At 37.9% G+C, this 57,671-nt stretch carries 53 protein-coding genes and 1 tRNA gene (1 of these 54 running past the window's edge); 33 read left to right on the top strand and 21 right to left on the bottom strand.

Annotation, left to right across the window (positions count from 1 at the left end; translation table 11 throughout):
• The 7 genes from ACTJJF_RS18880 to ACTJJF_RS18850 all read left to right on the top strand — a co-directional run.
• Positions 1-319, top strand: the 3' portion of a protein-coding gene (locus ACTJJF_RS18880; protein WP_440700650.1) for a TerD family protein. It extends 239 nt beyond the left edge of the window; 319 of the gene's 558 nt are visible here — the last part of the coding sequence; the start codon falls outside the window, past its left edge; it ends in the stop codon at positions 317-319.
• Positions 320-321: 2 nt separating this feature from the next.
• On the top strand, positions 322-1,497 hold the full coding sequence (locus tag ACTJJF_RS18875) for a toxic anion resistance protein (RefSeq protein ID WP_312302008.1): 1,176 nt from the start codon (positions 322-324) through the stop codon (positions 1,495-1,497).
• A 15-nt stretch (positions 1,498-1,512) separates the two neighbouring features.
• Complete coding sequence (locus tag ACTJJF_RS18870) at positions 1,513-2,460, top strand: hypothetical protein (protein WP_312302010.1); 948 nt, start codon at positions 1,513-1,515, stop codon at positions 2,458-2,460.
• 69 nt (positions 2,461-2,529) lie between these two features.
• Positions 2,530-3,138 (top strand): TerD family protein, encoded by a 609-nt coding sequence (locus tag ACTJJF_RS18865; protein ID WP_312302011.1) that lies wholly within the window; start codon positions 2,530-2,532, stop codon positions 3,136-3,138.
• An 86-nt stretch (positions 3,139-3,224) separates the two neighbouring features.
• On the top strand, positions 3,225-4,268 hold the full coding sequence (locus ACTJJF_RS18860; RefSeq protein WP_440700649.1) for a TerC/Alx family metal homeostasis membrane protein: 1,044 nt from the start codon (positions 3,225-3,227) through the stop codon (positions 4,266-4,268).
• 248 nt (positions 4,269-4,516) lie between these two features.
• Positions 4,517-5,044 carry a TetR/AcrR family transcriptional regulator gene (locus ACTJJF_RS18855; protein WP_440700648.1) on the top strand — a complete coding sequence of 176 codons (528 nt, stop codon included), beginning with the start codon at positions 4,517-4,519 and terminating at the stop codon, positions 5,042-5,044.
• A 3-nt stretch (positions 5,045-5,047) separates the two neighbouring features.
• On the top strand, positions 5,048-5,461 hold the full coding sequence (locus tag ACTJJF_RS18850) for a nuclear transport factor 2 family protein (protein ID WP_440700647.1): 414 nt from the start codon (positions 5,048-5,050) through the stop codon (positions 5,459-5,461).
• 228 nt (positions 5,462-5,689) lie between these two features.
• On the opposite strand, the gene ACTJJF_RS18845 is transcribed toward ACTJJF_RS18850, so the two are convergent.
• Entirely contained in the window at positions 5,690-6,703 is a 1,014-nt protein-coding gene (locus ACTJJF_RS18845; protein WP_440700646.1) for a catalase, read from the bottom strand.
• Between the two features lie 263 nt (positions 6,704-6,966).
• Between ACTJJF_RS18845 and ACTJJF_RS18840 the strand changes: the two genes are divergently transcribed.
• The 5 genes from ACTJJF_RS18840 to ACTJJF_RS18820 all read left to right on the top strand — a co-directional run bounded on the left by ACTJJF_RS18840 (position 6,967) and on the right by ACTJJF_RS18820 (position 10,865).
• Positions 6,967-7,401 (top strand): FKBP-type peptidyl-prolyl cis-trans isomerase, encoded by a 435-nt coding sequence (locus ACTJJF_RS18840; RefSeq protein ID WP_051934256.1) that lies wholly within the window; start codon positions 6,967-6,969, stop codon positions 7,399-7,401.
• A 139-nt stretch (positions 7,402-7,540) separates the two neighbouring features.
• The gene (locus ACTJJF_RS18835) at positions 7,541-8,491 is read left to right on the top strand and encodes a hypothetical protein (RefSeq protein WP_312302022.1); all 951 of its coding nucleotides are present in this window, start codon (positions 7,541-7,543) and stop codon (positions 8,489-8,491) included.
• A gap of 66 nt (positions 8,492-8,557) precedes the next feature.
• Positions 8,558-8,968, top strand: a complete 411-nt coding sequence (locus tag ACTJJF_RS18830) for an Rrf2 family transcriptional regulator (protein WP_440700645.1) — start codon at positions 8,558-8,560, stop codon at positions 8,966-8,968.
• Between the two features lie 55 nt (positions 8,969-9,023).
• A complete protein-coding gene (locus tag ACTJJF_RS18825; protein WP_440700644.1) occupies positions 9,024-9,677 on the top strand; it encodes an NAD(P)-dependent oxidoreductase in 654 nt (217 codons plus the stop codon).
• A 15-nt stretch (positions 9,678-9,692) separates the two neighbouring features.
• A complete protein-coding gene (locus tag ACTJJF_RS18820) occupies positions 9,693-10,865 on the top strand; it encodes a MoaF-related domain-containing protein (RefSeq protein ID WP_440700643.1) in 1,173 nt (390 codons plus the stop codon).
• Positions 10,866-11,022: 157 nt separating this feature from the next.
• Here ACTJJF_RS18820 and ACTJJF_RS18815 read toward each other — a convergent pair whose 3' ends face one another.
• Positions 11,023-12,051: a peptidoglycan DD-metalloendopeptidase family protein gene (locus tag ACTJJF_RS18815; RefSeq protein WP_440700642.1), complete on the bottom strand. Its 1,029-nt coding sequence runs from the start codon at positions 12,049-12,051 to the stop codon at positions 11,023-11,025.
• 224 nt (positions 12,052-12,275) lie between these two features.
• On the opposite strand from ACTJJF_RS18815, the gene ACTJJF_RS18810 reads away from it, so the two are divergent.
• A complete protein-coding gene (locus ACTJJF_RS18810; protein WP_440700641.1) occupies positions 12,276-13,316 on the top strand; it encodes an NAD(P)H-dependent glycerol-3-phosphate dehydrogenase in 1,041 nt (346 codons plus the stop codon).
• A gap of 78 nt (positions 13,317-13,394) precedes the next feature.
• Here the strand turns inward: ACTJJF_RS18810 and ACTJJF_RS18805 are convergent, their stop codons facing one another.
• The 3 genes from ACTJJF_RS18805 to ACTJJF_RS18795 are packed head-to-tail and all read right to left on the bottom strand — an operon-like array spanning position 13,395 to position 16,110.
• Entirely contained in the window at positions 13,395-14,162 is a 768-nt protein-coding gene (locus tag ACTJJF_RS18805; RefSeq protein WP_440700640.1) for a hypothetical protein, read from the bottom strand.
• 11 nt (positions 14,163-14,173) lie between these two features.
• Positions 14,174-14,995 (bottom strand): hypothetical protein, encoded by an 822-nt coding sequence (locus tag ACTJJF_RS18800; protein WP_312302034.1) that lies wholly within the window; start codon positions 14,993-14,995, stop codon positions 14,174-14,176.
• A gap of 11 nt (positions 14,996-15,006) precedes the next feature.
• Positions 15,007-16,110: a hypothetical protein gene (locus tag ACTJJF_RS18795; RefSeq protein ID WP_440700639.1), complete on the bottom strand. Its 1,104-nt coding sequence runs from the start codon at positions 16,108-16,110 to the stop codon at positions 15,007-15,009.
• 512 nt (positions 16,111-16,622) lie between these two features.
• Here ACTJJF_RS18795 and mqo point away from each other — a divergent pair.
• The 3 genes from mqo to ACTJJF_RS18780 all read left to right on the top strand — a co-directional run bounded on the left by mqo (position 16,623) and on the right by ACTJJF_RS18780 (position 19,468).
• Entirely contained in the window at positions 16,623-18,128 is a 1,506-nt protein-coding gene (gene mqo, locus ACTJJF_RS18790) for a malate dehydrogenase (quinone) (protein WP_312302037.1), read from the top strand.
• A 70-nt stretch (positions 18,129-18,198) separates the two neighbouring features.
• A complete protein-coding gene (locus ACTJJF_RS18785; protein WP_312302039.1) occupies positions 18,199-18,600 on the top strand; it encodes a hypothetical protein in 402 nt (133 codons plus the stop codon).
• A 1-nt stretch (position 18,601) separates the two neighbouring features.
• Complete coding sequence (locus ACTJJF_RS18780) at positions 18,602-19,468, top strand: AadS family aminoglycoside 6-adenylyltransferase (protein ID WP_440700638.1); 867 nt, start codon at positions 18,602-18,604, stop codon at positions 19,466-19,468.
• Here ACTJJF_RS18780 and ACTJJF_RS18775 read toward each other — a convergent pair.
• Positions 19,465-21,048, bottom strand: a complete 1,584-nt coding sequence (locus tag ACTJJF_RS18775; protein ID WP_440700637.1) for a GMC family oxidoreductase N-terminal domain-containing protein — start codon at positions 21,046-21,048, stop codon at positions 19,465-19,467. The genes ACTJJF_RS18780 and ACTJJF_RS18775 overlap by 4 nt on opposite strands.
• A 132-nt stretch (positions 21,049-21,180) precedes the next feature.
• On the opposite strand from ACTJJF_RS18775, the gene ACTJJF_RS18770 reads away from it, so the two are divergent.
• The 4 genes from ACTJJF_RS18770 (at position 21,181) to ACTJJF_RS18755 (ending at position 25,887) form a co-directional block, all read left to right on the top strand.
• Positions 21,181-21,798, top strand: a complete 618-nt coding sequence (locus ACTJJF_RS18770) for a DUF1684 domain-containing protein (RefSeq protein WP_440700636.1) — start codon at positions 21,181-21,183, stop codon at positions 21,796-21,798.
• Positions 21,799-21,802: 4 nt separating this feature from the next.
• Positions 21,803-22,276 carry a GNAT family N-acetyltransferase gene (locus ACTJJF_RS18765; RefSeq protein WP_440700635.1) on the top strand — a complete coding sequence of 158 codons (474 nt, stop codon included), beginning with the start codon at positions 21,803-21,805 and terminating at the stop codon, positions 22,274-22,276.
• Positions 22,277-22,348: 72 nt separating this feature from the next.
• Complete coding sequence (locus ACTJJF_RS18760; RefSeq protein ID WP_440700634.1) at positions 22,349-23,158, top strand: glucose 1-dehydrogenase; 810 nt, start codon at positions 22,349-22,351, stop codon at positions 23,156-23,158.
• Positions 23,159-23,223: 65 nt separating this feature from the next.
• On the top strand, positions 23,224-25,887 hold the full coding sequence (locus tag ACTJJF_RS18755) for an MGH1-like glycoside hydrolase domain-containing protein (RefSeq protein ID WP_440700633.1): 2,664 nt from the start codon (positions 23,224-23,226) through the stop codon (positions 25,885-25,887).
• Between the two features lie 16 nt (positions 25,888-25,903).
• Here ACTJJF_RS18755 and recO read toward each other — a convergent pair whose 3' ends face one another.
• Genes recO through ACTJJF_RS18735 form a run of 4 tightly spaced genes read right to left on the bottom strand, consistent with a single transcriptional unit; the run spans position 25,904 to position 30,549 of the window.
• The gene (gene recO, locus ACTJJF_RS18750) at positions 25,904-26,590 is read right to left on the bottom strand and encodes a DNA repair protein RecO (RefSeq protein ID WP_440700632.1); all 687 of its coding nucleotides are present in this window, start codon (positions 26,588-26,590) and stop codon (positions 25,904-25,906) included.
• Positions 26,590-28,839 (bottom strand): type IX secretion system anionic LPS delivery protein PorZ, encoded by a 2,250-nt coding sequence (gene porZ / locus ACTJJF_RS18745; protein ID WP_440700631.1) that lies wholly within the window; start codon positions 28,837-28,839, stop codon positions 26,590-26,592. The genes recO and porZ overlap by 1 nt, the downstream gene beginning before the upstream one ends.
• 1 nt (position 28,840) lies before the next feature.
• The gene (locus ACTJJF_RS18740; protein WP_312302054.1) at positions 28,841-29,791 is read right to left on the bottom strand and encodes a bifunctional metallophosphatase/5'-nucleotidase; all 951 of its coding nucleotides are present in this window, start codon (positions 29,789-29,791) and stop codon (positions 28,841-28,843) included.
• Positions 29,791-30,549 carry a 5'-nucleotidase C-terminal domain-containing protein gene (locus tag ACTJJF_RS18735; RefSeq protein WP_440700630.1) on the bottom strand — a complete coding sequence of 253 codons (759 nt, stop codon included), beginning with the start codon at positions 30,547-30,549 and terminating at the stop codon, positions 29,791-29,793. The genes ACTJJF_RS18740 and ACTJJF_RS18735 overlap by 1 nt, the downstream gene beginning before the upstream one ends.
• 180 nt (positions 30,550-30,729) lie before the next feature.
• Here ACTJJF_RS18735 and dapA point away from each other — a divergent pair, with 180 nt between their 5' ends.
• The 4 genes from dapA to ACTJJF_RS18715 all read left to right on the top strand — a co-directional run bounded on the left by dapA (position 30,730) and on the right by ACTJJF_RS18715 (position 33,561).
• A complete protein-coding gene (gene dapA, locus ACTJJF_RS18730) occupies positions 30,730-31,602 on the top strand; it encodes a 4-hydroxy-tetrahydrodipicolinate synthase (RefSeq protein ID WP_440700629.1) in 873 nt (290 codons plus the stop codon).
• A 142-nt stretch (positions 31,603-31,744) separates the two neighbouring features.
• Complete coding sequence (locus tag ACTJJF_RS18725) at positions 31,745-32,245, top strand: N-acetyltransferase family protein (RefSeq protein WP_440700628.1); 501 nt, start codon at positions 31,745-31,747, stop codon at positions 32,243-32,245.
• Positions 32,246-32,540: 295 nt separating this feature from the next.
• Positions 32,541-33,122: a helix-turn-helix domain-containing protein gene (locus ACTJJF_RS18720; RefSeq protein WP_312302059.1), complete on the top strand. Its 582-nt coding sequence runs from the start codon at positions 32,541-32,543 to the stop codon at positions 33,120-33,122.
• Entirely contained in the window at positions 33,115-33,561 is a 447-nt protein-coding gene (locus tag ACTJJF_RS18715; RefSeq protein WP_312302061.1) for a response regulator, read from the top strand. Before ACTJJF_RS18720 ends, ACTJJF_RS18715 begins: the two co-directional genes overlap by 8 nt.
• Positions 33,562-34,168: 607 nt before the next feature.
• Here the strand turns inward: ACTJJF_RS18715 and recG are convergent.
• The 8 genes from recG to ACTJJF_RS18675 form a co-directional block, all read right to left on the bottom strand.
• A complete protein-coding gene (gene recG, locus ACTJJF_RS18710; RefSeq protein WP_440700627.1) occupies positions 34,169-36,259 on the bottom strand; it encodes an ATP-dependent DNA helicase RecG in 2,091 nt (696 codons plus the stop codon).
• A gap of 116 nt (positions 36,260-36,375) precedes the next feature.
• Positions 36,376-36,909 carry a thioredoxin family protein gene (locus ACTJJF_RS18705; RefSeq protein WP_065400607.1) on the bottom strand — a complete coding sequence of 178 codons (534 nt, stop codon included), beginning with the start codon at positions 36,907-36,909 and terminating at the stop codon, positions 36,376-36,378.
• A 46-nt stretch (positions 36,910-36,955) separates the two neighbouring features.
• Positions 36,956-38,467: a peptide MFS transporter gene (locus ACTJJF_RS18700; RefSeq protein ID WP_440700626.1), complete on the bottom strand. Its 1,512-nt coding sequence runs from the start codon at positions 38,465-38,467 to the stop codon at positions 36,956-36,958.
• Positions 38,468-38,490: 23 nt separating this feature from the next.
• Positions 38,491-39,483 (bottom strand): PDDEXK nuclease domain-containing protein, encoded by a 993-nt coding sequence (locus tag ACTJJF_RS18695; RefSeq protein WP_440700625.1) that lies wholly within the window; start codon positions 39,481-39,483, stop codon positions 38,491-38,493.
• 60 nt (positions 39,484-39,543) lie between these two features.
• Positions 39,544-41,298 (bottom strand): peptide MFS transporter, encoded by a 1,755-nt coding sequence (locus ACTJJF_RS18690; protein ID WP_440700624.1) that lies wholly within the window; start codon positions 41,296-41,298, stop codon positions 39,544-39,546.
• A 131-nt stretch (positions 41,299-41,429) separates the two neighbouring features.
• Positions 41,430-43,085 (bottom strand): peptide MFS transporter, encoded by a 1,656-nt coding sequence (locus ACTJJF_RS18685; protein WP_312302068.1) that lies wholly within the window; start codon positions 43,083-43,085, stop codon positions 41,430-41,432.
• A 133-nt stretch (positions 43,086-43,218) separates the two neighbouring features.
• Positions 43,219-44,019: a hypothetical protein gene (locus ACTJJF_RS18680; protein WP_440700623.1), complete on the bottom strand. Its 801-nt coding sequence runs from the start codon at positions 44,017-44,019 to the stop codon at positions 43,219-43,221.
• 9 nt (positions 44,020-44,028) lie between these two features.
• Entirely contained in the window at positions 44,029-46,158 is a 2,130-nt protein-coding gene (locus ACTJJF_RS18675; RefSeq protein WP_440700622.1) for a S9 family peptidase, read from the bottom strand.
• Positions 46,159-46,279: 121 nt separating this feature from the next.
• Here ACTJJF_RS18675 and ACTJJF_RS18670 point away from each other — a divergent pair, with 121 nt between their 5' ends.
• Together ACTJJF_RS18670 and ACTJJF_RS18665 are read left to right on the top strand one after the other, a co-directional pair.
• The gene (locus ACTJJF_RS18670; RefSeq protein WP_065400614.1) at positions 46,280-46,753 is read left to right on the top strand and encodes a hypothetical protein; all 474 of its coding nucleotides are present in this window, start codon (positions 46,280-46,282) and stop codon (positions 46,751-46,753) included.
• An 11-nt stretch (positions 46,754-46,764) separates the two neighbouring features.
• Positions 46,765-46,953, top strand: a complete 189-nt coding sequence (locus tag ACTJJF_RS18665) for a DUF6496 domain-containing protein (RefSeq protein WP_002984739.1) — start codon at positions 46,765-46,767, stop codon at positions 46,951-46,953.
• 78 nt (positions 46,954-47,031) lie between these two features.
• Here the strand turns inward: ACTJJF_RS18665 and glgP are convergent, their stop codons facing one another.
• Positions 47,032-48,696, bottom strand: a complete 1,665-nt coding sequence (gene glgP / locus ACTJJF_RS18660) for an alpha-glucan family phosphorylase (RefSeq protein WP_312302075.1) — start codon at positions 48,694-48,696, stop codon at positions 47,032-47,034.
• Positions 48,697-48,899: 203 nt separating this feature from the next.
• Between glgP and ACTJJF_RS18655 the strand changes: the two genes are divergently transcribed.
• The 5 genes from ACTJJF_RS18655 (at position 48,900) to ACTJJF_RS18635 (ending at position 55,639) form a co-directional block, all read left to right on the top strand.
• Entirely contained in the window at positions 48,900-49,697 is a 798-nt protein-coding gene (locus ACTJJF_RS18655; RefSeq protein ID WP_440700621.1) for a hypothetical protein, read from the top strand.
• Positions 49,698-49,859: 162 nt separating this feature from the next.
• Positions 49,860-51,974 (top strand): T9SS type B sorting domain-containing protein, encoded by a 2,115-nt coding sequence (locus ACTJJF_RS18650; RefSeq protein WP_312302079.1) that lies wholly within the window; start codon positions 49,860-49,862, stop codon positions 51,972-51,974.
• 89 nt (positions 51,975-52,063) lie between these two features.
• Positions 52,064-52,654, top strand: coding sequence for a DUF1572 family protein (locus ACTJJF_RS18645; RefSeq protein WP_312302081.1), 591 nt, complete (start codon positions 52,064-52,066; stop codon positions 52,652-52,654).
• 66 nt (positions 52,655-52,720) lie between these two features.
• Positions 52,721-54,067 carry a tRNA (N(6)-L-threonylcarbamoyladenosine(37)-C(2))-methylthiotransferase MtaB gene (gene mtaB, locus ACTJJF_RS18640; RefSeq protein WP_440700620.1) on the top strand — a complete coding sequence of 449 codons (1,347 nt, stop codon included), beginning with the start codon at positions 52,721-52,723 and terminating at the stop codon, positions 54,065-54,067.
• Between the two features lie 54 nt (positions 54,068-54,121).
• Positions 54,122-55,639 (top strand): FMN-binding glutamate synthase family protein, encoded by a 1,518-nt coding sequence (locus ACTJJF_RS18635; protein ID WP_065400621.1) that lies wholly within the window; start codon positions 54,122-54,124, stop codon positions 55,637-55,639.
• Between the two features lie 67 nt (positions 55,640-55,706).
• On the opposite strand, the gene ACTJJF_RS18630 is transcribed toward ACTJJF_RS18635, so the two are convergent.
• Positions 55,707-56,447 (bottom strand): hypothetical protein, encoded by a 741-nt coding sequence (locus ACTJJF_RS18630; protein ID WP_440700619.1) that lies wholly within the window; start codon positions 56,445-56,447, stop codon positions 55,707-55,709.
• Positions 56,448-56,502: 55 nt separating this feature from the next.
• Here ACTJJF_RS18630 and ACTJJF_RS18625 point away from each other — a divergent pair, with 55 nt between their 5' ends.
• Complete coding sequence (locus ACTJJF_RS18625) at positions 56,503-56,940, top strand: RNA-binding S4 domain-containing protein (protein ID WP_065400623.1); 438 nt, start codon at positions 56,503-56,505, stop codon at positions 56,938-56,940.
• Positions 56,941-56,964: 24 nt separating this feature from the next.
• Here the strand turns inward: ACTJJF_RS18625 and ACTJJF_RS18620 are convergent, their stop codons facing one another.
• Positions 56,965-57,480 carry a shikimate kinase gene (locus ACTJJF_RS18620; RefSeq protein WP_065400624.1) on the bottom strand — a complete coding sequence of 172 codons (516 nt, stop codon included), beginning with the start codon at positions 57,478-57,480 and terminating at the stop codon, positions 56,965-56,967.
• A gap of 116 nt (positions 57,481-57,596) precedes the next feature.
• Between ACTJJF_RS18620 and ACTJJF_RS18615 the strand changes: the two genes are divergently transcribed.
• A tRNA-Lys gene (locus ACTJJF_RS18615) sits at positions 57,597-57,669 on the top strand.
• Positions 57,670-57,671: the final 2 nt, after the last annotated feature.

The raw sequence follows: 57,671 nt of genomic DNA, 5'->3' as shown, positions 1-57,671 counted from the left end.
ATCAGGTGATGATGAGCAGATCAAGATTGATCTTACAAAAATTGATGATGCGATCAAAGAAATTACAGTAGTTGTAACAATTCATGAGGCGGATTCTAGAAAACAGAATTTTGGACAGGTAAGAAATTCTTTCATCAGAATTTTCAATACAGATACGAATGAGGAGATCTTAAAATATGAACTGGATGAAGATTTCTCAATCGAAACGGCAGTAGAATTCGGAAGAATCTACAACAGAAACGGAGAATGGAAATTCGAGGCTGTAGGAGCAGGACAGAGAGACGGCCTTGATAAATTTGTATCACTTTATCAGAAGTAATTATGGACAATCAGGAAAATCAATCAATAGATCCGATGGGATCAATAGAACCTCTTAAGACATTTGAACCTACACCAATGGTTCCGCCGGTACCGGCTCAGCCTGTTCAGAATGCCGCACCGGCAGTTCTTGTAGACAGGGAAGGAAATGTCAACCTGACGCAGCTGCAGTCTGAAGAACGTCAGAAATATGAAGTGCTTGCCAATTCGATTGATGAGGCCAATCCGGGTTCTATCGTAAATTTCGGGGCAGAACTTCAGAAAACATTAACCAACCAGAGTGACAGCTTCCTAGGAAATGTAAGAAGATCGAATTCCGGAGAAGTTGGAGGCCTTATCAATGACCTCTTGGTAGAGCTGAACTATGTAGACGTAGATGAGCTTAACGGGAATAAAGTGAAAAGCTTCCTGAGTAAATTACCATTTATGAAAAAGGTGATCACTCAGGTTGAAAATTTATTTGCAAAATATGACAAGATCATCAATAATATTGAGCAGATCTCATACAAAGTAAATGCAGGAATCATTACTTCCACTAAAGATAACGCTGTTTTGCAGACGATCTTTGAAAGTAATGTAAACTCCATCAAGCAGATCGAAGATCTTGTGATCGCAGGGAATATCAGAATGGAGAGAGCTGCTGTTGAGTTAGCCCAGATGGAAGCAAATCCACAGAATTTTCAGGATTATCAGATTGCAGATAAAAGAGACTTTATTGCAAGATTAGACAGAAGAATGGCTGATCTTAAAGTAGTACGTGTGATCATGATGCAGTCGCTTCCACAGATCAGACTTGTACAGAATAACAACGTTTCAATCGCTGAAAAGGCGCAGACGATTCTTACTACAACGCTTCCTGTATGGAAAAATCAGCTTTCACTTGCTGTCGCCATGTACAGACAGCAGCAGAATATTGAGATCCAGCAGAAAGTGTCTGCTACTACAGAGGAGATCTTAAGAAAGAATGCAGAGCGTCTCGGGCAGAATTCCATCAATGTAGCCAGAGCGAATGAGCAGACGATTGTATCTGTAGAAACATTGAGAGAAACAACCTCAATGCTGATCAATACATTGAATGAAGTGAAGCAGATCCAGAAACAGGGTGCAGACAACAGAAGAAAGCTGGATCAGGATCTTCAGACCCTGGAGCACGAGTTAAAAGCAAATGTCAGAGGCTAATTTATAGGTATCAAGGTGGGGGATGATGCAGCAACCATATTGTCGCAAAGCAGAAGAAGATTAACAAGGCTTAAGCTTCTTGCGAATTTTTTTGAACATATTGACATAATATCCATTTACATCAAAACAGATATTATCCACAATCTGTTCCAGGAAAATACGGCTTTAGATTACAATAAACTGGAGCTTTTTCACCTGCAGTATACCGACAGCCTCATAGAACTTCTGACGAAAATCAAAAGACAGAAGGAGAATGATATGCTGGCTGTCATCAATGAAATTGACATTAACAATAAATATATTTCAGGCTTTGAAGAAAGACGTGTAGACAGTTTTCAGACTGACCGGAAGATGTACAGCGGTGTATTTTCCCAGCATCTGAAAACCCTTTATAAAGATCTTACGGAAGATATCTTTACGGCCAACTGGGATAATGTACTATATTTTCATAAGAAATATGCCCAGGAATTTTACAGGACAGAAGCAGACGAATCACTGCTGACGACAGGTTCTTTTCCGGCGTACCAGTACAGGGATTATTCCATTGAAAGGAAGCTTTTGGGAAGACTGAATATACAGGGATTTAAAGTCCGTTTTGTATGTGGATACCTCATAGGAACTCATGAATATGAACTTTTCAAAATATTTCAGTCTGATGACTATTTCATTTTCAGTGTAGACGAAAAGAAACTCTACCTTTTTGATAAAGAGATAGATAAATTGGATACCTCTGAAAATCAATCCAATCAGGGGACCATTATCGATCAGCTGAAAAGAAAAAATGAACAGTTGGAAAACAGTATGAATGAGAGAAAACGCACCTTACCTCCGGAAGTGGAAGGGGTGCTGAAAGACTATATCAGAAACCTGGAAAATATAGATATTATGAGCAAAATATTTGATTTTGACGAAGAAACGAATATTCTGCGGGCAATGCTTAATTTGAATTTAAACAACAACTAAGACGAAATTTGAGGTAAAGAAACCCAACAGCTTTCTTTGCTAAAGTAAATAACAACTAAACATAAAAAAATGGCTATCAACTTACAGAAAGGTCAGAGAATCAACCTTAAAAAAGAAAACGGAGCTGAGCTTTCCCAGGCTTGTGTAGGAATCAACTGGGGTGCTATTGAAAAGAAAGGATTATTCGGAACTAAAAAAGAGGCAGTAGACTTAGACGGAAGCTGTATTTTATACGATTCAAATAAAAATGTGACTGAAGTGATCTATTTCGGAAACCTGAGATCCAGAAACGGATCTGTGAAACACAGCGGTGATGATCTTACCGGTGACGTAAACGGTGATGACGGATTGGATAACGAAGTAATCACAGTAGACTTCAGCCAGCTTGAACCGAATGTGGAGCATGTGGCAATGGTACTGAACAGCTACAGGGGGCAGGACTTCGGGACAATTCCTTTTGCTTCTATTCGTATCTATGAAGGAACACCTACCAGTGTAAGAGAAGTTTTTGCAAAATATGATATTGCGAATGATGCTTCTTTCAGCGGGCACGTTGCTATGGTAATGGGGGTTTTCTACAAGAGAAACGGTGAATGGAAATTCAATGCAATCGGTGATCCTACAGCAGACAAAAAGCTGGAGCAGACCATTCAGACTGTACAGATGAATTATTTATAATCAGTTATCAATCAGAAATGTAAATAAAATAGCAATATTTGTACTCTGTACATCTATTGCTTTTATCATATAATAACATAACTCAAGTGGAACAACAAAGTATTTTAGAGCTGCACCCTGGTTTGGTGTGGGGATTTGCGGTAACAGTCGTTATCATGCTGCTCCTGGACTTAGGGGTATTTAATAAAAAAAGTCACGAAGTTTCTTCCAAAGAAGCGACAATCTGGTCTATCGTATGGATCTCGCTGTCTATGGTATTCTCAGGAGTAGTTTATTGGGTATTCAATACCGACGGATCTCCTGAAAGTCATGCATTGGCAGTAGAGAAATTTACCCAGTATCAGGCTGCCTACTGGATTGAAAAGGCCCTTTCTGTGGATAACCTGTTCGTATTCATCCTTGTTTTCGGATTTTTTAAGGTTCCGAAATACCTTCATCATAAAGTCCTCTTCTGGGGAATCATCGGAGCGCTGATCTTCAGGGCGATATTTATTTTTGCAGGAGTTGGTTTGATTAATCTGACCTATCTTCCTGAAATGAATATCTTTGGAGAAGCCGTAAAAATCAATGTTGTCATGACGCTGTTCGGATTATTCCTTGTCTATGCAGGAATCAAATCATGGGGTGATGGTGATGATGATGATGACGAAGATTACAGCAATACGGCTGGAGCAAGGCTGATCAAAAGTTTCTGGAAAGTATCGGATAACTATGACGGAGATAAATTCTTCACCATTCAGAACGGGATCAAAATGGCAACACCGCTTTTGGTAGTGGTAGGAGTTATTGAGTTTACAGACGTACTTTTCGCAGTAGACTCTATCCCGGCGATCTTTGCGATCTCAAATGATCCTTTCATCCTTTATACCTCCAATATCTTTGCGATTTTAGGATTAAGATCATTATATTTCTTATTGGCCAACTTTATCCATATGTTCAGCAAACTTCCGTACGGACTGGCAATCATCCTTTCCTTCATCGGAGTTAAAATGCTTATTGCACCATGGATTCACATTCCTTCTCCTGTTTCATTAGGAATTGTAGGAGGAGTATTGGTAATATCTGTTCTTTTATCAATTATTTTCCCTGATAAAGAGGAAGAGAAAAAAGAAGAACTGGAAGAAAAATAATTTTTCAAAAAAATAGATGAAAAGCCTTTGGAGTATAGCTCTGAAGGCTTTTTGTTTTAGCTGAAAATACATTATTTGAAGCTACATTATAAGCAGCATTAAATTTTATCGGAGATAAAATCCTTGCGCCTTAATAAAGGTATTTATTAAAAAATTGCGTCTTTGTGCTTTCCAAGAATAATAAATAAATAGACAGACTTGTCTGTATGTTTTTTTTTTCATATATTTGTTTCATAAAAGAAGGCAATATGAAATCTCCAAGAGAAAGAATAGTAGACACTACCTTTCAATTGTTCACAAAACAAGGGTATAATTCTACCGGAATCAATCAGATCATTTCCGAGGCAGGAGTAGCCAAAGCAAGTTTCTATCAGTATTTTAGATCCAAAGAAGACCTGTGTGTAGAATTTCTGAACGTGAGACATGACTATTGGTTTGGTGAACTCAATCATTTTTTAGCAAAAGAAAAGGATCCAAAATCTAAAACCATCAAAGCATTTGATTTTCTGGTACATATGAATGCAAAGGAAAACTTCCGGGGATGCAGCTTCCTGAATATTTTATCAGAGATTCCAATGGACAATATCAAAATTCTCAGCGTCATTCAATCCCATAAAGCAGATCTCAGAAACTTCTTTTTAGAATTACTGGATAATGATGAGCTTTCCGATCATATCTATATGCTTTTTGAAAGCAGCATTACAGAAAGCCAGCTTTTCAGATCCAATGAGCTGATTGAAAAATCAAAAAAAATAGTCACCAATTTAATCGCATAAAAAATGGAGCAAAAACATCCGCTGCCGCCTTTCACCCTGAAAACGGCAAAACAAAAAATTCAACTGGCAGAAGATGCCTGGAACAGTCAGGATCCCGAAAAAGTTTCCAAAGCTTATACTACAGACAGTGAGTGGAGAAACAGGGACACATTCATCAGTGGAAGAGAAGAGATAGTGCTGTTTCTTCAGAAGAAATGGGAGAAGGAACTCAATTATAAACTGAAGAAAGAATATTGGGCTCACACAGACAACCGCATTGCTGTGCGTTTTGAATATGAATACCAGACAAAAGAAGGAAATTGGTTCAGAGCCTATGGAAATGAAAACTGGGAATTTGATGAAAACGGATTGATGGCAAAAAGATATGCCAGTATCAATGATCTGGCCATCAACGAAGAAGATCGTAAATTCAGATAGAAAAAGGACTGTTGTGAGGACAGTCTTTTTTATGTTTAATAAGTAAGTTTTGTGAAAATCCTTTGATTTTTACTTTATATGAACTTTTCTTCGGTATCATTTTAAACTTGCTTAAGTGGATTCAAGTGTTTAAAATTATAACTTTTGTGATTAAAAATCATTAATGTACAAGCTGAAACAGATCGGTCAGGATTTGAATTATTCTGTGTTTTCTCATGTGGTCACAGCCTATAATTCAGTTTTCTTGCCGTGGAGAAGCTTATTGATCTTTCTTCTGGTCTGTACAGAAACTTTATAGGCTTCATCACGCAGTTTCTGTATTTTTCCGACAGGCTGGAAAATAGATTTGCTTTCAAACGGATTGAAGGAAAGAAGCTCACTATTGCAATCACGGGGATCCAATAAGGATTCTCTGTCGATTTTTATTTCACCGATTTTAATGAAAGGTGAATTTTTCCATTCCACATTCAGTTTGTTGATGGGCTGGTTTTCCAGGTCATAGCAGAGCTGAATAAGGACATCAGCAGAGAAATCATGGGTCTGGAAATAATCTTTCAACGCATTTTGAATATTCTGCTTCTTACCTGTGTTTTTATCTACAGACCTGGGTTTTAGTTTGATTTTCATCATATGATCTCCCAGACGGTAAGCCCCGACAGAATGGTAATCGAAAGAGAGAATAAAATCATTTCTTTTACTGATCAGTTTTAAAACATTTTTCATAAAAGAACCTGTGAGAACGGATGGAAGGACTTTGATCATCTGGCCGGCCAATGAAAACAAGCTGCTCCATTTCTTTATGTAAAACCGGTTGATCGCCGTAAACAGTTTTAAAAAAGTAGAAACAGAATTTACCGGAAATAAAGGAAAATTAACCAACGGGTAATTGGCCAGTAACCCTCCGTTTTCATCTTTGATCTGTACTGCAAAACCATAGGCCGGGATATCTTTTTTTGAATTCCGGATTTTCAGCTGGGCATTGGAAAACCTTATCATCAGATCAAATTTTTCTTTATCGAAGAAAATCTTCAGAGTTTCAGGAATGTTGGGATCAACACAGAATCTTCCTTTTGCTACCGCATAGGTTTTGGCATGAGCATTCCTGGTAGCATAATTAATGTCACTTATGGATGGGGATTGTTCTACGAAATCAGCGATCGTTTTTTTATTGATTTCCAGAAGCTCTTTTTCCTCTTCATTAAGCTCGTCAAACTTCTTATTATATTTTATTGGATTTGGCATTTAGTTTTTAAATCCAATTATAACGCCAAGTTTCGGAATCTGCGTTAAGCAAATATTACAATTATTTGAATTTTAGTGAAAAAGAGTTGACAAAATGTAAAGAGAATAGATGTTATTTCTGAATTTTTAATGTAAATAATTGATATTTAGTTTTTTATTTTTAAATATAATCTTAATCTGATTATGTGGTATGGGCAATCAGACATTTAAACTCAATCTTAACCTTAAACTCAAAAAGCGTTATCTTTGTAAAAAATTATAATATGGGCGTAGCAGATATGTTATTTAAACGTAAAAAAGAATTAGCCGAAAAGAACCTGAAAGACGGTAAAGAATATATGGAAGAGTATGGTAAAAGAGAAAGCGTTGTGCAGTTACCAAGCGGCTTGCAGTATGAAATTATTACAGAAGGTGACGGAGCAAAACCAGGTCCTAAATCTACTGTAAAATGCCACTACCACGGAACAACTATTTCCGGTAAAGTATTCGACAGCTCTGTAAAAAGAGGTACACCTGCATCTTTCCCTTTAAACAGAGTTATTTCCGGATGGACGGAAGCTCTTCAGTTAATGCCTGTGGGGAGCAAATGGAGATTGATTATTCCCCCGCACTTAGCCTACGGAGATCAGGAAATCAGCAAAGAGATTGGGCCTAACAGCACCCTTGTTTTCGAAGTTGAACTGCTGGATATTAAATAATCCTTCTTAAAAATAAATTAAAAATTTACCTGAATTCAGGTAAATTTTTTTATTTGTTTTATATTCGTATTAATGAATTATATGAAAGCTGACGAATGAATTCTGATAAATGATTCACCATTACACAAAAAAGATTTGAATGAAAAAACTTTTCTCCCTTTTTATCGTTTTCGGTTTGCTTACTTCCTGTGTTTCTAAAAAAAATCAGGTGATTCAGCAGAACATCCTTACCCTTAAAGACAGTTACTGCAAAGCACCGTTCAAATACAATTATACCAATAAGCTTCCTTCTTACAATTCGGATTCTATTCTTGCTGCCAATAAAGAGTTGAAAGAAATTTTTTCCGACCAAAGTATACTGATCCTGAATGCGCTGGATAATCTGGATGAAGTACATGATATTATGGAACTTAAAAAAGACTCTTCTTTAGCCTCTCAGGTCAAAGTTTTGCAGCTTAAAACAAAAATAAACAGCAAAATTACGATTGCCCTTACCGAGCTGGATGCTGTAGCGGCAGAATTTGATTGTGAAGGGGAAAGGGTAGCCCAGATAGGAAATTATGTGGATAACCTCAACACTTCAAGAAATAATAAGATGATTCTATACTCCATCATTGCAGGAGCAGCCGCTTCTATAGCAGGCGGAATTGTAAAAGATGAGGGTTGGAGTAATGCTATCGACATCAGCGGAGGGGTTTTGGGAGCAGGTTTTGGTTTGGCAACTCTTAACCCGAAAGGAAAAAAAGTAGAATTTATCCATCAGCGAAACCTTCTGAGAGATGTCTGGAGAGAAAAATTAGAATCTCCCAACTTTCCGCCATTCATCTGGTATATGTATACTGAGAAGAAATTTTCCAACAGGGAAGAGCGTTCTATTATCGGGAATATGAAAGAAAGATGGCTGCATTATCAGTTTGATGATAATAAATCAGCTGCAGATCAGTCGGTTATTTTCAGTGACGGTGGCTTCTACAGGGCAGATGACCTTCATAACCGGGCTGCAATGCTCAATCAAATGCAGTCTGCAACCAGAACCATCAATCAGAACATTAATTATTTGCTTCTGGATCTGGACAAATTGATCCTTTAAGAAAAATTTAACTGTAATAAAATTTGTTACATTTGAAAAAATGTTTACCTTTGTCCTGTAATTAAAATGAACAATACAAGATTTGCTACGGCAGTACATATTATGACCTTATTGGCAAAAAGTCCTCAGGAGTGGCTCACTTCTGACTGGATAGCGGGTAGTATTAATGTAAACCCGGTCATAGTGCGAAAGGAAATCAGCGTATTGAGAGAAGCAGGATTGATTACCAGCAGACAGGGAAAAGACGGAGGCAGCCAGATTGGTAAAAATGCCGTGGCGATCACCATTTCTGAAATTTATAAGGCTGTAAAAAATACAGAAGTTTTAGGAAAGAAAAATCAAAACCCTAATCCGGCCTGTAGTGTCGGTAAAGAAATTAATATTCATTTAAATACATTATTTGAAGAAACAGATCAATTGGTTGTTAATTTTTTAGGAGATAAGTCATTGCAGGAATTCGCTGACCAGTTCGAATAAAATTTTTTTAAACCTAAATGTAACAAAATTTATTACAATTTAAAAATAAGATATTATGAAAAAAGTAGCAGTAATTGGTGCCACAGGATTTGTAGGAGCACACATCGTAACAGAATTGGCAGACAGAGGATATGCCGTGGAAGCTTTGGTAAGAGATGCCTTAAAGGTAAAAACACAGGAAAATGTAACGGCAAAAAGTGTAGACGTTAATAATGTAAGCGAATTAGCCGAAGCTTTAAAAGGGAGTGATGCCGTGATCAGCGCATTTAATGCAGGATGGACAAACCCAAACCTTTATAACGATTTCCTTAACGGTTCTGAAAATATTGAAAAAGCAGTAGAAGAGTCAGGAGTGAAAAGACTGATTGTGTTAGGAGGAGCAGGAAGCCTTTATACACCGGATAACGTACAGATCGTAGATACACCGGATTTCCCTGATGCATACAAACCGGGAGCAACAGCATCAAGAGATTATTTAAATAAGATCAAAGAAAATAATACCCTGGACTGGACATTCTTCAGCCCTGCTATTGAAATGAATCAGGCTAACGTAGGAGTAAGAACAGGACAATACAGAACTTCACTGGAAACTCCGGTATTTGATGAGAACGGAAGAAGCCGTCTTTCTGTAGAAGATGTAGCAGTGGCTTTGGTGGATGAGCTGGAGCAGAATAACCACATCCGTGAACGTTTCACTGCAGCTTATTAATTTAAATAAACAAAAATGCTTAAGAAGAAGTTATTATCGTTGATCGCCGTTTTAGGATTCGTCAGCATATTTGCAGGAAACCTGAAGGTCAAAGTATACAACCCCGGAACCAAGGCTATCTTTCCGATCACCTCCACTATTATTTATGGAGACAAGGATGCTGTTCTTATTGATGCCCAGTTTCAGAAACAGTATGCAGAAGAACTGGTAAAAGAAATAAAAGCAACCGGAAAAAACCTTAAAACCATCTTTATTTCTCATAGTGATCCTGATTTTTACTTTGGACTGGATGTGATTAAGAAAGCCTTCCCTGGCGCAAAGATTATTTCAACTGCACAGACTGCTTATCTTATTTCCGCTTCAAAAGACGATAAGATGGCCGTATGGAAACCACAGCTGAAGACAGATGCTCCATCAGAAATCATTATTCCCGAAGCTGTAACAGCCATCCCGGACCTGGAAGGAAATAAAATTGAGATCAAACAGAATCCTGATGATCCTGCGCACAGTTTCCTTTGGATTCCTTCCATCAAAACAATCGCAGGGGGAATTTCAGTATCTGTAGATTCTCACCTCTGGATGGCAGATACCCAAAATGTGAAAGCTATTGATCAATGGATCGGGCAGATTGATGCGATGAAAGCCCTGAAGCCTGAAAAGGTTATTCCTTCTCATTTTGCAGAATTGTCTGCATCATCACAATCTCTTGATTTTGTGAAAAGCTATCTGGAAAACTATAAACAGGCAGTAACTGAAAACAAAACTTCATCTGCTATTGTAGATTTCATGGTTAAAAAATACCCTAAGCTACCAGGAAAAGAAGAACTGGAAATGGGAGTCAAAGTTTTCTTAGGTGAAATGGACTGGGATTTAAAATCACCTTATCCTGCAATTGGCCGTCAAGTTGAAGTGGATTTTGGAACCGTTAAATTTGTTCTGGATTTTAAAGATCATAAAACAATGACCTTTACCGGAACCGCAGGCAGTTCAAAAAACAGTACGGATACCGTAGAATATACAGTAACAGAAGTGGCCAGAAATGTTTTTATGGTATATTGGCATGAACCTCATCTGAAATTCAATGTCACTCATATTCAGGATTACAATAAAAATATTGTGTATTCTAATATTGCAGGACCAGACGGTACTTTTGTACACCCAAAAGGAACGATTAAAATTTTAAAATAACAGAAATTCAATAGGAGCGGGCTTTAGCCCGCTCTTTCATTATAAAGGTTTTCCGTTGGCTTTAGCCAAAATTGCGTAATCATTCCGATCAGAAGCTGCATTCAATTTTGATCCAAGCCTTAAAGTAAAAAGCTGCCTCACCGGAGACAGCTTTCTTTTATAGATTCATAAACAATTTCGGATTCACCGGTGTATTGTTTTTGTGTACTTCATAATGAAGATGCGGCCCTGTAGAACGTCCGGAATTACCGGATTTTGCAATGACCTGGCCTACTTTCACTTTATCATTCACCTTAGAAACGAGTTGAGATAAATGTCCGTATAAAGTAGCAAGTCCGTTTCCGTGAGAAACGATCACACAATTTCCATAGCCGCCTTTCTGGCCTGAGAAAATGACTGTTCCTGCAGCAGCTGCTCTTACATCAGAGCCATACGCAACTGCTATATCAAGCCCTTTGTGAAACTGCATCTGGTCTGCTTCAGCAGGTGGATTGTTTTTTTCAGCGGGAACTGCTTTAGAACCATTTACTGCAACAGTTTTAGTCACAGCGGATGTCGCAGGAGCAGAAGCAACCGGTGCCGCTTTGGGAGTCACCAATACTTTTACTTCTCTTTTATTGCCATAGCTGTCTGTAAGTTCAACGATTTTTTCTACAGGTTCAGCTTTTACTTCAGGTTTTGGAGCTGCTGTTGCCACTGGTTTTACCTCAGCCGCAGTACCTGACCTTACGGAAGCGTACACGGTTTTAAATGGGATAGGATTTTTTCTTATTCCGAAATTGGATGAAATATATCCGTCTGTAGGCATTCCCAATGGTACCTGCATCAGTTTTTTCTGAAGATCCATCAGATACTGGCTGTATCGGTTGGCTTGTTTGGATAGATAAATGGAATTTGAAATACTGTCCTGATCGAGCATCATCAGTTTTTCATTGGAAATATCCTTGGATTTAAGGAAAGAATTCAGCTGACCTACGGTCTGATCCACCAAAGTGAGATCGGTTTTCATTTTCAAATAATCTACACTGTCTTTTTCAGTGTTTATTTTGACAAGGTTTACCTCATAGTTTTTGTCATCCTTTTCAGAAAAAAGTTTGGCAATAAAGATACCTTGAGCAAAAACTACTAGTAAAAGTCCTCCCAGGAGAATGTTTACGTTCTTCTTGCTGTTTAGAAATTTTTTCATATTTCTTCTCTTAAAATTTTAAAACGGTTTTAGGGCTGTAAATTTAATTAAAAATAAACAATGGAGGATATTCTTAATGAAAATTCAGTTTTTTCTGTATCAAACGCTGAATTAGATATTTAATTGTGCAGAGGTGTTAATTTTTTCAAAAAAAACTTTTTATCATGTCCTCAAAACCTCCCGTTAAATCTTTGTTTAATATATTTGCAGTTCACATTCCAATTATGGCTAAAAAGAAAACAATTTCAGAATCTTCGAATCCCAAAAAGAGTAAAAGCGATGTTTCTGTAGGGGTAGTAGGAAGCGGAAGTTTTGCAACCGCTATTGTAAAAATGCTTGTTGAAAACTGTAAAGTAGTACACTGGTGTGTAAGAAGTGAATTTGTAAAAGGAGCTATTGAGCTCAGAGGTCACAACCCGACCTATCTTACTGCTGCTCATTTTAATCTTAAAAGTTTAAAACTGACAACGGATATCAATGAATTGGTTTCTGCCTGTGATGTAATCGTTTTAGCAACACCATCCATTTACCTGTCTGATACCCTGGATAAAATGACTTGCGACTATTCAGACAAAATCTTTGTTTCGGCAATTAAAGGAATTATTCCTAAAGTAAATGATGTGGTAGCCCATTATCTGCGTGATGAATTCAAGATTGGTTTCAGAAATCAGGCCGTTATTGCAGGACCTTGTCACGCTGAAGAAGTAGCAATGGAAAGACTCTCATACCTTACCATTGCCACGGTGGAAGATGAAACGGCAGAAAAGCTGGAAAGAATTTTCAGTTCAGACTTTATCAAAGTTCAAACCAGTAAGGATATCCTGGGAAATGAGTACAGTGCCATTCTTAAAAACATTTTTGCCATCGGAGCAGGTATAGCAAGCGGGCTGGGGTATGGTGATAACTTTACCGCTGTGTTTGTTTCCAATGCAATCCGTGAAATGGAAACATTCCTGGAAGCAATCTATGAAGCACCGAGAGATGTGAATGAAAGTGCTTATCTTGGCGATCTTCTGGTAACTGCTTATTCACTGTTCTCAAGAAACAGAAACCTCGGTAACCTGATAGGAAAAGGATATACCGTAAAATCAGCCATCCAGTCGATGAATATGGTTGCAGAAGGGTATTATGCTGCCCAATCAATCTATAAAACGGCAAAACAGAAGAATCTCAAGTTACCGATTATCGATACGGTATATGCCATTCTTTATGATGGTAAAAATGCAGAAAAACAATTTAAAAAGCTCACTGCAAAACTGAATTAAAAACAGGATTTAAAAATTTTAAACCCTGTTTTCAAGATACATAATCCGGCTTAAGCATTTCTCGTGCTTAAGCTTTTTTTATTGTCCCATTTTAGTGATCACTAAAGATAATGACGATCTGATATTAAGATTGTTGGCTGTAAAACCATTTCCTGGAGAATCAAATTCAAATTTCTGACGGATGGTTGTAGGAGCAGCCAGCGTTAGAAAATAAGTTCCTTGGAAAAAAGTAAAAGAGCTGGACAGAAGACATGTTCTGTTTACTTCAGTAATTGTTGCGCTGGTAGCAGAATTAATCAGATAAGATCTGGTACAGGTAAAGTTCTGTCCCAGATATTGTGTATTTGATCCGCTAACAAAAGCTCCGGTTCCTGAATCTACTGAATAACGGATGATATAATTTCCTGCGGGTAATGTTATGGTAGAATTATCTGCAGCCAGAGATGCACCTGTAATTTTATTAGAGGTTACGGAAAAATTTGCAAGCGTATTATTTGTACTTCCGGCAGGAATTAAAACTCCAGAACCTATAAGCAAAGACATATTTTGAGGCTCACTTCCTGCAATAAGGATACGCTGCCATTGATTTCTTATCCAGACGTAATATCCTTTCGGAAATGTGGAAGCCCCTCCGCTGTTATAGATGATAAGTCCGTCTGTAGGGTTGGCAACAGGAGTTGAAGTACTGTTTAGAACAACAAGATCATATTGCGGAAAAAGAACTCCTTTGTTCGACGAATTAATGTCCAGAACACTGCTTGTATTAGGAGTGTTTGTATTGATACCCACCTGTGCATCTACGGTGCCGAAAAGTATCATGCAGACAATATAAATATATGTTTTCATTGTGTTTTTAATTATTGGTTAAGGGCTGATCTTTCGATATCAACTTTCGCATTGGTGATAATAATTTCTCCGTTATTAGGGGTGCTTCCCCCGGCTCCGTTCTGATAAGTTCCTCCTGTGTCGTGAGCAATGGCGGGCACTAAAAGAATGGGAGAAGGTGAAGTGGTTACAAAAGAAAAACTCATATTCAGGGTGTGGGTTTTATTGGTGGCAATAGATTGCTCATTGATGCTTATTGTTTTGCCATACTGAGTTCCGCTCACAGGGTCTACAAGTTTTACCAGATATTGATGCAAATGAACCTGCGTTCCCCCGATTCCACCTGTTGTTGTTTCAAGAGCTGTTCTTATGTTCAGGCATACATTCACCAGATAACCGCTGTTTCCCGGAAGAGTAATTACTCCTGTAGATGAATTATATAAAGCACCAATATCATTCGATATTACATTAAAGGCAGCGTCATTGAAATTTTTATAGGTACCGTTGGCCAAACCACCCAATACCGCATAATCTGTAGTACGCTGAAGCATCATATAACTTACAAGGTTATAGGTGTCAGACAGCAGGTTCCACATATTGTTTTTCCAAATGTAAATACCAGGACTGATGGAGTTTCCTTTATTGTAGACAACAAGTCCTTCTGCCGGACTGCTTATGGGGGATGTATTGCTCAGTATGTCTACAATATCTACTCTTGGAAGAAGAACTCCCTTATTGATGGTAGAGATTACATCCAAAGCAGCAGAGCTGTTCACTGTGGACTTTCCAATCGCAACCTGTGCATATATGGTCTGTGCTATGATTAATAATAGCAGGATATAACTTTTTATCATTTTCATTCTTTTTAAAGCTGAGATATTTTAATATAAGATCCATTGGCAATTACATTCACAAGGTCATAGAATGTACTGTTCTGCATTCTTCCCAGGCTCATTCTTAATCCACCGATAATATTGGCATTGGCATTCGCAGGAACAGTATAATAGAAAGACCATGTAGCCAGGTGATTAGTGCTTACCTTTGAAACAATCGGAACTTCTTTTCGGGTAACACTTACTGCGGTAAAGGTATTTGTAGTATTGTTATAGGTATCATGAATGAAATCTATAAAATAACCCATCAGATAATATGTACTCCCTGTAAGCGGGGCAGTACCGTTTACACCTGCCGGACTTTCCTGAGGAGAATTTAAATTCAGGTTCACTTCCACCAGATAGTTTCCCTGTGGAAGAATCAGGGAGTATCCTGATGAAGCGTTGGGAAGAACTTTAAATCCGCTGATGTTTGATACACCGGATACAGCGGGATTATTAACAATCAGGGGAGTGCTGGCACCGGCCACGGCATCATTTAAAGCAGATAAAGATCCGGTGAAATCAAGGTAGGCAATCTTTGGTGTATTTTGAGCATCAATGGTACTCTGCCATGAATTCGTAGTGCTGTTGAAAACATGTAGTGTTTTGTTATTACTGTTTGTTCCGCCATTAAATCCAATAAGTCCATTAGCAGGGGATGCAACAGGGGTTGTTGTACTGCTTAGGTTCGCAAGATTCAGATTGGGAAATAACATCCCTTTATTACCTCCTGAAACTGAAACTGCAGGTGCAGAGGTATAGCCGCTTCCTCCGTTGTTAATCGTAATACCGGTAACTGCTCCTCCCGTAATAGTGGCTGTAGCACGGGCTTTTGAACCTCCGTTTACAACCGGGCCACCTCCGTAAAAGTTAACCGTAGGTGCAGAGGTATAGCCGCTTCCTCCATTATTAATCGTAATACCGGTAACTGCTCCGCCTGAAATAGTAGCGGTAACTGTAGCTGGAGTTCCTTTAAAATTCTCAATATGCAGAACTGCACTGGGGTCTGGGGTAGACGTGTTGATTCCAACACTTCCACTCTGAGCAAATGTCACTGTTGCGAACACTGTACCCAGGAAGGTAATAATTTTCATCTTTAGTATATTTATAAAATAATTTTAATTCATATTTGATATATATATGTACTATTTAAATTTAAAGGTACGTAAAAAAAACAATCGTTTATTGATTTTAATTTAGAATTTTATCTATAAAAATGTATATTTTTCAATAATAGGTGATATTATTGAAAAATTATTTAAATTTAATCACTTATTGTTGAAAAAGTGACATGTTTAAAATGATTATGGATAAAGTGTTTTATAACATGAACTTAAATCAACTTAAATTTTCACACTGTATAAGACACTATAACGTGTTCTAATTAATGACTGTACAGTGAATAAAAAAAAGCTAATTTGTGGTACTTTTTTTTCCACAGGTAAGTAATGATTCATCATTTCGATGAAACTTTATTGATAATTTCCATGATTTTTTGTTGTGCAGGAAAGAAGATTTTTTCGGAGGAAAATTAACGTGTTAAAATCGTTAAACACACTTTAGTTTTTAAAACTTTTCCCGAAATTTGAAGTAAAATTTTAAAATTATGTCACAATCGCTTACAAGCAGAACACCGAAACCAAAATACGACGTTGTACTGATAGGAGGCGGAATCATGAGCGCCACTTTAGCAACGCTGCTTCATGAATTTGATCCCAATCTAGAAATCGCTATCTTCGAAAGACTTGGAAGATTTGCCAAAGAAAGTACAGCAGCATGGAACAACGCCGGAACAGGGCACTCCGCTTTTTGTGAGCTAAATTATACCCCGGAAAAACCAGACGGATCCATTGATATCAAAAAAGCAGAAAGTATTGCAGAGCAGTTCGAGATTTCAAAACAGTTCTGGGCCTATTTGATTTCCAAAGGGTATATTCATGAGCCTAAAGATTTTATCAACTCCTGTCCGCATATGAGTCTTGTTTTTGGAGAAAAAGATGCTGAATACCTTAAAAAGCGACACGATAAAATGACAGAATCGGTTCTTTTCTCCGGAATGGAATTTTCTACTGATCATGAAAAACTGAAAGAGTGGATTCCGCTGGTCATGAGCAAAAGAAATAAATCTGAAGTAATGGCTGCCACGAAGATGGATATGGGAACAGATGTGAACTTCGGGACATTAACCAGAAAAATGGGAAGACACCTGCTTGAAGATTCCAATGTAGAGGTTTTCTTATACCACGAAGTGAAAGATATAGATCCTAGAGAAAACGGAAAGTGGGAAATGAAGGTGAAAGACAGAATTCACAATCACAAACAGGAAGTTGTTGCCGACTTTGTATTTATTGGTGCCGGAGGATATGCGCTTCCGTTACTTGACAGCTCAGACATCAAAGAAAGTGAAGGATATGGAGGCTTCCCGGTTTCAGGACAATGGCTGGTAACCCATAATCAGGAACTGGTAGAAAAACATCAGGCAAAAGTATATACACAGGCTACTGTAGATGCGCCGCCAATGTCTGTTCCTCACCTTGACCTCAGAATCATTGATGGGCAGAAAGCTCTTCTTTTCGGTCCTTTCGCAGGTTTCTCTACAAAATTCCTGAAAGAAGGAAGTTACCTGGATCTTCCGGAAAGTGTGAATACCAAAAACCTAAAATCATTATTCGGTGCATGGTGGCATAATATTCCTTTGACGAAATACCTTATTCAGCAGGTTGCCATGACCAAAGCCCAGAGAATGCAGCATTTGAGAGAATTTATCAAAGATGCCAAAGAAGCTGATTGGGAACTGAAAGTAGCCGGACAGAGAGTTCAGGTGATTAAAAAAGATGAAAAAGAAGGAGGAAAACTTGAATTCGGAACTGAAGTGGTAGTCAACAAAGCCGGTACCATTGCATCATTGCTTGGAGCTTCACCAGGTGCATCAACAGCAGTATATGCCATGTTGGATGTTCTTGAAAAATGCTTTCCTGAAAAATTCCATGGTGAATGGAAAGGAAAGTTACTGGAAATGGTTCCTTCTTACGGACAAAAACTGGCAGACAATCCCGAACTTACCCAGGAAGTAAGAAATTACACAAAAGAAAAACTGGAATTAGAATATTAACATCAGCAATGGGCAATGAGTACTACATACACAGATTACTCATTGCTCATTACCTATTACTTATAACAACGTGGAAGAAGTAGTTGTAAAGCCAGTCATTGTAAAAGAACTTCTGGAATCTCTTCAGGCTAAAGTAGAAGAAGAGAGACAGGTGATTGTGCACTGTTGCTTTCCGGCATCCCCTTTTTTAGGAAACCTGATCAGGATCTGGCATTCAACCTATCTTTTTGATAACCAGTCCGAGCACAGAAGTAAGCTGATTCATGCAGAAAATATTTCAATATCCCCTTATTGGACGCCGGTGCCTTTTATGCAGGATTTTTGGTTTACCCTGATATTTTCGGGCTTACCTAAAGATTGTAAAAGTTTTGATTTAAAAGAGGTTATCCCGGAAGAAGGCGGTTTCTTCGTAGAATCTATAAAACGGAATTCATCCGATATCTACCGGGTGAAGATTTCAGAATCCTATTAATATGAAAATAAGAGAAGAAAAGCTGGAGCAAATTATTCACTGGGCTGAAAATAACCCGGATATCCGTGCTGTTCTTTTGACCAGTTCGCTGGTGAATCCCTATGCTCCCGTAGATGATTTTAGTGATCTTGATGTAGAACTGGTTTTTGAGCACCGAGAAACATACGAAATCAATAATGAATGGCTAAGCCTTTTCGGTGAACCTATTTCCATGATAGAAGAAGATGACACAGTCTTTGAAGGGAAACATGCAATGAAAATGGTGCTGTATAAAGACCATGTAAAAGTTGATTTTAAACTCTACCAGGTTTCAGAATTTATTGAAGAAATACAGTTGGAAAGCCTTCCCGATGACTGGGATGTAGGTTATAAAGTGCTGATTGATAAAGATGGCCTTACAAAGGATTTGAAATCTCCAACCTATCAGTCGGTTATGATTCATAAGCCGTCAGAAAAGAAATTCATGCAATTGCTTAATGATTTTTGGTGGGATACTACTTATGTTGCCAAATGTCTGAAGCGTGGAGATATTTTCTATGCTAAATTCATGTCTGAAAATATATTGCGCACAGATTATCTTGTTCCTTTGATTGAATGGCATATTGCTGCTGCCTATGACTGGAATACTGTCACAACCAATAAGCACGGAAGGCTCTTCAAAAAATACCTCTCTGCAGATCTTTGGCATAGAGTAGAAGCTACATTTTCAGGAAGTAATATCGATGAAAACTGGGCCGCTTTACTGGCTTACGCTGATCTGGTACATGAGCTGGGCACCGCATTGGCCGAAAAGCTCAGCTTTGAATATCCCCATACCCATGAGAATGAGATCCGGAATTACCTCGCAGAAGTAAAATCAATATCTTAAGCTAAGGCAAATTCATTCTGACGGATCAGATTTTCAATACAATATTCAGCAATGGCCGTAATGGTTACAAACGGATTTACCCCAATGGTTCCTGGAATCAGTGATCCATCCAGAACATAGAGATTTTCATGCTCTTTCAGCTTTCCGAATTCATTGGTGGCTTCGCCCAGTACACATCCTCCAAGCGGATGATAGCATATATCAGCTCCAAAACCATTATTGAACAGGAAGTGGCTCCGGGTTCCTCCGTTGGCCTTATTCATTTTCCGGACAAAATATTTGGCATTTTCCCTCATCTGGACAGTGTTATTTTCATTCCAGTCCAGCTTCAGGGTCTGTTTCACTTTATCATAGCTTACTTCTCCCTTTTTATCCACTCTGTTGATCAGCAGATATAATGCGGTAGCAACGTCCATTCCCATAGGTAAGGGTGCTATTTCTGTGAAAAAAGGATGTTCCTTGTCTTCCCAGTTATCAATGCCTCCAACCGGAATCGTAGATTGCTTGGCTCCCGTACCTCCGGACAGTGGTTTTACCCAATTTCTTCCGGTCATAAAATTTCCGTTATTCCCCCATTTCTTTCCAATCTGATTATTCACAGGAAAATTATTGATTGCATTGGATCTCAGCAGAAGCTGTAGGGTTCCCATTGTTCCGGCTGCAAGGATCAGTTTTTTGCAGTTAAAAGTTTTTTCAGAGACCGTATTACCTGAAGTATCGATCTGGTGGGCATTCAAGGTATAGCTTTTATCTTCGTTAAGCTGAATGGTATCCACACAATGAAGGTCCAGTATTTCCAGATTTCCGGTTTCCATTGCTTTTTTGAGGTAGGTTTTATCCAGACTGTTTTTACCGTAATTGTTCCCGTATATTACTTCCGTATTAAGAGCAGACCGGGGAACTTCATTCCGGAATTCTTTTTCCATGTATTTAAAATCATAGACATTGGGAACCCTCATTGTTTTAAAACCTGCTTTATGGGCTTCCTCTTCACCTACTCTTGTAAATTTGTAATAAGGACAGTCCTTTAAAAACTGCTCATCAATCACATTTACTTTAAGCTCCTGGTGAACCAGAGGAAAATAATGACTGTAGAATTTGTCAGCATCCAGATCCGGGAAAACTTCTTTGAAATAGCTTTCCTTCGGAGTTACAGCCATTCCGCCGTTCACCAGAGAACCTCCGCCAACGCCCCTTCCTACCCAGATATTGATATGCTCAAAATCCAGCCGGTCAAGTATTCCGGTGAATGGAGTGAGTGAAAAGATATTCATAAAAGGAGCAATGCTTTTTTTCTTCCATGCTGAGCTTTTGCCGGGTTTTAACAGATTGGAAAACGGGATGCCTGCTTTTTCCCAGTTAAGACCCATTTCAAGCATTAATACCTTTTTTCCGGCTTCACAAAGACGAAGGGCAGAAACAGCACCGCCATATCCGCTGCCGATGATGATAACAGGCGCATCTATGGTTTCTCTTACGATATTGATCTTCCGCTCAGAAGCCCGGAAAAGATCAGATTGAAGAAAATAAAAGCCGGATATTGCCAAAGCACTTGTCTTGATGAATTTCTTTCTGTCCATGCGCATTGTTTTTCAAAAAGTATGCTAGACCAATGGATGGGCATTTTATTTAAAACAGATTATGCTTTTTTATTACAATTTTAACTTTTGATAGATGGGAAATTCATAGCTTTACTTATAATTTTAAATTTCATGAAAAAATATATATTGTTCTTTTTGATCCTGCCACTATGGATTTTTTCGCAGAAAAAAGCTTCCAGAGAGGAAATGGAGGTCCGGAAATTTCAAAAGGCATTGAATGCAGAATACCTTGATCCAAAAGAGACCCCATTGAGGGGAGATAACTTTAAAAATTTTAAAGAGCATCCTTTTTTTCCGTTTGATATAAAATACAGGATCACGGCAAAATTTGTCAAAACGCAGGATCCGAAACCGTTTGATCTGCCTACCTCTTCAGGCAAGACCAAATCTTATCAGGAATATGGAAAAGCTACTTTTACCCTGGATGGAAAACCTTACACGCTTACTTTATACCAAAGTCTGGATCTGATCAAACAAAAAAAGTACGGAGATTATCTTTTTCTTCCGTTCAGAGATGCTACGAATGAAAAAGAAACCTACGGCGGCGGTAAGTATATGGACCTTAAAATTCCTAAGGGAAATACCATTGTACTGGATTTTAACCAATCTTACCATCCTTTCTGTGCTTATAATGCTTACGACTATAACTGCCCCATAGTTCCTGAAGAAAATAAGCTTCCTGTAGAGATCCGTGCAGGAGTAATGTACGAAGACATCTATCACCATTAATATTATGATACATTTAAAATTCTTTACGCCGGAACACCTTGCCGGAGTCAGCTATGCTTTGGATGAGAATCAGATGAGGTTTACAGCAACGGCTCAGCAGGCTTTAAAGAACATCAGTGAAAGGGACGATTCAGATGCATTTCCCATAACGATATTTGAGAATGATATTCCGGCAGGATTTTTTGTTCTTGATTTCGGGAAAGATAAGTTGGAACTTACTGATAATCAAAATTCTGTTTTGATACGTTCTCTGTCTGTTAATCCTCAGATGCAGGGAAGAGGAATTGGGAAAAGTGCAATGATGAAAGTGGATGAGTTTGTAAAGGAACATTTTAAAAACTGTAATGAACTGGTATTGGCCGTCAATCAAAAAAATGACTCCGCTTATCATATTTACCTTGAGGCAGGATACATCTATGACGGAAAAACGAGAATCGGAAGAAGCGGTCCTCAGTACCTGATGCACAAAAAACTTTAATAAAATTTTAAAACCTTAATTTTTCTTCTGCAGATTTCTTTCCCTAACTTTGAGTAACATCAAACTCAAAATATGGAAATATCACTTCATAACCAGGTTGCTATCGTTACAGGAGCTTCCAGTGGAATAGGTTCAGGAATTGCAAAATGTTTAGCTGCAGCAGGCGCTGTAGTAGTTGTCAATCATTCTTCAGAAAGATCTTTGGAAGAAGCACAGGCCGTACTGAAGGAAATTACAGATGCAGGTGGAAACGGAATTACGTACCAATGTGATGTTTCTAAGGAAGATCAGGTCGTAAAAATGTTTCAGGATGTTGTTTCCGAATTTCATACCGTGGATATTCTGATCAACAATGCAGGTATTCAGAAAGATGCCAAGTTTACTGAAATGACCATAGATCAATGGAATGCCGTAATAGGAGTGAACCTGACCGGACAGTTTCTTTGTGCCAGAGAAGCCATTAAAGAATTTTTACACCGTGGAATAGATCCTTCCCGTTCCAAAGCGTGTGGAAAAATTATTCATATCAGTTCTGTGCATGAAATTATTCCCTGGGCAGGACATGCCAACTATGCCTCAAGTAAAGGCGCCATCAGGATGCTGATGCAAACCCTGGCTCAGGAATACGGAGCCAATAAAATCCGTGTCAATTCTATTTGTCCGGGAGCTATTCAGACACCGATCAATAAAGATGCGTGGAGTACACCGGAAGCGCTGGGCTCACTTCTTACCCTTATTCCCTACAACAGGATAGGGCAGCCGCAGGATATAGGAAATCTGGCCGCATTCCTTGCCAGCGACCTTGCTGACTACATTACCGGAACCAGTATTTTCGTTGACGGAGGAATGACAACATTTGAGAGTTTTTCTACCGGAGGATAATATTCCTGGCTTAAAGGTCAGGATTTAATTATTCATTACTTATTACTTACTCATAATCAGTATTTATGTCAGAAAAAAAAAGGCTTTCAGATATTTTATGGAAAAAATGGGGACCCTACGTCAGCAATCGTGAGTGGGGTCTTGTGCGTGAAGACTACAGTGAAAATGGTGATGCCTGGAACTATACAGGCCATCATACGGCAGAAGCCAAAACCTACAGATGGGGTGAAGAAGGGATCTGCGGGATCTGTGATGACCTTCAAAAACTGGTGTTCTCCATAGGTTTCTGGAATAAAAAAGACAGCATGGTGAAAGAACGTTTCTTTGGCCTTACCAACGGACAGGGGAATCATGGAGAAGATGTAAAGGAATATTTTTATTACCTGGATTCTACACCTACGCACTCCTACATGAAGATGCTGTACAAATATCCGCAAAATGCATTTCCTTATGAAGATCTGATAAAAACGAATGCGGAAAGAAGCAAAAGCGAACCGGAATATGAGCTGATTGATACAGGTATTTTTGATCACAACGAGTACTTCGATATCTTTATTGAATATGCCAAGGAAGGACACAACGATATATTGGTGAAATTAAAAATCGTCAATAAGTCTGAGAGAGAAGCCCCTCTTATTATCCTGCCAACTGTGTGGTTCCGGAATACCTGGAATTGGGGCTATGATGATTATAAACCACAGCTGAATGCTGAAGAAGCAGATCATATTAAAGTCAGTCACAAAGACCTTGAAATCAGAAATATATATGCTGCGCAATCTGCAAAAGTTCTGTTTTGTAATAATGAAACAAATAATGAGAGGCTTTACGGTTCATCTAATGAATCAAAGTATTGTAAAGACGGCATCAATACGTTTGTAATGACGGGGAATTCCCAGGCCGTCAATCCTGATACGGGAACAAAAGCTTCTTTTTTTATCGATGAGTTTTTCAAAGCCGGAGAAACGAAAATATTTGAATTCAGGATTTCAGATAAAGATTTAAAAGATCCGTTCCGGGATTTTAATGATATTTTTGAAACAAGGCATAAAGAAGCAGACGACTTTTATGCGGAAATCCAGAAAGGCATTGCCTCTGAAGATGAAAAGCTGGTGCAGAGACAGGCTTTTGCAGGAATGCTATGGAATAAAATGTTCTATCATTACAATGTTGAAAAATGGCTGAAAGGAGATCCGGCAGAGATACCGCCACCGAAGTCACGGGAAAAGATCAGAAATTATGACTGGAAACATCTTAATAACGAACATATTATTTCTATGCCGGATAAATGGGAATATCCATGGTATGCCACCTGGGATCTAGCTTTTCATACCATCAGCTTTTCCCTGATTGATCCGGATTTTGCCAAACATCAGCTGAAACTTTTTCTCTTCGAATGGTATATGCATCCCAACGGGCAACTGCCTGCCTATGAATGGAATTTCAGTGATGTGAACCCTCCTGTACACGCCTGGGCCGTTTTCAGAGTATTTAAAATTGATGAATATCTGAAAGATAAACCTGATCTTGAATTTCTGGAAAGTGCTTTTCAAAAGTTGCTGATGAATTTTACCTGGTGGGTCAATAAAAAAGACACCAATGGAAACAACATCTTTGAGGGAGGTTTTCTGGGACTTGATAATATAGGGGTATTCGACAGGAATTCGGTGCTGCCCAATGGAGAACAGTTGGAACAGTCTGACGGTACAAGCTGGATGGCTATGTTTGCCCTGAATATGATGAGAATTGCCTTAGAACTGGCACTTTACAATAGCGTGTATGAAGAAATGGCCATGAAGTTTTTTGAGCACTTCCTGTCTATTGCCCATTCTCTGGATAATATGGGTGAGGAAAATTTCAGCCTTTGGGATGAAGAGGACGAATTTTTTTATGATGCCATTGCTTCCAGTGACGGAACCCATATGTATTTAAGATTACGCACGATTGTAGGGCTGATCCCTATGTTTGCCGTTGAGGTGATTGATGATGAAATGATCGAGAATCTTCCTAACTTTAAAAAAAGAATGAAGTGGGTTCTGGATAATAAACCGGAACTTGCATCATTGGTTTCAAGATGGGAAGTCAAGGGACAGGATTCCAAGCACCTTTTATCATTGCTTCGGGGGCATCGGTTAAAAAGGCTCCTTAAAAGGATGCTGAATCCCGAAGAGTTTTTAAGCGATTATGGTATAAGAGCTCTTTCTAAAGAGTATGAGAAAAATCCTTACACACTGAACCTCAACGAAACAGATTATTGTGTACAATATACTCCTGCTGAAAGTGATAGCGGGCTTTTCGGAGGAAACAGCAATTGGCGGGGACCGGTCTGGTTTCCTATTAATTTTTTGATTATTGACAGTCTTCAGCGGTTTTTCTTCTATTATAGTCCCGATTTCCTGGTGGAATATCCTACAGGAAGCGGAAATTATTCCAATCTGGATCAGATAGCAGATGCATTAAACAAAAGGCTGGCAAAAATATTCCTGAAAGATGAAACCGGAAAAAGACCTGTAAACGGACAGTATGAAAGATTTCAAACCGATCCTGATTTTAAAGACTATATCCTGTTCTATGAATATTTCCATGGAGATAACGGCCGTGGAGTAGGAGCTTCGCATCAGACAGGCTGGACCGGGCTTATTGCCAAAATATTACAGCCAAGATTCCCTAAAAAAGAAATGGCAGAGTCTGAAACAGAAATGCCTGAAGATGCCGGAGAAAAGAAAGAGTAAATTTTTATCTTTCAGATTATTCGAAAATCTGCTGTATCACTTCCAGTGATGCCGGGGTTTTGAAATCGGTGATATGGTAATGATAATACACCAGAAGGCTGTCCAGGAAATCTTTTCTTAAAGAGGAGTGAATCTTTGATGTATAAAAGTTTTCAGCATTCAGTGCAGTTCTCCAGATTTGTGAAATCTCTTCACCGAATAACTGATGAGTAGGGCTAAGAGAAAAAGTTCCTGTTTCAGGATCTAAAAATCTCCCGTCACTCAATAGTGGAGCTACTCCCTGGATCTTCAGTACAGCAATCAGGAAAAGAAGGTGAGCCTGATAATTTCTATTGACAAGCTCATTGATCAGCTTTTCAATCTCAAAATAGATCTGGAGATTTTTATTTTCATATCTGAGAATATGGCTTAAAAAATCTGAAATGAAAAAGATCACGGTATTGGCTTTTATATCCGTATCAATATCGGTGTTTCTGATCAACTCAAATTTCGAAACGGAAGGAATTCCATTTCCTCTTACAGGATTAACGGAAAAGACAAGTTGATTCAACGGTTGTAGCAGGGCTTTCTTTTTATTCTTTTTAGAATAGATTCCTTTTAAGAAATAACTTTGAAAACCCTCATCTTCTGTAAAACAATGCAGTACAGCATCATTTTCTCCATATTTAATATAGGAAAGTAAAAAACCGTTTTGTAAATTCATTAATTGACTACTCCTATTTTGGCTGTCGCTTTATCAGATCCATCCTCATTGGTCATCAAGACAAAATACATTCCTGAAGCCACTCTGGTTCCTTTCTGATTGTTAAGATCCCACTCATAATATCCTCCTCTTGCCACGGCTGAATGCACTACGTTTCCAGCAGCATCTACAATTCTTATGTTGGTCTTTTCTGCCAGACCTTTGATGGTAACTTTTCCTTTGAAATTGGAGTAAACAACAGGGTTAGGATAAACCAGCACGTCTCCGAAGTTTGCTGTTACATCTGCTACATCTCCCTGATAGGTTACAATACCATTGTATGTTACAAAATAAACTTTACCTGTCTTTTTATCTATTTTTATATCTGTGACATTGTTGGTAGGAAGTGGCGAATTTTCCTTAGTAAAGTGCTTGATTGTTTTCTGCCCGTCAGACGACAGATAATATACACCGCCTCCTTCTACAGAGACCCATTTATGATCTCCGGCATCTACAGCAATCTGAAGAATAGCTGAATCTCTGAAAAGTTCTTCACCAAGACCGTTTTGCTCAATGATTATAGGTTCAGCTTTAGGCTGTGGTGATTTTATTTCTGATGCAGCATTCTGTAGTACTCTTATTCCTCCATACGTACCAATCCAGGCATCTCCCGCCTTATCAAATGCTACAGATAAAGTTCCTTCTTTAAATCCGTTAGGTTCTCCCATGATGTAGTCTGTATCATCAGAAAGATTGGTTGGGTTGTTGTAATTATACGTCCAGAAATTAAGAGATCGTGGTAGCGGAACCCATAACATATTTTCATGCAAAACAGGTTTCTGTACCGTTTCACTTGAAATGACAAGCGGTTTTACAATAAAGTCATCTGCTGCTTTATCATAAATAGCCATAGTGGCGCTTACTCCATTATTAAATCCAACAGATACGAAAATATTGTTTTGCGAATCAGTAGCAAATCCTACCGGTCGGCGTGTGTATGGGTTAGCATCTAAATTATAATATTTTACCAGGTCAAAGTCCTTATTGCCGGCATTATATTTCATTTTATAGACTCCATTGTCAAACATCGTATAATTGGTAAATAGAACCTCACTATTGTCTGTTGGATTGAGAATGGCATCCAACACATTAATTTGGCGTGCATTATTATTGAAAAAAGAAGGATAAATCCACTCAGTCCCGTTAAAATAATAAAACCCCGGTTTTTTAGGATTATTGGCAGGATGGTTATAGTTATTAATTCTGGATCCCGATGAAACCAGAAGTTGGTTATTATCAAATAAATTGATATTATTAGCAAAATTGAAATGTGGACCTGAAGGTTTGTATGTCATATTACCTTCGTCTTTTATCCCTGACAAGACCGTACCACTCAGTATTTTACCACCGGAAGTGATGGCGGTATTACATTCTTCTCCCGGGCTTATGGCATTCTGTGCGATTCCGTTCATGCCATAGGTGTAGATTCTGGTATCAGTAACTACAATATTGTTGGTTGATATGACAAGGTCACGAATGTCACTGAATGAAGTCGGAAGCTGTGTAGGAGTCCCATTATTGTACATGAATGCTGCCGTTGCAGATGAAAAAACAAGTTCCGATTCAGAATCTATATGTTTGAAAGAACCGGGAACTTCTGTAGTCCAGGTAGTGTATACCGGGAAAGTGGTATTCAGCTCATGACTTTTCAGACCGCTTTTGGTAACAGAATATACCTTGTTTCCAAATATGGTTGCTTCGTTGCTGGCTTCATAAGTTCCGCCCGTTATAAAGAATGCAGAATCCCCGAATTCTTTATTATTCATGTTAAATATAGAAACACCGTACCCTACAGAAATCACCGCCTGGTTTCCGTGTATAGAAATATGATTGATCCTTTTATCTCCACTGTAACCTGCAGCAATAGGAATATCAACAATATATTTGATCTCCTGCGGAGTAATAACATCCATAGAACCATTATCATAACCAATCAGGCCAGTTTTAGTCTGAGGATTATAATCAAAGGCAGTTATACCGATGTTATGAAGTCCGTTAGCTTTAGACAACTTCGTAATCTCTCCTGTTGATATTGTATAATAGAATATTCCGTTTTCTGTGGCTGCAATAATTTTCCCATTGTCTTCCTTCATAGCGAAGACATTGTTGTAAGAGAAAAGATCTGCCCATTTTTTGGATGAAATGACCTGTGCTTTAGTAAACTGCAGAGAGGCTAAAATACCAAGAGAAATTATAGAGAGTTTTTTCATATTATGCTGTTATGCTGCTGTCTATTACCTGATTATTCCAGGAGATATGCTTTACGTTTTTGTTTGTATCAAAATAAAAATCTATCCTGCCTAACAGAAGACCTGCCCATCCCACCTGATTGACAAGAACATTTTTCCCTTGTCTGTTGGTGAAAGTCTGAGGTTCCGGAAGGAAGGTATGGGTATGGCCACCTAAGATAATATCAATATTTTCTGTATTGGCTGCCAATTTCTTATCACTTATTTTATCAGGCTCATCCCTGTAATCGTAGCCTATGTGTGAAAGGCAGATCACAAGATCACATTTTTGTTCTTTTTTCAGGAAATTTGAATAATGCTGTGCTACATCAACCGGATTGGTGTAAACGGTTTCCGCATACTGCTTTTTACCTACAAGACCGTCCAATTGGATCCCGACTCCGAAAATTCCCACCTTAATTCCATTCTTGTTAAAAATTTTATAAGGGGAAGTTTTTCCGTCCAGAATCGTATTTTTAAAATCATAATTGGAACAGATAAATGGAAACTTAGCATTAGGAAGTACCTTTAAAAAACCTTCCAACCCGTTATCAAAATCATGATTTCCCATGGTAGAAGCATCATACTTCATCATGGACATCAGTTTAAATTCCAGCTCCCCACCGAAAAAATTAAAATATGGTGTTCCCTGGAAAATATCTCCTGAATCAAGAAGCAGTACATTGCTTTCCTGATTTCTGATCTGTTGAATTAAGCTTGCCCTTCTTGCAAAGCCTCCCTGATTGGGATTTTTGGTATAGCTTGCATCAAAAGGCTCTATTCTGCTATGCTGGTCATTGGTATGAAGAATAGTCAGTTTATTTGCGGACTTTAAGTCAAGAATTTTTAATTCTTCCGCCATCATCATATTGGGAGCTAAGGCCATTGCCAAAGATCCGCCACCTATTGCCTTTAAAAAACTTTTTCTATCCATTACTTCTTACCTGTAAAATTTAAACGAACATCTGTAGCAGGAACTATTTCAGGATTTTTCCTGAACCATTCAATATATAAATCCCTGAGCTTTACTCCTGTAGCGATTGATTCTCCCTTTGAGAAAAACTTCATATTGTCGCCGCCCAAAGCAAGATAGTCCGATGTGGCAATATAGTAGTCACGGTTCGGATCTACTGTTTTTCCATTAATTAAAGACTGGGTTAATTGTCCGTTTTTTGTTTCTATATATAAATGAGAGACCGGATTATTGACCTGTGTTTTTGCATAATATTCAAAAAGCCCGGCTAAATCTGCACCCTTCATTTTTACGATTATCAGTTCATTCTCGAAAGGCATTACTTCAAAAAGATTTTTCAGCATAATATCACCTTTCCCGATCGTAGTCCGGATCCCTCCGATATTGATCAATGCTGCATCCACATTTTGTTTCAGATGAGTTTTTGCCCATGCATCACCTCCCTCAAGAGTGTAATCTGCTAAAAGATTTCCCAGATTGCTGTTGTCCCCCTGCTTTGTAAGATCCACATTGGTGTGTGATATCTTCTGGTTCATTTCTTTATCCAGTTTTTGCTTATAGGGTTCAATAAACTTTACAAACTCCTCATCATTTTTCAGCTCATTATTAATAGAAATATTTTTCTGGGTCTTCACATCCGCAAGCTGCAGCGTAGAAGCTGTTTTGCATGCTGTAAGCGAAGCCAGAGCAATTCCTAGTAACAAGAATTTATTTTTCATATGTTGCAAATTATTTTATAAGGTCATATGCAATCGCCATTCTTTTATAAAAATTTCGGTCATAACGATTCATAAAATCTTTTAGTATATGCAAATATAACTATATGTATAATAAAACATTATTATTTATTACAAATTCTTACGGTAAATGATTAAATTTGACAAAAATAATTCGAACAGATGAGCATTTTAAAAGGAGTAGGTGTTGCGTTGGTGACACCCTTTAATGAAGATTTATCCGTTGACTTTGACAGTTTAACAAAACTTGTTGAGTATAATATTGAAAACGGAACCAATTATTTGGTAGTATTGGGAACTACGGCAGAAGCCGCAACGCTTTCTGATGAAGAGAAGAAACAGGTAATTGAGCATATCATTAAGGTGAATAATAAACGTCTTCCATTAGTATTGGGAATTGGCGGCAACAATACTCTTGAGGTTAAGAAACAGATAGAAGAGGCGGATCTTTCTGCATTTGAAGCGGTACTTTCCGTATCTCCTTACTATAATAAGCCTAATCAGGAAGGTCTTTACCAGCACTATAAAGCATTGGCTTCTACAGGTAAGAACATTATTATTTATAATGTACCTTCAAGAACCGGGCAGAATGTTGAAGCAGATACTACAATCCGCCTTGCAAAAGAGTTTTCCAACCTTTTTATGATCAAAGAAGCGGCACCGAATATTCTGCAGTATTTTGATATTCTGAGAAAGAAGCCTGAAGGGTTTTCTTTGGTTTCCGGAGATGATGAATATACACTTCCTGTAACTTTAGCAGGTGGAAACGGAGTGATTTCTGTAATAGGACAGGCATATCCAAAAGAATTTTCCACAATGGTTCAGCTGGCATTTGATGGTAAAGTGAAAGAAGCTTACGAAATTCACAATAAACTGGTTGAAATTATCCGTCTGATTTTTGCAGAAGGAAACCCTTGCGGGATTAAAGTGGTGCTGGCTGAAAAAGGAATCATTAAAAATTATTTAAGACTTCCTTTAGTAGCAGCTTCAGAAGGACTTTATGCGAAAATTAAAGCTGAAATGGCAACCATTTAAAAATTAAAATGAATAGTAACGGTCAGTATGGATTGTAAATACAGAATTGAATCTTACTATTCATTATTTAAAATATCATCAGGTGAAAAGCTTCGGCTTTTCACTTTTTTTAATGATCAAACACTTTATATTAATTCAAATCATGAAATTTATACAAGCTACAGAGAATGACATTCCCTTGATTCAGAATCTGGCCCGCAGATCTTGGGAAAAAGCATATGCAGATATTCTTTCGGCAGAACAGATGGAATATATGCTGTCTGAAATGTATTCTGAAACTGAAATCAAAAAGCATCTTCTAAACCCTGATTATCACTATTATCTGATCCAGAATGATGATCTTTCCTATGACGGTTTTATCGGGTATGAGCACAATTACGAAGAAAATTCTACTAAACTTCACCGTATTTATCTGGTACCGGAAAGTAAAGGAAAAGGACTGGGAAAAAGTGCACTTCAGTTTCTGAATCAGAAAGTATCTGAAAACGGAAACCACAGAATTATTCTGAATGTAAATAAAAACAACGCTGCCAGAAACTTCTATGAGTCCCAGGGATACAGGGTTTATGACGAAGGCGTTTTTGACATCGGGAACGGATTTGTTATGGATGATTACCTGATGGAATTTCTAATTCACAGATAATTGACTTAAAATTTTGTAACTTTATCCTGTAATTCTATAACAAGTGATTTCTCTTTTTGAATCATCTTTGCTTCAGAACCAAATCACTTACAATAATACATTCATATGCTTGGTTTTGAGCTGATTCAGCTTTTTATCAGTATATTTTTTTCATCCTTAGTGTTTAAATTCCTGTATTCTCATATACAGGAGTTTTTTTTGTATTGATAGTCTATAAAAAAAATATACTTCTATTTCACATTTAATTGAAATAAATTATTATATTTACTAAATATTTGACTTATTTACTACTAGGATGAAAATGTATGTTAAATTTGATTTCAATGCCCTTTGCAAAAAGGTATTGGACGAGAAACTTAAAGAGCACGGTCTGAAGTACCGCCTGCTTAATTTTGGTGAAGTGGAATTTTACGAACCCTTCACCCAGGAACAGCATCATCTTTTTAAGAAAAATCTCGGCGAATATGGGATTGAGATCATAGAAAGTCAGAAGACAGCCTTGGTTCAGAAAATAAAAGATGCGATTGTAGAACTCGTTTTTTCTGATGAAATTATTCCGGTGAAGGCATCCATTTATATTTCTGAAAAGCTGAACCACAGCTATGGCTACCTTTCCAATCTCTTTTCTGAAGTTGCTTTTACTTCTATAGAAAATTTTATAATTCTTCAGAAAATAGAACACGCAAAAGCTCTGATCATCAGAAATAAGCAAAGTCTGACAGAAATTGCCCACAAACTGAACTATTCCAGTGTAGCACACCTAAGCACCCAATTTAAAAATACAACAGGAGTTACCCCGTCTCAGTTCCAAAAAATTATAGGAAGAAGAAGAAAAGCCCAAAACACGGCCTTAAACCCTAAAATGCAGTATGAATAGAGAATTTCTGAACGTAATAGTAGCAGATAACGATGAAAACACTTTGATTTTTTTTAAAAATATTTTGAAAGAGCTTAAAATCTCTGTTAAAGTTCAATGCTTCAGCAACGGAAAAAGCCTGATGGAATATTTGAATCGTGAGGAGGCAGTAGTACCCGAAATAGTTTTTATAAAATACAGAATCCCCGGAAAAGACAGTATGGAATGTTTGGATGAAATTCATTCAGACCTGAAGTTCAGTAATATGGTAACCGCCATTTATTCCGAACCGATTCCGGAAGATGAAATTGAAGATATTTTTGTAAAAGGAGCTAATATTTATATGAAAAAACCTGAAGCTTTTGAAGCTTTAAAGAAGGTACTTACAGAAATTATTACCATCAATTGGCAGTATTATACCTCAGGTTTGAATAAAGATAATTTTATCCTTAAAGTGTGATGAATACTCATTTTTTTGAAATTTCAATAGTTGAGAATAAAATGATATTTGTTGCATACTATTCACAAATAAGTGAAAATTTTATAACTAAATGTTAAAATAATATAAAATGGATTTCGATTAATATTCTGACATTTGTATCAGTAATCTCAGTGACACAAATTTGACTATATAGAAGAAGATACAGATGAATGGGAGGCAATTGTTTCAGGAAAAACAAAATATTATATAAATCACGATGTTAGTTAACAAAATGAATTATATTGATTTCCAATTTTAAAGCATAGAAGATCTTTAAACAAAACGGTACAATCATGAAAACTCAAGATAGTTGGAGGTATTTTTATTCGTTTCATTCCCTCATCTCCACTATACGCAGTTAGTTTTTATAATAAGCAAGTTGGAAAAATAATTCATTTTGTTTTTTATAATTTATTTTAATAGTTAGGGCCATTACCATATTCAAATAATAATAAATATTTTCACACCACATCACAAAATATTAAGCCTGAGCTATTAAAATAAATTTTTTAATCAGACCAAAAGTAATTTCTTCTAAATAACAGTTTTATAAGGGGACCGCAGGAAAATTTTTCTGCGGTTTTTTTTATGAAATTTTACTCCACTTATTTTTTCCTTTATAATACCGGATATAATAGTTCCTTATGATCATATTGTCTGGTCTGGTTAGCATAGGATCAGCTTCCAGAATTCTGTCAACTGTATTTTTTGTTGTTTTGATGATGGCTGAATCATTGACAAGATCCAGTCTTTTGAAGTCTACTACACCACTTTGCTGGGTTCCCAGAATATCACCGGGACCCCGGAGCTGCATATCTACTTCAGATATTTTAAAACCGTCGTTTGTCTCGGCCATGGTTTTGATGCGGGTTCTGCTTTCTTTAGATAATTTATCAGAGGTCATAAGGATGCAATAGCTTTGCTCAGCCCCTCTTCCTACACGCCCTCTGAGCTGATGAAGCTGTGAAAGACCAAACCTTTCGGAACTTTCAATCACCATTACCGATGCATTGGGAACATTTACTCCTACCTCAATTACTGTAGTAGCTACCATAATTTCAGCTTTCCCCGAAGCAAAATAGGCCATAGCCGCATCTTTCTCATCAGGTTTCATTTTTCCGTGAAGCATGGTTACATTGTAATCTGAAAAATAATCCATAACGTGTTCCAGACCTTCCATAAGGTTTTTATAATCCAGGGTTTCAGATTCCTCAATCAATGGATATACAAAATACACCTGTCTTCCTTTCTTAATCTCATCCTTACAGAAATTGTAAACATAAAGTCTGTCTTTTTCACGTCTGTGAGCGGTGATAATAGGTTTTCTTCCCACCGGCATTTCATCAATCACAGAAACATCCAGATCGGAATAAAAACTCATGGCCAGCGTTCGTGGAATTGGTGTTGCCGTCATTACCAGAATATGAGGAGGTATTTTATTTTTAGCCCATAATTTTGCCCTTTGTGCTACCCCAAACCGGTGTTGCTCATCAATAATGGCAAGACCAAGATTTTTGAACTTCACTTTATCTTCTAAAACGGCATGGGTTCCTACTAAAATAGAAAGACTTCCGTTTTCAAGTTCTTCATGGATAATCCTTCTTTCGGCAGTTTTGGTGGAGCCGGTCAGAAGACGTACATTGATTCCTGTTTTTTCAAGAAGATCTTTAATTCCATTATAATGCTGCTGGGCAAGAATTTCGGTAGGAGCCATCATACAGCTCTGGAAACCATTATCCATAGCAATGAGCATCGTAAGTAACGCCACCATTGTTTTTCCCGAGCCTACATCTCCCTGCAACAGTCTGTTCATCTGGATCGGCCTTTTCATATCCATCCGGATCTCCTTTAAGACCCTTTTTTGCGCATTCGTAAGCTCAAAAGGAAGATGGTTCTCATAAAAACCGTTGAAGTGATCCCCGATGATAGGGAAGGGGTTGCCATAGGACTGTGTTTTATGATGAAGCTTTTTCAAACCGTATCCCAGCTGAAAAAAGAAGGATTCTTCAAACTTTAACCGGAAATCAGCTTTGTCAAAATGCTCCAGATCTTTAGGGAAATGTACGTTGAGAAAAGCATGCTGTCTGGACATCAGCTTGAAAGTCTTCATCAGATATTCCGGGAAATTTTCTTCAATAAGATTCGGGATTTCTTTACAGATATTTTTCAGGGAATTCTGAAAGAACCTTTGGCCAAGTCCTCTTTTGGTCAGTTTTTCAGAACTCGGATAAATAGGCTTCAGCCGGGTATCGCCCTCTTTTTTTTCTTCTACAGCTTCAATTTCCGGATGAGGCATCGAAAACTGACGGTTGAAAACATTGATTTTCCCGAAAATATAAACCTCTCTGTTGATGGGCAGCTGCTCTTTCAGCCACTTTGAATATTGAAACCATACAAGATCCATACTTCCGGTTTCATCATTGAATTTAGCAGATAATCTTTTGGTTTTTCCGGTCTGAATTTCCTGAACCTGGGTGATTTTTCCTTTCAGCTGTATCTCCTGGCTGCTCTCTTCCTGAAGCTGCGATACTTTATAGACCTTGCTTTTATCTAAATAGCGGAGAGGATAGAAGTTGAGCATATCTTCTACGGTAGATAAGCCCAACACACCTTTGATGAGTTTGGCTCTTTCCGGGCCTATGCCTTTTACGTATTCTATGGAAGTATCTAATGTCATTTGAAAAACGAGCCCTAATTTCGGGAAAATAGCTGGGATTTGAAATTTTTCATTCCAAAATATTAAAAATTGAGGCATGAAAAAGGCTTTCAGATCCTGAAAGCCTTTTTATGTATTTAATCTTTGATTTTAGATTTGAATTTTTTCTGGTAATCTTCCCATTGTTCCCGGGTTCGGATCTTTTTAAAAAGATCTTTTGAGATCAGTTCCAGATAAGGTTCCAGTTCTTTTGCAGATAATTCTCCCTGAAGAATGGTAATCGGGTCACCATGTTCATCCAGAAAAACGGTACTTGGAACAGCTCCTACATTCATATACTGGGTAAATTCGTGCAGGGAGTTTCTTCCTTTCTTTTGCTCTGTGTTCGGGTTGGAAAATGTTCTTCCAAAAATTTCAAGACTTTTTTTCTCTTCTGCATTAAATTTTACCGGATAATAATTTTCATTTAAGATCTGGGCTATTACAGGATGACCGTATGTTTTTTTGTCCATGATCTTACATGGCCCGCACCAGTCTGCGTAAAAATCGATAAGGATCTTTTTAGGATTTTCCTTTTGGGCTTTTAAAGCTTCTTCAATGGTCATCCATTTTACCTGGGCGAAACTAAAGTTTAATAGTAATAAGAGAACTATGCTTAAAATTTTCTTCATAATTTGATTTGATATTTACGTAAAAATAAGCATAATTACTTATTTTCTATTTTACCTCCTGCATTAATTTTTTTACAAACGGAGATATCAAAATTAATACCACTCCGGCAATTACGGCGTATAATCCTAATTGTTTATATCCATCGGTATAAGTGATCAAAGCATCATAGTTGGTAGAACCTTCTTTTGCTGTAGCAAGGCTGGCCCCGATGATCCCCGCAACATATTGCCCGTAAGCAGAAGCAAGGAACCACATTCCCATCATCATCCCCTGAAGGTTCTTCGTAGAAAGCTTGGTCATGATCGATAATCCGATAGGAGAGAGACAAAGTTCTCCAAGGGTAATGATCAGTAATGCCAATGTGAAGAAATTAAGGGAAGTAATCCCCTGAATGTTGGCAAAGAGACGGGTGGCAAATAAAACATAATATCCTAAACCTAGGAAAATGAATCCCAAACCGAATTTAATAATGGTGTTCGGCTCAATTTTTCTTTTATTCAGCCAGATCCAGAGAAGCCCGATAAGCGGTGCCAGGAAAATAATAAAGAAGGCTCCTCCTGAATTGTTTACTCCGTTTGGATCAAGTCCGAGAAGATCTTTATTCAGGTTTTTTGCAGCGAAAATACTCAAAGAACCTCCACTTTGCTCATAAATACCCCAGAATATAATGGAGAAGATAATGAAAACCAGTGCTGCCCAAAGCTTTTTGCGCTCAGAAGCTGTTACTTTAGACATTTCGTAGAATAAGTAGATCAATGTCAACGGACCTATTGTCCACATAAAATAATCGGTATATTGTGTTTTGGCAACCATGGTCATAATAACCGGTACAAAAATCAATGACAGAACATAAACTCCATATTCTTTCCACTTCGGAATAGGAGCTGTTTTCACTTCAGCTAAAGGATGCCCCGGCTGAAGTCCTATAGTTCCCAGTCTTCTTTGGGTAAACACAAAGTTGATTAAGCTCACTACCATTACGATGGAAGCTAATCCAAATGCGATATGCCATCTCATTTCTTCAGCAATGATATTACCAAGAAACTCTCCTTTACCAATAGCAATACATAGATAACCTCCTAATAATGCCCCCAGGTTAATCCCTGCATAAAAAAGGGAAAAGCCTGCATCTGCTCTTGAATCATTAGGCTTATAAAGCTGGCCTACCATGGATGAAATATTAGGTTTAAAGAAACCTGTTCCCACTACGGTAAATGCAATTCCCAGGAAAAAGAATTTATGCGGATCGGTTGCCAGAATCAAACTTCCGACAATCATCAGAAGCCCACCCCAGAAAAGTGATTTTCTGAATCCTAGAATTTTGTCAGCAAAAAGACCTCCCACGAAAGTAAAGGCATATACAAAAGCCTGTGTGGCTCCATACTGAAGGTTGGCTTCTCTTTCATGGAAGTTGAGCTGTGAGATCATAAAGAAAACAAGCATTCCACGCATTCCGTAGAAGCAGAAGCGTTCCCACATTTCAGAGAAAAACAGGCTCCAGATCTGTCTGGGATATTTTCCTTTGAAATTTTGTATTTCATCTAAAGTTACACTCATAATGATGTATGATTAAGTTTTAATTAAGGGTTTTTATTGTTCTGATCCAGTTCAAAACGGATTCTGTCCTGGTCGATGATTTGTTTCAATTCTTCTTCTTTTGGGAGGTACAGCAGGTATTTGTTGGCAAATAAATTGTTTTTATCATTCAGTACGGAATATTTCACAATAGTTTCGTCCTTTTCGGAACACAAGAGAATTCCGATGGTAGGATTATCTCCTTCGCCACGTTTCAGATCATCATACATTCTTACGTACATATCAATCTGCCCGATATCCTGATGGGAAAGCTCTCCGGTTTTCAGATCAATAATGACAAAGCATTTTAATATGTAATTATAGAAGACAAGATCTATGTAGAAGTCCGACGTATCCGTTGAAATATGCTGCTGTCTGGCAACAAAAGCGAATCCTTTTCCAAATTCCAGTAAAAACTTTTGGATATGATCAATAATAGCCGTTTCAATTTCTTTTTCGGAGAACTGTTCATCAGCTTTTAAACCTAAAAATTCAAAAATATATGGATCTTTTAAAACGCTCTGTATGTTTTCAGCCGGTGATTTTTTATGTTCAAGAACTCTTTCGTAGGCAAGGGAATTGATCTGTCTTTTTAAATCTCTTACATTCCAATTATTCTGTACTGCCTCATTGAGATAATACTGTCTTTTGTTTTCATCATCCTGGCTGGAAAGCAGCCGGTAATGAGACCAGCTCAATTGTAGAGACAATGTGTCAACAATTGGGAATGCAGTGTAAAACTTGCGCATATTGGAGAGATTGGTATAATCAAACCCTTTTCCAAATTCTAAACTAAGCTTCTGAGAGAGATTTTTTAAAGTATATTTCCCATATTCCGCACGTTCTTTTCCCTGTTGTTCATCTTCAACAATAAGTTTTCCAATCTGCCAGTAAGTGAGCAGTAGAGTAGAATTCGCTATTCGAAAAACTTTTTCGCGCGACTGCCTAATGATCTCCTTTACGGATTGGAATAAAGAATCTTCGGAAATTTCCATCATACGAAAATAAAAAAAACCTCTGACTTAGCAGAGGTTTTTATTCATATTTTGTGAATACACTTAGTTGACACCGTGCATCATTTTCTTTAAGATAGGTGAAAGTAAACCTAAAATCACCGAAGCAATACCACAAAGTACAACGAATACCATAAAGAATTCGAATAAATTATGGATTTCAAATCCTACAAATGTAGGGTTATGCAATGGTAACTGAGCTTTTTCGAATGCTGCTACCTGATCAGCTGTAAGGGTTACTTTTTTATCCAGAACATCCTGTAAGTTAACCCCTATTTCCTGAGCTTTTTTAAACTTATCACCTGTTGCAGGGATAAGCGCTCCTAATGAACCTGCCAAAGCATAGCCGGCAGCATTGGAAATGAAGAATACACCATACAATAACGAAGCAAATCTCTTTGGAGCAAGCTTACCTACCAATGATAAACCGATTGGAGAAAGACAAAGCTCACCACAAGTCTGGATGAAATAAAGTAGCATTAGCCATTTGATAGCTAATAAACCTGAGTTTCCTAAATCTTTTACATTGTGTGCAATGATAAAATAAGAAAGAGCGATTAATGCTAATCCCATCGCTTGTTTGAATGGAGATACCGGCTCTTTTCCTTTTGCTCTAAGCTTATCCCAGCATAAACTGAAAGGAACAGCCAGAATAACCACGAAGATTCCGTTAAAGATCTGAACCATTGAAGGCGGCATATTCCATCCGAAGATATTTCTGTCGGTCTGGTTATCTGCAATAAACGTTAAAGAAGATCCTGCCTGCTCGAATGCAGCCCAGAAGAAAATAATAAAGAATGAAACGATATAGATTACCCAGATTCTCTGTCTCTCAATCTTGTTTTCTGCAGAAGACATGATCAGGAATGCTAAGGAAATACCTGCAGCATAAATGAACGGATAAATGATTCCTTTGATCATTTGCCCCATCTCCATAGAGTTGAATCCAAGTTCTCCTACCAGTAAATATCTGAATACAAAGAACAGGACAGCAAATATACCTACAGTGATTCCTAAAGACACCCCTGAGAATTTTGCCGTCTGAGATTCTCCTTCTTCGAAATCTGCAGTACTGTTATTTTTTGGTAATCCTCCGATAGGTCTTCCTTCCGGAGTTACAACATATTTATTTTTAAGGATGAAGAATGTTACAGTTCCAATAAGCATCGCAATTGAAGCTGCCAGGAATCCCCATTTGAAAGCGAAAATATCTCTTACTCCGGTTGCAGCATCTTTTACATCACCTACGTAAGGACAGATAAACTGACCTAAGAATGCTCCGATGTTGATTCCCATATAGAAAATGGTGAATGCAGAGTCCAGCTTAGACTTTTCCTGCTTTGGATAAAGACTTCCCACCATTGAGGAAATATTCGGTTTGAAGAATCCATTACCAAAGATGATAACAAATAAGGCAAGCCACATGATAAGTTTAGCGCTTCCAAGATCAGCAGAGAACGTTGAGGCACTGATGAATAATAAAAACTGACCAATCGCCATCAGTGATCCACCTACGATAATGGCAAATCTGTTTCCGATATATTTATCAGCAATGAAACCACCCAAAAGAGGTGTTAAATAACATAAAGCCAGGAATCCACCATAGATGATCGCAGCATCTGCTTCTTTTATCAATAAGGAATTTACCATGAAGAGCGTCAAAAGTGCCCTCATCCCATAAAAGTTGAAACGCTCCCACATTTCCGTTCCGAAAAGAACCCATAACCCTTTTGGATGTCTGGAATTCTTATTCTCTACAAATTCATCCGGTTTCGGACTCAATGCTTCAATATTATCCATTTTTACTGTTAATTTTTGTTAAGACTGACAAATATAGTTTATTTTAGGTTTTTGGCAAGTTTTTAATTTTATTTTTAAATAAAAAAGCTGCAGATCCATCTGCAGCTTGATATTCTTTATAATATTAAGGATTAGTGTCCTTTTTCCTTCATGATTTTATTTAATCTTTTTAACATGGAAAGACCTAAAAGGGTAGCAAATATTAACAAAGCGAAATTCACAAGGAAGTAATTCGTCTTGTTTTCGTAATTGTACCATGTACTTGCCAGGATTCCTGAAAGTTTATTCCCCACAGAATTCGCCAGGAAGAAACCTCCCATCATCAATGCTGTGATCCTTGCAGGTGAAAGTTTGGAAACGAAAGAAAGCCCCATTGGTGAAAGGCATAATTCCCCAATTGTAATTACTCCATAACTTGCTACAAGCCACAAAGGAGAAACTTTTACAGCCCCGTTATCTCCGGCCATTACTGCCAGTACCATGACCAGACATGAAAGCCCTGAAATGAATAATCCCAGAACGATCTTTGTAGGCGTTAACGGCTCTTTTCCTTTTCTTCTAAGAAGTGCCCAGAAACCAACGATAACAGGAGTTAAAGCAATTACCCAGAATGGATTGATAGACTGGAATAATTCCGTGTTGTACAGATAAACTTTACTTTCAGGGTTTTGCTCAAGCGCAGCACGCTGTTCAGGAGAGATATTTTTAAAGTAAACGTCTTTTCCCGTTTCTTTTTTGGTTTCTCCTTTATCGTCTTTTTGAGCCCGGAACTGATTATCATATACAGGTGTTTCTTTATCTTCATAGCTTTTACCATCCACCATATAGATTCCTTCCAATGGTTTTTCAAGAGAGGCAGGAACACTTCTGTCCGTATAATAATTAGCCCATCTTGTCAAGGCTGTACCGTTTTGTTTGAAAACAGCCCAGAAAAACATACTGATCAGGAATACGGAAAGTAACGCACCAATTGATGCTTTTTCATCTGGCTTAGCTTTAAAGTAAAGAGAAGCGTAGAAGTAAATAACAGGAACACAGGCGAAAATAAAGGCATCCGTACTGTCGCTTCCAAAAATATTATTGGGAATAAACCAACCTATAGCTCCGGCAGCAATAGCGGGAACAAATACTTTCATCATGATCTCGGAAAGCTTTGTATCTCCCTCCTGTACAGGCTTCATCTGTGCAGCGTGAATATAATGTTTTCTTCCGATGGTAAAAATAACCATACCAATCAGCATTCCCACTCCGGCAGTGATAAACGCTTCACCCCAACCGAATTTATTACGCATAAAGGCTGCGATAATATTACAGATAAACGCCCCGATATTGATTCCCATATAGAAAATATTATACCCGGAATCTTTATTGGCTTTGTAAGGCTCTTCAGAATAAAGATTACCTAAAAGAGTAGAAATAGTAGGCTTAAAGAAACCGTTTCCGATAATAATCAATGCAAGAGAGGTATAAAATAACGGTAATTCTTTGAAAACACCCATTCCTATATAACCGGCAGCCATCAGAAAACCGCCAAGGTAAATAGATTTGATATACCCTAAAACCCTGTCAGCCAGAAACCCTCCGATAAAAGGAGTAAGATAGGTAAGTGCAATATAAGTTCCGAAAATATCATCAGCCGTTTTGTCAGGCAGTCCAAGGCCTCCTTTCATGCCGGCAGGCTCAATCACATACAGAACAAAGATTCCAAGAATCAGGTAGTACCCGAAACGCTCCCACATTTCTGTGAAAAAGAGATAGGGCAGCCCTTTAGGATGTTTAGTCTTCATATATTCAAATTTCAATTCCCCCAAAAGTAAGTTTTTAATTTCAATTGATAAAATAAATAATGCAGGCGTAAATGATTAATGAAATTAATAAGAATCCCTTCCATAATTTTGAAAGGGATTTTTATAGTGAGTCTTAATTTTTTTGGTTTACCGGGGGTGGTACAGGAGCCTGTACATTGATGATTTCAACAAGTTTATCAGCAACCTTTATTTTTACAGCACCATTGATAAAGTTTTGCATTTCTTTTTCATGAGCTGTAAAGGCCTTCTCAGGAGATCCTGCACTAAGGGTTGCACAATACAGATCGTCGGTGATAAAGTGGTTCCGGATAATATCATAACCGGAATCTACGTCATGAAACTGTATGTAGAACATTTCCACCCCGTTCACTGTTCTGAATTCCGTTTTCCTTATTTTATAATGACTCGGGTTCATCAGCAAGTTTGTAAGAACGCTATTTCTGATATCATGCAACGTAGTTCCTTTGTCTACAGGAGAACTTCCAAAAGAGGCCTGTAAATCTTTGTTTAAAGTCCCTTGCAATGAAAATTCTCCAAGAGTATATTGATGCTGTTCCTCTGTAATGCTCCATTGTTTCGGATCATAATAAAACCCGGCATCTGTTCTTTTGCTTTGGGCTAATGATGTAGCAGTTTTAGAAAAATCAAACCTGCTTTTGCTGATCAGTGTATTTTCATAAAAGCCTTCCGTTTTTTTATTCATAAATTTCCATTGACCATTACCGGAAAGGATTATCTTTTGATCTCCAGCCGTAGAGGCCTCCAGTGTGGTGAAGCTTCCCAGGCTGTCACTATAGGGTTTCCAGGTCTTATCTTCAAAAAGCATAACCTTTCTGCCGTCATTTGTTACAGCTGTCTGTGAAAACAGTGCAGACCAGCATACCAGAAATAGTAAATAAAATACGGATTTCATCAATCAGTCCTATAAATTATTCAGGATAAAATCCGTCATTTTCTGATACAGCTGAGGTCTTGTCTGTCCACCATAGATTCCGTGGTTTTTATCCGGATAGGCCATGAAATCAAACTGTTTTTTGTTTTGGATCAAAGCCTCCGAAAATTCCATAGAATTCTGAAAATGTACATTGTCATCAGCTGTTCCGTGGATTAATAAAAACTTGCCTTTCAGTAAACTGGAATATTCTGTAGGAGAGTTCTTATCATATCCGTCCGGATTTTCCTGAGGGGTTCTCATAAATCTTTCCGTATATACAGAATCGTAATATCTCCAGTTGGTAACCGGTGCTACAGCAATTCCCATTTTGAAAACATCTGCTCCCTTAGTCATTGCCAAACTGGTCATATATCCTCCAAAGCTCCAGCCGAACATTCCGATTCTGCTTTTATCAATATAAGACTGGTTTCCGAACCACTTTGCAGCGGTAATCTGGTCTTCTATCTCATATTTTCCCAAGTTCATATAAGTTACTTTTTTATATTTAGCCCCTTTATAGCCTGTTCCACGCCCATCTACACATGCCACGATATAGCCTTTCTGTACTAGATGATTGAACCACATTGCATTTCCGTTGTCCCATGAATTGGCAACCTGCTGAGATCCCGGGCCGGAATACTGGAACATAAACAACGGATATTTTTTATTAGGATCAAAGTTTTTAGGCTTCATGACCCATGCATTCATCTGATCTCCTGCTGCATTGGGAATCGTAATGAATTCTTTTTCAACAAAATTATCTGTTTTTAATTTCTGCAACTGATCATTGTTGTTCTGAAGCTCTTTTACCGCTTTTCCGTTTCCGTCTTTTAAAACATAGGTATAAGGTCTTGCCGCAGTAGAAGATGTTTCAATGAAGTAGCTGTAATTTTTGCTGAAGTTGGCAGAGTTGTTTCCTTCTGTATTGGAAATCAGCTGCGACTTTCCGTTTTCAATATTTACTTTGGAAACCACTTTATTGATGCTTCCTTTTTCTGTAGTCTGAACATAGATTTCCTTAGATTTCGGATTGAAACCATAGTAATCCGTTACTTCCCAGTTTCCTTTAGTAATCTGCTTTTTAAGCTTACCGTCTTTGTCATACCAGTACAGATGACGGTTTCCGTCTCTTTCAGAAGCCCAAAGGAAAGAATTGTCCTCAAGGAACTCTAAAGTAGGACTGTCTGTATCGATCCATTTTTCATCAGTTTCAGTGAATAGTTTTTGAACCGCTCCTGTTTTGGTATTCACTTTTAAAATATCTGAAGCATTCTGAATTCTTTCAGACGTAATCAGAACCATTTCATCCGGTTTTGCAGTCTGAAAAACATTAGGGATGTAATAATTTTTAAAAGATCCCAAGTTCAGCTGCATTGTTTTTCCGTTATCAAGACGGTAAAGCTGTGCTGAAACAACAGAATTTTTTTCACCTGCTTTCGGGTATTTATAACGCATTTCAGCGGGGTACAGGTTTTTCCCATAGATCGGAATATAAATTTCCGGAACCTGGCTTTCGTCAGACTTTACAAATACAATGGCATCAGAGTTTTTCGTCCATTCATATTGTCTTGCATGCCCGAATTCTTCTTCATAAACCCAGTCTGCCAGACCATTAAGGATGGAGTTCTTTTTACCATCGGTAGTGATCTGCGTGATTTTTCCTGAAGCAAGATCCTGATAATACAGGTTGTTATCTGAAATGAAAGCCACTTTTGTAGCATCAGGTGAAAATGTAGGTTCCTGAACAGGTTTCCCCTCATTCAGGCTGATTACTTTTCCGGACTTCAGGTCTTTTACATCAAATTTACCAAGGAAAGAATGCCTGTAGATAGGCTGGCTCCCGGTTTGTAAAAGGATTTTAGACTCATCATCAGAGAAAATATAGCTTTCAAACTTTCCGTCAACAAGATTTCCTTCTTTCTGAGACGTTTTGTAAGAATATTTAGCAATTCCCGTAGGTTCAATAACCAGGTAATTTTCACCGTTTTTCATGGAAGTGATTCCGGCAATGCCCTTTCCACGGTAGTATCCTGAATATATTTTATCTAATGTGATTTCCTGTGCTGACACATTATGGAATACTGCTGCAACAGTAAGAGTTAAGAGTAGTTTTTTCATTTCTAATAGTAATGGATTTCAAAGATAATAATTTTATTAAAATCTGTAAAAAAGCTTTTCAAATACGCTTTTTGGCAAAAAAATTGAATATCATTAAGTATAATCAAATCAAATAATAATTATGGAAACGAATGCATACAACCAGAAACTCAACCGTTACGTATTAAACGACCAGATTGTTTATACAGGTTTTTCCAGTTTTAAAGATGCTGAAGAATGTGCCCATAAAAAAGGGGGTACATTGGTAGAAGTAGGTTTCAAGGACGGAAATGATAATCCCGAAATTACTGATGAAGCAGGATTGATAGAAAAAAAGCTTCATTATTATGTGTATGCAGGCGATGAATATAAATTTATCCATTCTTCTGATCCCGGGTTTAGAAAATATGCGGATGAACTGCAGAAAATTAAAGCAAAACAACAGCAGTCTCCACCCGATGAAAGATATTTAGCCAATTTTGAAATTGAAAATGCTGAAGACCCGATTATTGTGATCAAAAATGATCATTTCGAATCGGTAACATCACGAGAGCGTTCAAAATATTTGAAACATGCCAGAGTTTATGAACTAGGGGTATCCCTGCCAAAATCTTAAAAAAAACAATCATGAGCAAGACGAAATATTCAGAAAAAGCTCAGGACAAAGTAGGAAAAGTTATGCACGAATTCAAGGAAGGAAAACTGAAATCTTCTTCCGGAAAGAAAGTGACGAGCAGAAAACAAGCCGTAGCGATCGGTATTTCTGAAGCGAGAGAAAAAGGTCTGAAAGTGCCTTCAAAAAAGAAAAGTAAATAACATATCAATAAACAATGCCTGGAAATTTCCAGGCATTTTGTATGTTTTAGATAAGGTTTTAAGGTAAATACCTTTTCATTATTTTATATCATTATAAAGCACCTTGTAGTATTCATCAGCCATTCTGTCGCTGTTGAACTGATCTTTTACATCATTCATCGCATTCTGCTGTATTTTTCTCCACTGGTCAGGGCGGTCATAATAAGCCGGAAGAATTTCGTTCTCAAGGATCTCATACAGCTTATTAAGATCATAATTATCCTGCTCATAAATGCTCATGTTCAGGTAATCTGCTTTAGGTACTACAAACGAGTTTTCGCCGTGTTTTGCAAATTCAGGAATCCATCCGTCATCGGTGGATAAATTGACAGAACCGTTCATGGCAGCAGTCATTCCGGAAGTGCCGGATGCTTCTCTTGGAACCCTTGGATTATTAAGCCACAGATCTGAGCCCTGCTTCAAAGATTTACTCAATGAAAGTTCATATCCGGTAAGCACAGCCATATTTTTGTGGTTTTTACTTTCTTCCACCAATGTGTTGAACGTGGAAATAGCAGAATAGTCCATAGGATAAGGTTTTCCTGCCCAGATGATCTGTACCGGATATTTCGGATTGTTCAGAAGTCTGTAGAATCTGTCTTTATCATGTAAAAGTAAGTCGGCTCTCTTATAACCGGCAAATCTTCTGGCCCAGACAATGGTGAAGATATTCGGGTTGAACAGATTTCCTGTCTGGTCTGCAACAATGCTGAAGAGTTTTTTCTTTAAATGTTTTTTACGGTAATCGAAAACAGTTTCATCATTTTCGTCTTTGGCATTGTAAAGAGGTTTGTCTGCCCAGTATTTGAACTCCTGGGCATTGGTAATGGAAGTAATTTCGCAGATGTCCGGATATTTATTCCACATCGTTCTGGAAACTACACCGTGAAGCTGGGAAACACCATTGGCAATTCTAGCCATTTTCAGGGCACACAGCGAATGATTGAAACGGTCGTCATCTGTTCCCTCAATACTTTTTACTTCTTTCATGCTGTAGCCGGAGAAATAAGACATGTCGTAGCACAGTTTAAAATTATGCTTTTCATTTCCTGCTTCTTCCGGAGTATGGGTTGTGAAAACCAGTTTCTCTTTTACTTTATTAAGATCTCCGTTATATTTTTTCAACAGATAAAAAGCAGCCGGAAGGCCATGTGCTTCATTCAGATGATAGACCTCTCTTTCAAAGTTCATTTCATCCAGTAGCTTGGCACCTCCTTTTCCTAATAAAATATACTGGGCCAGCTTTGTAGATTCGTTGGCATCATATAATTTATGACAGATTGTTTTTGAAACGTGATCATTTTCAGGAACATCGGTGGAAAGAAAGAACATTGGTGCCGTATTGAAAATTTCCGGGTCAAGATACCATACTTTTACCCATACCGGGGCACTGTGGATCTCGATCTGGAATTTTATTCCCGTATCTTCCAGAAAACTGTACATCTTTCTTGTCCATACCGGCTGAAGGGTTTGGTCATGATTCCTTGCCTGGTCATAATATCCGAATTTCCAGAGAATACCGATGCCGATAAGGTCCTGCTTCAGGTTATAGGCACTCCTCATATGAGAACCTGCCAGAAAGCCCAGGCCTCCGGAGTATATTTTAAGTACCTGCTCAAGGGCAAACTCCATTGAAAAATAGGCGGTTTTTTTTGAATATTGGGGATTGATGTTGTAGGGTATTTTAAAATTCCTAAAATCCATAATGCGGGTTTGTGTTATAAGGGGCAAAGGTATTAATTATGAAAATAAACTTTACATTAATTAATCAATAAATTAATTTTAAAAGTGGGTGTTGAATTGTTTTTTTACTTATCTTTAAGTGTGTAAAATTTTGATTATCAAAAACTTTTAACGATGAAAGCCATTGGATGAATGGGTCCTTTAATCAAATAAAAAAATCACACATGAAAAAGACATTTTCTGATGAAGATCTGATTAAGAATCTGAGTTTATATTACCTGAACCGGCATTTGAAAAAAAAGCCCATAGAAAAGTATCACCGTACCATAGACGAATCTCCGCTTCATGACCGTGAAAAATACAGAAAGAAGTCTGAGATTTTGCTGCTCAACTCTTTTATGCATCATTTCCCTGAGGTGAAATTTGAAAACCTTACCTGCGAAAGCCCGGACTTCATCGCCAAATTAAACGACAAAAAAATCGGAATAGAACTGACCGAAGTAATCAATCATCTTGAGATGAAAAAAGTGGAAAGCACTTTGAATAAAATGTTCCGTCAGGCAGAAATATTATTAGAACAGGAAGACACCACGAAGTATCGTGGTGTTTATTTTTTAGAATTCCATCCGGATACCAGACTTGATAATCTGGAGATACAGCAGGAGAATATCATCAGTATTTATAAGAGCATCAAAAAAAATAAGCCGACGGGCTGTGTAAAAAGTATCAGGAAATCTTTCCACAGGAGAAATGTATTTATTACCCATGAGTACAGTATGAATCTGTTTGATGAGCTCTGCTCTGAGAAGATCCTTGAGCTTATAGAAAAGAAAAATGAAAAATTTCCCTATTATGATACCTCAGTTGACGAATGCTGGCTGGTTATTGTTTCCGATATGAATTCTATTGCTTCAAGATATACTTTTATTCAGGATAAAGAACACCTGGCAGAAGTGAAAAGTCCCTTCCATAAAATTTTTCACCTTGAAAATCTTTGTGGAAATATTACAAGTATAAAATAAGTGGTATTATGATTTGTATTGTTTAATAAATTGCTTTTTTTATTTAAAATATTTTAAAACTATTTGAATTTTATTGTTTGTAATTAAATTATGGGTATATTTGGTATTCGTTGAATCTCAAGCTGATTCATCATTAAACTTAACCATAAAAACAATATATCTATGAGAAAACTTTTACTTTTTCTTCTTCTCTGTATATCTCAAACATTTTATTCTCAGGCCGATTGTGCTACAGCGCTTTCAGTTTGCGGAAATTCAAACATTACCTATAGCCCTTCAGGATATGGGAACATCAAGGAACTTGTCAACTCGGGAAGTTGTATAGATTTTACGGGGGAGCATAATTCCATCTGGTATAAAATTACCATTGCTACAGGAGGTACCCTTACTTTTGATCTTATTCCCAATAATCCCGATGCAGATTATGATTGGGCCATTTTCGGCCCTAATGTAAATTGCGGAAGCCTTGGGGCTCCGATACGCTGTAATGCGGCAACAGTTATAGGACCAGGACCTGCTACAGGATTAAATATGACAAGTACAATTACTAATGCTGCCGGAGGTTCTCTTACCCCTTACTGCAGGTATATGGATGTATTGCCCGGACAGACCTATTATTTATTTATCGATAACTGGGTGAGCAGTACCAGCAGTACAACAGCTCCATTTTCTCTGACGTGGGGAGGAACAGCCACACTGGCATCTCCGTTTACTGACCCGAATATTCAGCCTCATCCTTTTAATCCTCCGGGAGTTCCGGCTGCCAATCCTGCCGATCCAAGGGAAGTGGTGATCTGTGCCAGAACAGTTTTATTTGATTTTTCTACATTATCAGTAGGAATCATTAATGGAAATCCGAACTTCAGCGTAAGTTATCATGTGAATCAAAACGATGCATTGACGGGAAATAATCCTATTACAGCTCCTACAACTGTTGATGTTGGTACCAACACAATTTATTTTTACAGTATCAACTATACGGATCCTTCAAATCCAAACAATCCGCTTAATAAATGCAGGCAGGTAGGAAAATTTAAATTTAAGAATGGTGCTATTACAGGTAAAAACGCCACATTAACAGGGTGTAACAATAATAATGCGGGGACCGCTCTTTTTGATCTCACAACAGCTGATGTATTTGCCGGTACCAATGTAACTAAAAAATACTATCATACAATGTCAGACCTGAATGCCGGAATCAATGAAATTACAATTCCAATGGCATTTGTTTCTGCAGAAGGCGTTATTTATGTGAAAATAACTTCTGAGTTTGGGTGTACTACTGTAGCACAGATCACGTTGAAATTCTATCCGGTAGTGCAGGTGAAAGATGTTGTCCTGAAATCATGCTTTATAGAGAGCAATCCGTCTACGGCATTATTCAATCTGACAAATGCTGCGGTAGCTGTTCAGCAAAGTCCTGTTCCTGTTAAAAAATATTATCCTTCATTGGCAGATGCGGTTGGCCAGACCAATGAAATTCTGAATGCCGGTACTTATATAGCTCCTAACGGCTTTGTATATGTAAGGGTTTTCAATAGTCAGGGATGTTATAATGTGGCAAAAATTACTCTTGAGGTTATTCCGCCGGTATATTCCGATGTTCTGAAAGATAAAACTATTTGCGTTGAGGATCAGACAACACTGGATGCAGGTCCTGGATTTAAAAGTTACCAATGGAGCACCGGGGCTACTACCCAAACCATCAAAGCAGGTATTGGAGAATATTGGGTGAAGCTTAAAACAGGAGAGTGTATCACAACACAAACCGTAAAAGTTCTGCCTTCGGATCAGCCCGTAATTTCAGGGGTTGAGATTTCTAATAATACATTGACCGTATCTGTAACCGGAGGAACGCCACCTTATCAATATTCAATAGATAATATTGTATGGCAGGAATCCAATGTTTTCAACAATCTTGCAAGAGGAGAGTACAGGATATTGGTAAAAGATGCCTACGACTGCGATCCTATGGAAGTAGATGTTGTGGTTCCAAATCTTGTTAATGTGATTACTCCTAACGCAGACGGAATCAATGATGTGATAGATTATTCTGCACTGTCCAATAAGCAGAATCTGATCCTGAGTGTTTTTGACAGATATGGAGGCAAGATGTTCCAGGCAGATAAAACCAATGGCTATAAATGGGACGGAACCCTGGGAGGAAGAAGAGTACCTACCGGAACCTATTGGTATTCTGTGACGTGGAACGAAAATGATAAAAAGAATACTCCTATTAAATTTTCAGGGTGGGTATTGGTAAAAAACAGAGAATAATTATAAATAAAGTACATAGATAAAACCACTTCATTTGAGGTGGTTTTTGTTTTTAAAAATATTTACATTCGTTATCAAAATAGAAAAAAATGAAAGACCTGTTTATAAAACGTTTTGAATATTATAAATCACTGGGAAATAAAGCTTTTGATCAGCTTACGGATGAACAGATTTTCTGGCAGTATAATGAAGAAAGCAACTCCATTGCTTTGATTGTAAAACATGTTGCAGGAAATATGCTTTCAAGATGGACGAATTTTCTGACGGAAGACGGAGAAAAGCAAGGGCGTAACCGGGATGAAGAATTTATAAACACCTTCAAAACCAAAGACGAAGTTCTTGATTTCTGGGAAAAAGGATGGAAATGCCTGTTTGAAGCGTTAAGCCAGATCAATGATGAAAATATCTATTCAACAATTTATATCAGGGGAGAAGCGCATTCGGTGATGGATGCTGTTTTCAGACAACTCGCACATTATCCTTACCATATCGGTCAGATGGTGTATATCGCTAAAATGATAAAAAATGAAGACTGGAAGACACTTTCCATTGCCAGAAACCGGTCTCAGGAATTTAATGCGGAAATGAAAAAAAAACTTTCAGGTAATGACGAGAGTGGAAATTCATCTCCCGTATGTTTTCAAAACAGCCCTGAAGTAAGGGATGAATATAAACAATAGACTGAATCAATCTTGAATTCTCATTAAAATTACTATCTTTGCACCCATAAAATTCAGGAGTAACAAATGTCTACTTTTCACAGAACTGCCGCATTTCATACACTTGGCTGCAAATTAAATTTTGCGGAAACATCTACTATTGCCCGCCAATTGACAGATGCAGGTTATGATAAAGTAAGTTTTGACGATAAGGCTAATGTATATGTTATTAATACATGTTCCGTTACTGAAAATGCTGACCGTGAGTGCAAGCTGCATGTAAAGAGAGCAATGAAAGCCAATCCGGAAGGGCTGGTGGTAATTGTTGGGTGCTATGCACAGCTAAAGCCTGAAGAAATTTCACAGATTGAAGGAGTTGACCTGGTTTTAGGAGCAAAAGAAAAATTCAATATTCTGAGCTATCTTGATGATTTGGAAAAATCAGAGAGTGAAGGAGTGGTTCATTCATGTGAAATTGAAGAAACCGACTTCTTTATCGGAAGTTATTCTATAGGAGACAGAACCAGAGCTTTCCTGAAAGTTCAGGATGGCTGTGATTATAAATGTACCTACTGTACCATCCCGTTAGCAAGAGGGATTTCCCGTTCTGATACTATTGAAAATGTTCTTAGGAATGCTACGGAAATCGCTGCAAAAGACATTAAAGAAATCGTTCTTACCGGAGTAAATATCGGTGATTACGGTAAAGGGGAATTTGGAAACAAAAGACACGAGCATACTTTCCTTGATCTTATTTCAGAACTGGATAAAGTAGAAGGAATCGAAAGAATCCGTATCTCTTCTATTGAACCGAACCTTTTAAAAGATGAAAGTATTGAACTGGTTTCTAAAAGTAAAAGCTTTGTTCCGCATTTTCATATTCCGTTACAGTCCGGAAGCGATGACTTGTTGAAAAAAATGAAGCGCCGCTACCTGACGAAACTTTATAATGACAGAGTCAACAAGATCCGTGAGGTAATGCCTCATGCGGCTATCGGTGTAGATGTTATTGTAGGCTTTCCGGGAGAAACGGAAGAGAAATTTATGGAAACATATAATTTCATTAACGAGCTTCCTATTACTTATCTTCATGTATTTACTTATTCTGAAAGAGAAAATACAGAAGCAGCAGCAATGGACGGTGTTGTTCCGGTAGCTGAAAGAAAAAAACGAAACAAAATGCTCAGAATTCTTTCTGAAAAGAAGAAAATGGCATTTTATCAGACCCAGTTGGGAAAAACGCTTCCTGTACTTTGGGAACACGAAAATAAAGACGGGAAAATGTTTGGCTTCACAGAAAATTATGTGAGAGTCCAGAAAGACTTTGATCCTGCATCCGTAAATCAAATCGAATTTCTAAATTTAGAAAAAATCCTGTCAGATGGCACGGTTTCTGTGCAATCTTCCTACCAAAGTTTTTTAGCAAAAGCATAGGCTCTTTGCAAAATTTCTACTAAATTTATTTTTAAACTTTTAAATACTACATTCATGAGAGATAAGTTTTTATCTTGGGGAATTGTATTAGTAGTGGCTACATGGGTTATAGCACTGCTGATCAGAGCGCATTACTGGATACCGACGCTGTTATCCGCAATCTATGCATTGGGTGTTTACAATGCTTACCAATCGAAACATGCTATTTTGAGGAACTTTCCTGTATTGGGGTACTTCAGGTACTTTTTCGAAAGTATTTCACCCGAAATGCAGCAGTATTTCATTGAAAGGGAAACAGATGGGAAACCATTTCCAAGGAACCAGCGTTCTGCAGTATACAGACGTGCTAAAAATTTAAGTGATACGGTAGCCTTCGGTACACAGCTGGAAGTGAATCACAGAAAATATGAAGGAATCAAGCACTCTATTTATGCTAAATCTCCATCAGAAGAGCTTCCGAGAGTCTGGGTAGGAGGAGAACAGTGTACACAGCCTTATCATGCCTCTTTATTCAATATTTCGGCAATGAGTTTCGGAGCTTTGAGTGACAGGGCACAGATTTCATTGAACAGAGGAGCTAAAAAAGGAAATTTTTATCATAATACAGGAGAAGGAGGTATTTCACCTTACCATCTGGAAGGAGGAGATCTATGCTGGCAGATCGGAACCGGATATTTCGGGTGCCGTGATGATGAAGGAAAATTTAATCCTGATTTATTTACCAAATATTCAACCCTTCCCAATGTGAAAATGATTGAAATCAAATTATCACAGGGAGCAAAACCGGGACATGGAGGAGTGCTGCCGGGAGTGAAGAATACTCCGGAAATTGCTGCCATCCGTCACGTCACTCCGGGAATGACTGTTATTTCACCACCATCACACACCGCATTTTCTGACGCTGCCGGACTGCTGAGGTTCGTACAGCAGCTAAGAGAGCTTTCAGGAGGGAAACCGGTCGGGTTTAAACTATGTATAGGAGATACCAGAGAATTTGAAGATATCTGCGTACAGATGAATGTGCTGAAAATCTATCCGGACTTTATTACCATTGATGGAGCGGAAGGAGGAACAGGAGCTGCGCCACCGGAATTCTCAGATGGAGTAGGGATGCCGTTGGAACCTGCTTTGATCTTTGTAAACCGAACACTTAATAACTATAATGTAAGAAATAAACTGAGAGTGATTGCCAGCGGTAAGGTGCTTACCAGTCTGGATATCCTGAGAGCAGTTGCCATGGGAGCGGATATGTGTAATAATGCAAGAGGATTTATGTTCTCTTTAGGATGTATTCAGGCTTTAAGATGTAATTCCAACAACTGTCCTACAGGGGTTGCTACACAGGATAAAATGCTGATCAAAGGGCTTGATGTAACGGATAAAGCAGAAAGAGTATATCACTTCCATAAAAATACACTGCATACCTGCAATGAACTGATTGCCGCTGCCGGAAGAAGTTCTTATGAAGAAGTTGATGCCAGCATGTTTATGAGAGGTGATGAGTTTGATCATCTTGCAGATCTTTACTTTCCGGATATTTTAGGGAACGTAAAACAGAAAGCAAGATCATAATGTAGTGATCAATAAAAATAAAAACCACCTGAATAAGGTGGTTTTATTTTTATATGTATGAAATATTTTATTGTTTCTGATCAGCAGGTCTGTCTGCTCTTCCGTAGATCTGGAAGTTGAAGATAAAGGTCCTGTTTCTGTAAGACTGGTTCAGATAAGGATAGTGAGCGTTTCTTGCAAATGCAGCTCTTGAAGGTACAATAATTACGCCCTGAAGATTATACGGTGCATCACTTGGTAGGTTAAATGCTTTGAATTTTTGCAAAGCTTCCCTGAAACCTGAGATCTGATAGTACCCTGGTTGTTTGGCGGCATCCGTTGTAGCATCCGTTAAGGTCTTCTTTTTCACGTAATAGTACATAGGGTCTACGTAAGGAACTACATTTCCGTCAATTGTATTTAAAAAAGTAGTTTGCGCAATGAATGATACATTTCCGTTGCTTTCCCCTGCAAGGCATGCATAAGATCTACCCATAATTTTAATGATATCGGACTCTTTGATTTCTTCACCCGGTGAAGGCTGAGCTCCGTCTCTCATGATATAGATGGTACCGGAAGGCAATGTCTGGGGATTCAGCTCCGATAATTTCTTTTGATGATCATCAGCAGTATCAGTAGCGCTGAAAGCTTTTATATTTCCCTGCACATCAAGATAGTTTTCATCCATAAACTTTCTAATGGCCTGATCATCATAGTTGTTCTGCGTAGCAATCTCCTCTGGCTCCACGTATCTTTCTACGTCATCATCTTTTTTACATGCAGAAAAGCATAAAGATCCGGCAAGGATATATAAAAATATTTTTTTCATTTCAAAAAACTTTAATTACTTTACAAATAATATAACGGCAAAAGTATAAAAAATTATGAGAATAGATAAATTTTTATGGAGCATTCGTTTTTATAAGACGAGAAGTATTGCAGCAGAGGAGATTAAAAAGAACAGAGTTTCTATCGGAACGTCTGCCGTAAAGTCATCTAAGGAGGTAAAAGAAGGAGATACAATCAAGATCCGTAAAAATCAGATTGACTATAAAATAAAGGTGATCCAGATTCCTAAAAGCAGAATAGGGGCAAAGCTGGTTCCGCTTCATATACAGGATGTGACAGATAAAGAACAGTACGAACTGCTGAAACTTCGTAAGATGTCTCAGGACTATTACAGAAATAAAGGAGAAGGAAGACCTACTAAAAAAGACAGAAGAGACATGGATGATTATGTAGGCAATGATATTGATGCTGATTTTACAGACTGGGATGACTTCTTCGGTGAAACAGGTGGCGATGCAGAAGATGAAGATTAAAATAAAAATAAAAATAAAAAAGCTCTAGAGATAGAGCTTTTCTATTATTTCGCTGACAATATCCTCCGGCTCCCGTGAGTCTGTGCCCACCGTAAACTGTGCTTTACTGTAAAACTGATTTCTTTCGAATAAATGCTTGGCAATAAATTCCGGAAGATCTTCATCCGATATGTTGGCAATCAACGGCCTTTTTTCTTTTTGTTTGGATAATCTTTCCACCAAAGTGCCTACAGAAGTTCTTAAAAAGACACTTTTAGAATTATGATTAATGATCTCCATATTATTATAATAAACAGGAGTTCCCCCACCAAGGCTTAGTACTACATTCTCTTCAGAAGCCAGTATTTCTTCCAGAGCCTCCCTTTCCAGTTTTCTAAAGTAAATTTCACCCTTTTTTTCAAAAATTTCAGGAATGGTTAATTTATTTCTTCTGGAAATCTCTTTATCGAGGTCAATGAGTTTAAAATTTATTTTTTCGCTTAATATTTTGGAAATGTGAGATTTGCCACTTCCCATGTATCCGATCAATGAAATTACCATGAATTTTTTTTTAAACAAATTTGCGAAAAAGTTTTGAGATAAAGAAAAAAGTCATATCTTTGCACCACTTAAAACAAGGGACATTACTGAAATGAAAACTTGATGAGTAAGTGACCGACTCGGTAGCTCAGCTGGTAGAGCAATACACTTTTAATGTATGGGTCCTGGGTTCGAATCCCAGCCGGGTCACA

The sequence above is a fragment of the Chryseobacterium sp. 22458 genome, assembly GCF_052044975.1.
GTDB lineage: Bacteria > Bacteroidota > Bacteroidia > Flavobacteriales > Weeksellaceae > Chryseobacterium.
The sequence above is the reverse complement of the archived record's forward strand: the minus strand, read 5'-3'. Positions and strand labels throughout refer to the sequence as shown.

Coding starts and splice junctions, on each gene's coding strand:
- ACTJJF_RS18630 (WP_440700619.1), bottom strand. CDS start 56,447: ATGAAAAAAATATTTTTATATATCCTTGCCGGATCTTTATGCTTTTCT.
- ACTJJF_RS18685 (WP_312302068.1), bottom strand. CDS start 43,085: ATGAAGACTAAACATCCTAAAGGGCTGCCCTATCTCTTTTTCACAGAA.
- ACTJJF_RS18815 (WP_440700642.1), bottom strand. CDS start 12,051: ATGAAAAAATTTCTAAACAGCAAGAAGAACGTAAACATTCTCCTGGGA.
- ACTJJF_RS18705 (WP_065400607.1), bottom strand. CDS start 36,909: ATGAAGAAAATTTTAAGCATAGTTCTCTTATTACTATTAAACTTTAGT.
- mqo (WP_312302037.1), top strand. CDS start 16,623: ATGTCACAATCGCTTACAAGCAGAACACCGAAACCAAAATACGACGTT.
- ACTJJF_RS18855 (WP_440700648.1), top strand. CDS start 4,517: ATGAAATCTCCAAGAGAAAGAATAGTAGACACTACCTTTCAATTGTTC.
- recO (WP_440700632.1), bottom strand. CDS start 26,590: ATGAATTTACAAAACGGTTTTTTACTTTCCTATATTAAATATGGAGAA.
- glgP (WP_312302075.1), bottom strand. CDS start 48,696: ATGGATTTTAGGAATTTTAAAATACCCTACAACATCAATCCCCAATAT.
- ACTJJF_RS18665 (WP_002984739.1), top strand. CDS start 46,765: ATGAGCAAGACGAAATATTCAGAAAAAGCTCAGGACAAAGTAGGAAAA.
- porZ (WP_440700631.1), bottom strand. CDS start 28,839: ATGAAAAAACTCTCTATAATTTCTCTTGGTATTTTAGCCTCTCTGCAG.
- ACTJJF_RS18735 (WP_440700630.1), bottom strand. CDS start 30,549: ATGAAAAATAAATTCTTGTTACTAGGAATTGCTCTGGCTTCGCTTACA.
- ACTJJF_RS18825 (WP_440700644.1), top strand. CDS start 9,024: ATGAAAAAAGTAGCAGTAATTGGTGCCACAGGATTTGTAGGAGCACAC.
- ACTJJF_RS18755 (WP_440700633.1), top strand. CDS start 23,224: ATGTCAGAAAAAAAAAGGCTTTCAGATATTTTATGGAAAAAATGGGGA.
- ACTJJF_RS18760 (WP_440700634.1), top strand. CDS start 22,349: ATGGAAATATCACTTCATAACCAGGTTGCTATCGTTACAGGAGCTTCC.
- ACTJJF_RS18670 (WP_065400614.1), top strand. CDS start 46,280: ATGGAAACGAATGCATACAACCAGAAACTCAACCGTTACGTATTAAAC.
- ACTJJF_RS18650 (WP_312302079.1), top strand. CDS start 49,860: ATGAGAAAACTTTTACTTTTTCTTCTTCTCTGTATATCTCAAACATTT.
- ACTJJF_RS18795 (WP_440700639.1), bottom strand. CDS start 16,110: ATGAAAATTATTACCTTCCTGGGTACAGTGTTCGCAACAGTGACATTT.
- ACTJJF_RS18850 (WP_440700647.1), top strand. CDS start 5,048: ATGGAGCAAAAACATCCGCTGCCGCCTTTCACCCTGAAAACGGCAAAA.
- ACTJJF_RS18840 (WP_051934256.1), top strand. CDS start 6,967: ATGGGCGTAGCAGATATGTTATTTAAACGTAAAAAAGAATTAGCCGAA.
- ACTJJF_RS18655 (WP_440700621.1), top strand. CDS start 48,900: ATGAAAAAGACATTTTCTGATGAAGATCTGATTAAGAATCTGAGTTTA.
- ACTJJF_RS18715 (WP_312302061.1), top strand. CDS start 33,115: ATGAATAGAGAATTTCTGAACGTAATAGTAGCAGATAACGATGAAAAC.
- ACTJJF_RS18690 (WP_440700624.1), bottom strand. CDS start 41,298: ATGGATAATATTGAAGCATTGAGTCCGAAACCGGATGAATTTGTAGAG.
- mtaB (WP_440700620.1), top strand. CDS start 52,721: ATGTCTACTTTTCACAGAACTGCCGCATTTCATACACTTGGCTGCAAA.
- ACTJJF_RS18725 (WP_440700628.1), top strand. CDS start 31,745: ATGAAATTTATACAAGCTACAGAGAATGACATTCCCTTGATTCAGAAT.
- ACTJJF_RS18700 (WP_440700626.1), bottom strand. CDS start 38,467: ATGAGTGTAACTTTAGATGAAATACAAAATTTCAAAGGAAAATATCCC.
- ACTJJF_RS18620 (WP_065400624.1), bottom strand. CDS start 57,480: ATGGTAATTTCATTGATCGGATACATGGGAAGTGGCAAATCTCACATT.
- ACTJJF_RS18740 (WP_312302054.1), bottom strand. CDS start 29,791: ATGGATAGAAAAAGTTTTTTAAAGGCAATAGGTGGCGGATCTTTGGCA.
- ACTJJF_RS18875 (WP_312302008.1), top strand. CDS start 322: ATGGACAATCAGGAAAATCAATCAATAGATCCGATGGGATCAATAGAA.
- ACTJJF_RS18835 (WP_312302022.1), top strand. CDS start 7,541: ATGAAAAAACTTTTCTCCCTTTTTATCGTTTTCGGTTTGCTTACTTCC.
- ACTJJF_RS18695 (WP_440700625.1), bottom strand. CDS start 39,483: ATGATGGAAATTTCCGAAGATTCTTTATTCCAATCCGTAAAGGAGATC.
- ACTJJF_RS18830 (WP_440700645.1), top strand. CDS start 8,558: ATGAACAATACAAGATTTGCTACGGCAGTACATATTATGACCTTATTG.
- ACTJJF_RS18635 (WP_065400621.1), top strand. CDS start 54,122: ATGAGAGATAAGTTTTTATCTTGGGGAATTGTATTAGTAGTGGCTACA.
- ACTJJF_RS18800 (WP_312302034.1), bottom strand. CDS start 14,995: ATGATAAAAAGTTATATCCTGCTATTATTAATCATAGCACAGACCATA.
- ACTJJF_RS18680 (WP_440700623.1), bottom strand. CDS start 44,019: ATGAAATCCGTATTTTATTTACTATTTCTGGTATGCTGGTCTGCACTG.
- ACTJJF_RS18625 (WP_065400623.1), top strand. CDS start 56,503: ATGAGAATAGATAAATTTTTATGGAGCATTCGTTTTTATAAGACGAGA.
- ACTJJF_RS18820 (WP_440700643.1), top strand. CDS start 9,693: ATGCTTAAGAAGAAGTTATTATCGTTGATCGCCGTTTTAGGATTCGTC.
- ACTJJF_RS18675 (WP_440700622.1), bottom strand. CDS start 46,158: ATGAAAAAACTACTCTTAACTCTTACTGTTGCAGCAGTATTCCATAAT.
- ACTJJF_RS18780 (WP_440700638.1), top strand. CDS start 18,602: ATGAAAATAAGAGAAGAAAAGCTGGAGCAAATTATTCACTGGGCTGAA.
- ACTJJF_RS18765 (WP_440700635.1), top strand. CDS start 21,803: ATGATACATTTAAAATTCTTTACGCCGGAACACCTTGCCGGAGTCAGC.
- ACTJJF_RS18770 (WP_440700636.1), top strand. CDS start 21,181: ATGAAAAAATATATATTGTTCTTTTTGATCCTGCCACTATGGATTTTT.
- ACTJJF_RS18645 (WP_312302081.1), top strand. CDS start 52,064: ATGAAAGACCTGTTTATAAAACGTTTTGAATATTATAAATCACTGGGA.
- ACTJJF_RS18845 (WP_440700646.1), bottom strand. CDS start 6,703: ATGCCAAATCCAATAAAATATAATAAGAAGTTTGACGAGCTTAATGAA.
- dapA (WP_440700629.1), top strand. CDS start 30,730: ATGAGCATTTTAAAAGGAGTAGGTGTTGCGTTGGTGACACCCTTTAAT.
- ACTJJF_RS18805 (WP_440700640.1), bottom strand. CDS start 14,162: ATGAAAACATATATTTATATTGTCTGCATGATACTTTTCGGCACCGTA.
- ACTJJF_RS18865 (WP_312302011.1), top strand. CDS start 2,530: ATGGCTATCAACTTACAGAAAGGTCAGAGAATCAACCTTAAAAAAGAA.
- recG (WP_440700627.1), bottom strand. CDS start 36,259: ATGACATTAGATACTTCCATAGAATACGTAAAAGGCATAGGCCCGGAA.
- ACTJJF_RS18720 (WP_312302059.1), top strand. CDS start 32,541: ATGAAAATGTATGTTAAATTTGATTTCAATGCCCTTTGCAAAAAGGTA.
- ACTJJF_RS18775 (WP_440700637.1), bottom strand. CDS start 21,048: ATGGACAGAAAGAAATTCATCAAGACAAGTGCTTTGGCAATATCCGGC.
- ACTJJF_RS18810 (WP_440700641.1), top strand. CDS start 12,276: ATGGCTAAAAAGAAAACAATTTCAGAATCTTCGAATCCCAAAAAGAGT.